This window comes from Streptomyces sp. NPDC021562 (genome assembly GCF_040640875.1).
Taxonomy (GTDB): Bacteria; Actinomycetota; Actinomycetes; order Streptomycetales; family Streptomycetaceae; genus Streptomyces.
On sequence record NZ_JBFACN010000016.1, the window covers coordinates 1 to 56,207 of the forward strand.

The 56,207-nt window shown below is 73.1% G+C and carries 52 protein-coding genes (1 of these 52 running past the window's edge); 8 read left to right on the forward strand and 44 right to left on the reverse strand.

Going from position 1 to position 56,207, the window contains the following annotated elements:
- Positions 1-84: 84 nt before the first annotated feature.
- From AB0G52_RS24565 to AB0G52_RS24590, 6 genes are all read right to left on the reverse strand, one after another.
- On the reverse strand, positions 85-2,673 hold the full coding sequence (locus tag AB0G52_RS24565) for a SpoIIE family protein phosphatase (RefSeq protein WP_132888661.1): 2,589 nt from the start codon (positions 2,671-2,673) through the stop codon (positions 85-87).
- Positions 2,674-2,932: 259 nt separating this feature from the next.
- Entirely contained in the window at positions 2,933-3,376 is a 444-nt protein-coding gene (locus AB0G52_RS24570) for an ATP-binding protein (protein ID WP_207921704.1), read from the reverse strand.
- 92 nt (positions 3,377-3,468) lie between these two features.
- On the reverse strand, positions 3,469-3,876 hold the full coding sequence (locus tag AB0G52_RS24575; RefSeq protein ID WP_132888659.1) for a (deoxy)nucleoside triphosphate pyrophosphohydrolase: 408 nt from the start codon (positions 3,874-3,876) through the stop codon (positions 3,469-3,471).
- 21 nt (positions 3,877-3,897) lie between these two features.
- Entirely contained in the window at positions 3,898-4,101 is a 204-nt protein-coding gene (locus tag AB0G52_RS24580; protein ID WP_361338657.1) for an SPOR domain-containing protein, read from the reverse strand.
- A 329-nt stretch (positions 4,102-4,430) separates the two neighbouring features.
- Positions 4,431-5,183, reverse strand: a complete 753-nt coding sequence (locus AB0G52_RS24585; RefSeq protein WP_132888657.1) for a GntR family transcriptional regulator — start codon at positions 5,181-5,183, stop codon at positions 4,431-4,433.
- Positions 5,184-5,330: 147 nt separating this feature from the next.
- Positions 5,331-6,560, reverse strand: coding sequence for a DUF4190 domain-containing protein (locus AB0G52_RS24590; RefSeq protein ID WP_361338660.1), 1,230 nt, complete (start codon positions 6,558-6,560; stop codon positions 5,331-5,333).
- Positions 6,561-6,763: 203 nt separating this feature from the next.
- Between AB0G52_RS24590 and AB0G52_RS24595 the strand changes: the two genes are divergently transcribed.
- Positions 6,764-7,936: a serpin family protein gene (locus AB0G52_RS24595; RefSeq protein WP_361338663.1), complete on the forward strand. Its 1,173-nt coding sequence runs from the start codon at positions 6,764-6,766 to the stop codon at positions 7,934-7,936.
- A gap of 27 nt (positions 7,937-7,963) precedes the next feature.
- On the opposite strand, the gene AB0G52_RS24600 is transcribed toward AB0G52_RS24595, so the two are convergent.
- A complete protein-coding gene (locus AB0G52_RS24600; protein ID WP_361338666.1) occupies positions 7,964-10,942 on the reverse strand; it encodes a glycoside hydrolase family 2 TIM barrel-domain containing protein in 2,979 nt (992 codons plus the stop codon).
- Between the two features lie 207 nt (positions 10,943-11,149).
- Between AB0G52_RS24600 and AB0G52_RS24605 the strand changes: the two genes are divergently transcribed.
- Entirely contained in the window at positions 11,150-12,151 is a 1,002-nt protein-coding gene (locus tag AB0G52_RS24605) for a LacI family DNA-binding transcriptional regulator (RefSeq protein ID WP_361338669.1), read from the forward strand.
- Positions 12,152-12,178: 27 nt separating this feature from the next.
- Here the strand turns inward: AB0G52_RS24605 and AB0G52_RS24610 are convergent, their stop codons facing one another.
- From AB0G52_RS24610 to AB0G52_RS24635, 6 genes are all read right to left on the reverse strand, one after another.
- A complete protein-coding gene (locus tag AB0G52_RS24610) occupies positions 12,179-14,371 on the reverse strand; it encodes a DEAD/DEAH box helicase (protein ID WP_361338672.1) in 2,193 nt (730 codons plus the stop codon).
- Positions 14,372-14,624: 253 nt separating this feature from the next.
- Positions 14,625-15,323: a response regulator transcription factor gene (locus AB0G52_RS24615; RefSeq protein ID WP_132888652.1), complete on the reverse strand. Its 699-nt coding sequence runs from the start codon at positions 15,321-15,323 to the stop codon at positions 14,625-14,627.
- On the reverse strand, positions 15,320-16,522 hold the full coding sequence (locus AB0G52_RS24620) for a histidine kinase (RefSeq protein ID WP_132888651.1): 1,203 nt from the start codon (positions 16,520-16,522) through the stop codon (positions 15,320-15,322). The genes AB0G52_RS24615 and AB0G52_RS24620 overlap by 4 nt, the downstream gene beginning before the upstream one ends.
- Positions 16,523-16,599: 77 nt before the next feature.
- A complete protein-coding gene (locus AB0G52_RS24625; RefSeq protein WP_132888650.1) occupies positions 16,600-18,720 on the reverse strand; it encodes an MMPL family transporter in 2,121 nt (706 codons plus the stop codon).
- Between the two features lie 87 nt (positions 18,721-18,807).
- Positions 18,808-19,557, reverse strand: a complete 750-nt coding sequence (locus AB0G52_RS24630) for a response regulator transcription factor (RefSeq protein ID WP_132888649.1) — start codon at positions 19,555-19,557, stop codon at positions 18,808-18,810.
- A gap of 78 nt (positions 19,558-19,635) precedes the next feature.
- Complete coding sequence (locus AB0G52_RS24635) at positions 19,636-20,508, reverse strand: histidine kinase (protein ID WP_132888648.1); 873 nt, start codon at positions 20,506-20,508, stop codon at positions 19,636-19,638.
- 307 nt (positions 20,509-20,815) lie between these two features.
- Here AB0G52_RS24635 and AB0G52_RS24640 point away from each other — a divergent pair, with 307 nt between their 5' ends.
- Positions 20,816-21,145: a helix-turn-helix transcriptional regulator gene (locus AB0G52_RS24640; RefSeq protein WP_132888647.1), complete on the forward strand. Its 330-nt coding sequence runs from the start codon at positions 20,816-20,818 to the stop codon at positions 21,143-21,145.
- A 117-nt stretch (positions 21,146-21,262) separates the two neighbouring features.
- Here the strand turns inward: AB0G52_RS24640 and AB0G52_RS24645 are convergent, their stop codons facing one another.
- The 19 genes from AB0G52_RS24645 to AB0G52_RS24735 all read right to left on the reverse strand — a co-directional run bounded on the left by AB0G52_RS24645 (position 21,263) and on the right by AB0G52_RS24735 (position 42,521).
- A complete protein-coding gene (locus AB0G52_RS24645; protein ID WP_165939345.1) occupies positions 21,263-21,898 on the reverse strand; it encodes a hypothetical protein in 636 nt (211 codons plus the stop codon).
- A 90-nt stretch (positions 21,899-21,988) separates the two neighbouring features.
- Positions 21,989-23,770: a thiol reductant ABC exporter subunit CydC gene (gene cydC / locus AB0G52_RS24650; protein WP_132888645.1), complete on the reverse strand. Its 1,782-nt coding sequence runs from the start codon at positions 23,768-23,770 to the stop codon at positions 21,989-21,991.
- A gap of 142 nt (positions 23,771-23,912) precedes the next feature.
- On the reverse strand, positions 23,913-25,601 hold the full coding sequence (cydD, locus tag AB0G52_RS24655) for a thiol reductant ABC exporter subunit CydD (RefSeq protein WP_132888644.1): 1,689 nt from the start codon (positions 25,599-25,601) through the stop codon (positions 23,913-23,915).
- Between the two features lie 40 nt (positions 25,602-25,641).
- The gene (locus AB0G52_RS24660; RefSeq protein ID WP_132888643.1) at positions 25,642-26,655 is read right to left on the reverse strand and encodes a cytochrome d ubiquinol oxidase subunit II; all 1,014 of its coding nucleotides are present in this window, start codon (positions 26,653-26,655) and stop codon (positions 25,642-25,644) included.
- Between the two features lie 24 nt (positions 26,656-26,679).
- Entirely contained in the window at positions 26,680-27,969 is a 1,290-nt protein-coding gene (locus AB0G52_RS24665; RefSeq protein WP_132888642.1) for a cytochrome ubiquinol oxidase subunit I, read from the reverse strand.
- Between the two features lie 90 nt (positions 27,970-28,059).
- Positions 28,060-29,433, reverse strand: coding sequence for a UDP-glucose/GDP-mannose dehydrogenase family protein (locus AB0G52_RS24670; RefSeq protein WP_207921703.1), 1,374 nt, complete (start codon positions 29,431-29,433; stop codon positions 28,060-28,062).
- Between the two features lie 42 nt (positions 29,434-29,475).
- Positions 29,476-29,997, reverse strand: coding sequence for a DUF1772 domain-containing protein (locus AB0G52_RS24675; protein WP_132888641.1), 522 nt, complete (start codon positions 29,995-29,997; stop codon positions 29,476-29,478).
- Between the two features lie 29 nt (positions 29,998-30,026).
- Positions 30,027-31,139, reverse strand: a complete 1,113-nt coding sequence (locus AB0G52_RS24680) for a Glu/Leu/Phe/Val dehydrogenase dimerization domain-containing protein (protein ID WP_132888640.1) — start codon at positions 31,137-31,139, stop codon at positions 30,027-30,029.
- The gene (locus AB0G52_RS24685; protein ID WP_361338684.1) at positions 31,136-32,440 is read right to left on the reverse strand and encodes a beta-ketoacyl synthase N-terminal-like domain-containing protein; all 1,305 of its coding nucleotides are present in this window, start codon (positions 32,438-32,440) and stop codon (positions 31,136-31,138) included. The genes AB0G52_RS24680 and AB0G52_RS24685 overlap by 4 nt, the downstream gene beginning before the upstream one ends.
- Positions 32,441-32,445: 5 nt before the next feature.
- Positions 32,446-33,729: a beta-ketoacyl-[acyl-carrier-protein] synthase family protein gene (locus tag AB0G52_RS24690; protein WP_132888638.1), complete on the reverse strand. Its 1,284-nt coding sequence runs from the start codon at positions 33,727-33,729 to the stop codon at positions 32,446-32,448.
- On the reverse strand, positions 33,726-34,571 hold the full coding sequence (locus AB0G52_RS24695) for a cupin domain-containing protein (RefSeq protein ID WP_132888637.1): 846 nt from the start codon (positions 34,569-34,571) through the stop codon (positions 33,726-33,728). Before AB0G52_RS24695 ends, AB0G52_RS24690 begins: the two co-directional genes overlap by 4 nt.
- Positions 34,572-34,578: 7 nt before the next feature.
- Complete coding sequence (locus AB0G52_RS24700; protein WP_132888636.1) at positions 34,579-34,833, reverse strand: acyl carrier protein; 255 nt, start codon at positions 34,831-34,833, stop codon at positions 34,579-34,581.
- Between the two features lie 97 nt (positions 34,834-34,930).
- A complete protein-coding gene (locus tag AB0G52_RS24705; RefSeq protein ID WP_361338689.1) occupies positions 34,931-36,538 on the reverse strand; it encodes a tryptophan 7-halogenase in 1,608 nt (535 codons plus the stop codon).
- A gap of 169 nt (positions 36,539-36,707) precedes the next feature.
- A complete protein-coding gene (locus AB0G52_RS24710; protein ID WP_132888634.1) occupies positions 36,708-37,217 on the reverse strand; it encodes a hypothetical protein in 510 nt (169 codons plus the stop codon).
- Positions 37,217-38,581: an acetyl-CoA carboxylase biotin carboxylase subunit gene (locus AB0G52_RS24715; RefSeq protein ID WP_132888633.1), complete on the reverse strand. Its 1,365-nt coding sequence runs from the start codon at positions 38,579-38,581 to the stop codon at positions 37,217-37,219. Before AB0G52_RS24715 ends, AB0G52_RS24710 begins: the two co-directional genes overlap by 1 nt.
- Before the next feature lie 18 nt (positions 38,582-38,599).
- Positions 38,600-39,133: a biotin/lipoyl-containing protein gene (locus AB0G52_RS24720; RefSeq protein ID WP_132888632.1), complete on the reverse strand. Its 534-nt coding sequence runs from the start codon at positions 39,131-39,133 to the stop codon at positions 38,600-38,602.
- Positions 39,126-40,835, reverse strand: coding sequence for an acetyl-CoA carboxylase carboxyltransferase subunit alpha (locus tag AB0G52_RS24725; protein ID WP_132888631.1), 1,710 nt, complete (start codon positions 40,833-40,835; stop codon positions 39,126-39,128). Before AB0G52_RS24725 ends, AB0G52_RS24720 begins: the two co-directional genes overlap by 8 nt.
- Positions 40,832-41,173 (reverse strand): TcmI family type II polyketide cyclase, encoded by a 342-nt coding sequence (locus AB0G52_RS24730; protein WP_132888630.1) that lies wholly within the window; start codon positions 41,171-41,173, stop codon positions 40,832-40,834. Before AB0G52_RS24730 ends, AB0G52_RS24725 begins: the two co-directional genes overlap by 4 nt.
- Positions 41,174-41,342: 169 nt before the next feature.
- The gene (locus AB0G52_RS24735; protein ID WP_132888629.1) at positions 41,343-42,521 is read right to left on the reverse strand and encodes a glycosyltransferase; all 1,179 of its coding nucleotides are present in this window, start codon (positions 42,519-42,521) and stop codon (positions 41,343-41,345) included.
- A gap of 201 nt (positions 42,522-42,722) precedes the next feature.
- Here AB0G52_RS24735 and AB0G52_RS24740 point away from each other — a divergent pair, with 201 nt between their 5' ends.
- Positions 42,723-43,223 (forward strand): flavin reductase family protein, encoded by a 501-nt coding sequence (locus AB0G52_RS24740; protein WP_132888628.1) that lies wholly within the window; start codon positions 42,723-42,725, stop codon positions 43,221-43,223.
- Positions 43,224-43,258: 35 nt separating this feature from the next.
- On the opposite strand, the gene AB0G52_RS24745 is transcribed toward AB0G52_RS24740, so the two are convergent.
- From AB0G52_RS24745 to AB0G52_RS24800, 12 genes are all read right to left on the reverse strand, one after another.
- On the reverse strand, positions 43,259-44,674 hold the full coding sequence (locus AB0G52_RS24745) for a cation:proton antiporter (RefSeq protein WP_361338696.1): 1,416 nt from the start codon (positions 44,672-44,674) through the stop codon (positions 43,259-43,261).
- Positions 44,667-45,917, reverse strand: coding sequence for an FAD-dependent oxidoreductase (locus AB0G52_RS24750; RefSeq protein WP_132888627.1), 1,251 nt, complete (start codon positions 45,915-45,917; stop codon positions 44,667-44,669). Before AB0G52_RS24750 ends, AB0G52_RS24745 begins: the two co-directional genes overlap by 8 nt.
- Positions 45,914-47,161, reverse strand: a complete 1,248-nt coding sequence (locus AB0G52_RS24755; protein WP_132888626.1) for an MFS transporter — start codon at positions 47,159-47,161, stop codon at positions 45,914-45,916. The genes AB0G52_RS24750 and AB0G52_RS24755 overlap by 4 nt, the downstream gene beginning before the upstream one ends.
- 6 nt (positions 47,162-47,167) lie before the next feature.
- On the reverse strand, positions 47,168-48,184 hold the full coding sequence (locus AB0G52_RS24760) for an NAD-dependent epimerase/dehydratase family protein (protein WP_132888625.1): 1,017 nt from the start codon (positions 48,182-48,184) through the stop codon (positions 47,168-47,170).
- The gene (locus AB0G52_RS24765; RefSeq protein WP_132888624.1) at positions 48,181-48,498 is read right to left on the reverse strand and encodes an antibiotic biosynthesis monooxygenase; all 318 of its coding nucleotides are present in this window, start codon (positions 48,496-48,498) and stop codon (positions 48,181-48,183) included. The genes AB0G52_RS24760 and AB0G52_RS24765 overlap by 4 nt, the downstream gene beginning before the upstream one ends.
- A complete protein-coding gene (locus AB0G52_RS24770; protein WP_132888623.1) occupies positions 48,495-48,812 on the reverse strand; it encodes an antibiotic biosynthesis monooxygenase family protein in 318 nt (105 codons plus the stop codon). Before AB0G52_RS24770 ends, AB0G52_RS24765 begins: the two co-directional genes overlap by 4 nt.
- The gene (locus AB0G52_RS24775) at positions 48,812-49,522 is read right to left on the reverse strand and encodes an SDR family NAD(P)-dependent oxidoreductase (protein WP_361338702.1); all 711 of its coding nucleotides are present in this window, start codon (positions 49,520-49,522) and stop codon (positions 48,812-48,814) included. Before AB0G52_RS24775 ends, AB0G52_RS24770 begins: the two co-directional genes overlap by 1 nt.
- A 48-nt stretch (positions 49,523-49,570) precedes the next feature.
- Entirely contained in the window at positions 49,571-50,503 is a 933-nt protein-coding gene (locus AB0G52_RS24780; RefSeq protein WP_361338705.1) for an amidohydrolase family protein, read from the reverse strand.
- Between the two features lie 6 nt (positions 50,504-50,509).
- A complete protein-coding gene (locus tag AB0G52_RS24785; protein WP_361338708.1) occupies positions 50,510-51,265 on the reverse strand; it encodes an SDR family oxidoreductase in 756 nt (251 codons plus the stop codon).
- Positions 51,262-51,636, reverse strand: coding sequence for a TcmI family type II polyketide cyclase (locus AB0G52_RS24790; protein ID WP_132888619.1), 375 nt, complete (start codon positions 51,634-51,636; stop codon positions 51,262-51,264). Before AB0G52_RS24790 ends, AB0G52_RS24785 begins: the two co-directional genes overlap by 4 nt.
- A gap of 164 nt (positions 51,637-51,800) precedes the next feature.
- Positions 51,801-53,123 carry an acyltransferase domain-containing protein gene (locus AB0G52_RS24795; protein ID WP_361338711.1) on the reverse strand — a complete coding sequence of 441 codons (1,323 nt, stop codon included), beginning with the start codon at positions 53,121-53,123 and terminating at the stop codon, positions 51,801-51,803.
- On the reverse strand, positions 53,120-54,019 hold the full coding sequence (locus AB0G52_RS24800; RefSeq protein ID WP_132888618.1) for an ACP S-malonyltransferase: 900 nt from the start codon (positions 54,017-54,019) through the stop codon (positions 53,120-53,122). The genes AB0G52_RS24795 and AB0G52_RS24800 overlap by 4 nt, the downstream gene beginning before the upstream one ends.
- 558 nt (positions 54,020-54,577) lie before the next feature.
- On the opposite strand from AB0G52_RS24800, the gene AB0G52_RS24805 reads away from it, so the two are divergent.
- The 4 genes from AB0G52_RS24805 to AB0G52_RS24820 all read left to right on the forward strand — a co-directional run.
- Positions 54,578-54,844, forward strand: a complete 267-nt coding sequence (locus tag AB0G52_RS24805; RefSeq protein ID WP_093779986.1) for a hypothetical protein — start codon at positions 54,578-54,580, stop codon at positions 54,842-54,844.
- On the forward strand, positions 54,841-55,233 hold the full coding sequence (locus tag AB0G52_RS24810) for a PIN domain-containing protein (protein ID WP_361338715.1): 393 nt from the start codon (positions 54,841-54,843) through the stop codon (positions 55,231-55,233). The genes AB0G52_RS24805 and AB0G52_RS24810 overlap by 4 nt, the downstream gene beginning before the upstream one ends.
- Positions 55,234-55,434: 201 nt before the next feature.
- Positions 55,435-55,821, forward strand: a complete 387-nt coding sequence (locus tag AB0G52_RS24815) for a CPCC family cysteine-rich protein (protein WP_132888615.1) — start codon at positions 55,435-55,437, stop codon at positions 55,819-55,821.
- A protein-coding gene (locus AB0G52_RS24820) for a HEAT repeat domain-containing protein (protein WP_361338718.1) crosses the window boundary here: on the forward strand, positions 55,818-56,207 show its 5' portion. 342 nt of this gene lie beyond the right edge of the window; the window shows 390 of its 732 coding nt (coding positions 1-390); its start codon is at positions 55,818-55,820; its stop codon lies beyond the right edge, outside the window. Before AB0G52_RS24815 ends, AB0G52_RS24820 begins: the two co-directional genes overlap by 4 nt.

Below are 56,207 nucleotides of genomic sequence, written 5' to 3' on the forward strand. Positions count from 1 at the left end.
CCCGCGCCCCTGAAGGGGCGCGGGGAACTGCGCGAACGGCCACCGCGGCGCCGCGCCGAACGAACCGGCCGAATCCGCCGTTCCTCAGAACAGGCTGAGCAGCGCCTCCGCCGGGTCGGTCAGGCCCGTTTCGCCGTCCGGCAGCGGCAGCTCGAACCACACCGTCTTGCCCCGCGGCGTCCGGCGTGAACCCCACGCCGCGCTGAGCAGGCCGACCAGTTGCAGCCCGCGGCCGCCCTCGTCGGTGTCCCGCGCCCTGCGGCGCCTCGGCTGGACCAGCCCGGAGTCCCAGACCTCGCACACCAGGGTGCGGTCGAGCAGGAGACGCAGCCGTATCTCGCCCTCGCCGTACCGCAGGGCGTTGGTGACCAGCTCGCTGACCAGCAGCTCCGTCGTGTCGACCAGCGCTTCGAGGTCCCAGCTGAGCAGCTGGCCGCGCGCGTACTCCCGGGCGCGTCCCACACTGCGCGGCTCGCGCGGCAGCGTCCAGTCGCCGACCTGCTCGGCGGGCAGCCCCTGGACACGTGCCATCAGCAGGGCGATGTCGTCCTCGCCGTGGTGCGTGTCAAGGGTGTTGAGGACGTGGTCGCAGACGTCCTCCAGGGGCCGCGAAGGGTCGGTGAGGGCGCCGACGAACGCCTGGAGCCCCTCGTCCAGGGGATGGTCGCGGGATTCGACGAGGCCGTCGGTGTAGAGCGCGAGGAGGGAACCCTCGGGGAGGTCCACCTCGACCTCCTCGAAGGGCTCGCCGCCGACACCGAGCGGCATGCCGGGCGGGACGTCGAGCATCAGGGCCGTCTCGCCGGGTTCGACCAGCACGGGCGGCAGGTGGCCGGCGTTGGCGAACGTACAGCGCCGGGTGACGGAGTCGTAGACCGCGTACACGCAGGTCGCGAGGTAGACCTCGGACAGGTCGGCGTCGCGGGGCTGGCGGGCCGTGCGGGTGGCCTGCTGGATGCCGCCCGGGGTGCCGAGCCCGCGGGCGATCTCGTCGAGCGCGGACAGCACCTCCGCCGGTTCGAGGTCGAGGAGGGCCAGCGTGCGTACGGCCGTGCGCAGTTCGCCCATCGCGACCGCCGCGCGCAGCCCGCGCCCCATCACGTCGCCCACCACCAGCGCCGTGCGGTGGCCGGGGAGTTCTATGACGTCGAACCAGTCGCCGCCGACCTCGGTCGCCGCGTTGCCGGGCAGGTAGCGGCAGGCGATGTCGAGCCCCGAGGCCTCGGGGTCGCCGGGCGGCAGCAGGGACCGCTGCAGTATCAGCGCGCGTTCGTGCTCACGGCGGTAGAGGCGGGCGTTGTCGATGCAGACGGCGGCGCGGGCGGCCAGTTCGACCGCCAGGTCCCGGTCGCGGTCCCCGAACGGTTCGCTGCCCTTGGTGCGGGCGAACTGGACGAGGCCGACGACCGTGTCGTGGGCGACCATCGGGACGGCGAGCGTGGACTGCACCAGGCCGCCGTCCGCGGCGGGCACGTACTGCGGACGTGCGGTGCGCAGGGCGTCCGCGCAGGGCGAGTTGAACGGGTAGTGGTGGACCGCGCCGACCGCGACCGGGGCGCCGCCGCCCACGAAGGGCTCGTCGGAGACCGCGCTGGCGAAGGCGACCCGGCGCAACTCCGCGCTGCCGTCGGCCAGTCCCGGCGGGGTCTCGTCACCGGCCAGCAGCCCCTGGTAGAGGTCGACGGTGGCGAGGTCGCAGAAGCCGGGCACCACCACGTCGAGGAGTTCGCGGGCGGTGGTCTCCAGGTCGAGCGAGTTGCCGATGCGGGCACCGGCCTCGTTGAGGAGGGCGAGGTTGCGCCGGGCGGCGGCGGCCTCGCGGGCCGCGGCGCGGCGGGCGGTGATGTCCAGGCCCAGCCAGGCGACGCCGATGGGGCGGCCGGTGCCGCTGTGCACCCGGTAGAGGTTGACGGACCAGTGCCGGCGCTCCTCGGAACCCGGCACGAAGCCGGTGACGTGCATGTCCGTGATGGAGTTGCCGGTCTCCAGGACCCGGCGCAGGGTGGCCGCGACCCGCTCCGCCTCCGCACGGGGCAGGTAGTCGTGGACGCCCTTGCCCCGGTGGTCGTCGGGGGTGCCGCCGAAGATGGAGGAGAACCGCAGGTTGGCGCGGCGGATCCGGAGGTCGGGGTCGATCAGCAGGAAACCGAAAGGAGATTGACCGAATATCGCCTGCGAGGCGGCCAGGTCGGTCTCGATGCTGCGTAGGGTGCGGACGTCGACGACGATGCACACGGCCGCGTTCTCGCCCTCGGCGGTGCGGGTGGGCATGACGTAGACCTCGGCGAGGCCCTCCTCGCCGCGCGCGCCGTCCGGGCCGTCGGGCATCCGGAACGGGACCACTCCCGTCCACTCCCGCCCGTCGAGGATCTCGGCCATCTTCCGCTGGCCGCGCTCGCGCAGGTCGGGGTCGATGAACGCCTCGATGGGGTCCATGCCGACGGCGCGTTCGGCGGGGATGCCGAAGATCTGCTCGGCGCGCAGGCTCCACTGGTCGACCAGGCCGCCGGCGCCGATGGAGAACGAGGCGACCTTGATGTAGTCGTAGATCGAGCCGGGTGGGCTGCTCTGCCACATGGCGTCGCCAGGGGCCGCGGCCTCTGCCGCGGTCCCCGCCTGCCCGCCGTCCGACGGATCCTCGGACTCCGTGGCCTCAGCTGGTATCTCGCTCACGCGAACCGTCCCCTCCAGCTCACCGCGCCCGGCACCGGTCACCGGATGCGGCTGCCCGCAGTATCCAGCACTACGGCGCCGCCTGACACGGTGTTCACGATCACAGCACGGTCCAGGCGATTTCCGGACCGGTCCGTGAGAACACTTCCAGTCTTCTAACCAGGGAACACGTCCTCGAACCACCCTGTTCGGGACCCGTTTCGGGGCCACTCCCGCGAGTGGACGGCACAGCGCCGGGTGTACATCCCGTTCACCCGGTTCAGCCGGGTACGGCCAGCTCGAACCAGACCGTCTTGCCGTTGACGCCGGGGCGGGTGCCCCAGCTCCGCGAGGAGCCGGCGACCAGTTGGAGGCCGCGGCCGCCCTCGTCGTCGGGGCTGGCGGCGCGCTCGCGCGGGGGGTCGGGGAGCGGGTCGGAGACCTCGACGCGCAGGGTGCCCGTCAGGTCGGCGGGGCGTACGAGACGGACGCCGATGGGGCCGGTGGCGTGCCGCATCGCGTTGGTGACCAGCTCGCTGACGAGGAGGGCCGTGATGTCGGCCAGGGGGTCGAGACGCCAGCCCCGCAGTTGGTCCCGGACCGCGGTGCGGGCGGTACGCACGGCGCCCGGCTCCGCGGGGAAGGTCCACTCGACGGTGTCACCTTCGGTGTCGATCACACCGATCACTTCCCGTGCAGCGTGCCCACCCATGCCCGGTTTCATGGGGTTAAGGGGCACATACCCGGTATCACTGAGGGATTACCGCGCAGAGGGGGGCCCTGTGGTGCGAACGAGGTAAGAGGAGGCTGCCGGTCCTACCGGGCACGGGCCTGTAGGGCGATCACCTCGCGTACCGCCGGTACGTCCTGGTCCAGCCAGTGCACCGACCAGATCTGCTCCGGTGTCAGCCAGCGCAGTTCGTCGTGGTCCTGGAGGGGCTCGGGGGCGGGTGAGTCGGGGCGGAGGCGGGCCGTCCAGACGTGGAGGACGTACGGGTCCCGCAGGGGCCACTGCCCCGGCACGCGGGCCACGGCCTCGGCCTGCACACCCAACTCCTCGCTCAGTTCGCGCGCCAGCGCGTGCTCGGGGGTCTCGCCGGGCTCCACCTTGCCGCCGGGCAGTTCCCAGCGGCCGGCCAGTTCCGGGGGTGCGCTGCGGCGGGCCGCGAGCAGGCGGCCGGCGTCGAGCAGGGCGGCTCCGACCACCACGATCCGTTCGCTCATGGCCCGGAGCCTACGGGAGGCTCAGTTGCGGATGCCGCCGTCCCCGTTGCCGTGGCCGTGGCCGACGCGTTCGACCCAGTAGAGCTGTTTGTGTCCGCGGTCGTCGAGACTGTCGGCGATCTTCTGCGCCTCGGCCCGGGTCGCGTACCGGCCGACGCGGTAGCGATTGCCGTTGTCGTCCTGCCGTATGACGAGCCAGGGGAGAGAGACCGTGCCTTCCGTCATCGCACCCCTCCGTGTCTCCCGGCTCCCGCCCGTCCCCGCCCCGCTAAGGAAACCGCACTCCGCATATGCCCGAGCGTACGCCTAACCTTTACGCAGCGAATACGCCTTTTCACAAAGAGGTACGCAACCAGCCAGAACGGCGGGGGCGCACGATGACGAATGCGCCGTTCGGGTGCCTGCCCCTTCGGGTCGCGGGCATGCCGGGGACAGCCGCGATCACCTGGGAAAACGGCCGGATTCCGGCGGCGGGCCAGGGAAGGGGGCCCGCCCCGGGCAGGCGTGCAACACCGCAGGGGTGTGCGCTACTTCACCGAGGGGTGGTAGGCGCGCTATCTCACCGGCAGGTGATAGGAGGCGCGGTAGCGGTCCGCCGGGACGACGACGTCCGCGGTCTCCACCGGGCGGCCGGAGGCGAAGTACGTCCGCTGGATCACGAGGACCACATGGCCGGGGACCCCGCCGAGCGCGAGCAGTTCCTCGGCGAGGCCGGGACGGGCGCCGACCTCCTCGGTGACGTTGTCCACGATGACGTCGATGGCGCGCATCCGCTCGACCACGCCCATCCCGCCGAGCGGGCCCTCCTCGGGCAGCATCACGGGGGTACGGCCGGTGACGGCCAGGGGTTCCCAGGAGGTGGAGAGCATCATCGGCTCGCCCGCGTCCCGGAACAGATAGCGGGTGCGCATCACCCGGTCGCCGACCTGGATGCCGAGCCGGTCGGCGATGGCGCTGCCCGCCGCGGCCTGCTCACTGCGGGACTCCCAGGTGCCGCGCGCCGTCGCATCGGCCTGCTCCTGCCGGAACGGGGTGGCGCCGCCCGCCGGCCGGTACCCGGAGCGGACCACCCGCCGGGGCACGGGCCGCTCGCGCACATAGGTCCCGGAGCCGGATCGGCCCTCGACCAGGCCCTCGGCCATCAGCACCTTGCGGGCCTCCAGGGCGACGGTGTCCGAGACGCCGTACTCCTCGCGGATGCGCGCCTGGGAGGGGAGCCGCGTATGAGGGGGCAGCGAACCGTCGACGATCTTCTTGCGGAGATCACCCGCGACACGCAGATACGCCGGCTGCTCACCGAAAGTCACTGGCCGCTCCCATCAGGTTGTACAGACAGCAACAGCGTGGCAACCGTGGGTCGAGCGGTGCAAGCAAAGGCCAGAGAATCACTCGATGTGATGACAAAGGGTTGCGGGAGGCCTTGCGCAGGCATTTTCTCCCCGTTCTGACGCCGCTCACACCTCGACGCCGGAGCCGCCCCCTCCGTTCCCCGCGCCGCCGTCCGCGCCGCCGCTGCCGTCCTCGTACGCGGGCGGGACGGTGGTGAGCCCCAGAGCATCGCGTACGGTCACCGTGCGGTGCGGGTCGATCAGTTTGTACCCCTTGTCATAGTGCGTGAAGAAGGTGTCGACGTCCGGCGCCCGCGCGGCCTGCGCCCACTCGGCGCGGGCCCTGTCGAGGTCGGCGGCGAGGGCCAGGACCGGCTGTTTCGTCGCGGCGCCCCACCGGTGCCCGCGGAGCATCGCCGTCTGCTTGCCCAGCGCCGCGGCCATGCGCCCCGCCCACGCCTTGTTCCCGGACAGGTCGTCCTCGACGTACGCGGAGTCGGGGGCGGTGTCCAGGGCGGTGTTCAGGACGTGCGCGGCCCTGAGGTAGGCGAGTTGGTCGGCCGAGTAGGCGTCGGGGCCCTGGCGGTAGGACTCGGTGAGCCGGCCGCCGCTGGTGGAACTGCCGAAGACGCAGACCACGTCCCGGTCCCCGGCGGCCCAACTGTCCTCGCTGGGCGTGAAGTAGTAGACGGCGACGTCGTCGGGGACCGCCCAGACGTCCAGGACGTAGGTGTCCTCCAGGCCGTAGCAGCGGTCGTCGGCGGAGTCTCCGATCGCGTCGTCGCCCGGGTAGGCGCTGCCCTTGAGGCGGTAGGTGGCGAAGACCTCGCCGTCATGACCCTCGTCGCAGGCGGCCGGGGTGACGTCGGTGATCAGGTCGTCGTCGAGCGCGTGGTCCGGGGTGTCGAAGCAGTCGCCCGTGCTCAGCGAGAGGCCGGCGCGGTCGCGCGCGCCCTCCTTGAAGCCCTCCCAGAAGCCGGCCGCGCCGCCCGTGGCCAGCATCAGCACCAACAGGGCGAGGCCGACCCCGGAGAGCACCGAGCCGGTCACTGCCATCGCCCTGCCGCGCTCCCCCCGCCTGCGGATCTGGACCAGCGCGACCGCACCCAGCACCAGCCCGACCCCCGGCAGGCAGCACAGCAGTCCGAGCACGAGGGAGGCGATGGCGAGACCGTTGACGGGCGGCTGGACCGGGTGGGGCCCGTAGCCCTGGCCCCAGGGCTGGTACGGCGAGGGGTACGGCGGCTGCTGCCCGTACGGCGCCTGCGGGTGCTGCGGGTACTGCGGCAGGCCCGACTGAGGCGGCTGATACGGCCCTTGTCGCTGGTGGGGGCCGGGAGGCGGAGGTATGGACACCGGTACCGTGCTCCTGAGGGGGCGTCGGCCGCGCGGAAACGGACGGCTGAACTGACGTACGACTGCGCGCATCGTAGGCGCGCCGTGAACGGGGGCGGAATGAGGGTGCGCACGGCGTCCGCGGCGACGTCCCCGCACGTCCTCGTGGTGGACCGGCCCACGGGTCCCCTGCCCTTCCCCGAGTGTCCCTGGGAGGACGACGAATGAACGACACCGTCAGCGCCGTGAACGCGCTCACCGCACGCTGGGCGCGGGGGACCAGGCAGGGCACGGTCTTCTCGGCCGCCGGGGTCTGGCCGCTGCTGGCCTTCCTCGCCGACGGCGCCACGGGACCCGCCCGGGACGAACTGACCCGGGCCGTGGGGGTGCGGGCCGACCGGGCGGCGGCCGGTGCGCGGGAGTTACTCGCCGGGCTGGACGCGATGCCCGGCGTGGCGTCGGCCCTGGGGCTGTGGACCGACCGTGCGCTGCAGTTGCGCGAACAGTGGGCGGCGGGGCTGCCCGCCGACGCGCACGGGGTGCTCGGGCCCGATGCCGCGGCGTCCCGGCAGGCGCTGGACGCGTGGGCGGCCGAGCGCACCGGTGGTCTGGTGGAGCGGATGCCGGTCCGGTTGGCCGACGGGGCCCGGCTGGTCCTGGCGACCGCGCTGGCGCTGCGCACGGACTGGCGGCACCCGTTCCGGGAGACCGTGCTGCGGCCGGGCTCCGGCCCGTGGCAGGGCCGGGCGCTGGCCGGTCTGCACCGCAGCAGCGTCCGCCCGGACCGGATCGGGGTGACCGCGGGCCCGGACGGGGCGGTCACCACGGTCAGGGTGCCCGGCGGCAACGGCCTCGACGTCCATCTGCTGCTCGGCGCGGAGGGGATGGCGCCCGGGCAGGTGCTGGGCGCCGGCATCGGCGTCCTGGAACGGGCCCTGCCGGTGACGACCGGCGGCCGGCTGCCCTACGGGCCCGCGGGTCCCGGCGTGGTCGTGGAGCGACAGCCGTCCCTCACCCCGGACCCGATGCGGCTCGACGTGACGACCGTCGGGTTCACGGTGCGCGCGGACCACGACCTGCTGCAACTGCACGGCCTGTTCGGGCTGTCCACGGCGGCCGACGCCCGCGAGGGGCACTTCCCCGGTATCAGCGCGGCGCCGCTCGCCATCGGCGCGGCCGGGCAGTCCGCGCTCGCCGAGTTCGGCCCGCTGGGCTTCCGGGCCGCCGCGGTGACGGCCGTCCTGGCGGCACCGGGCGGCGGCCCGCCGCAGCACCGGTACGAGTCCACCGTGGTCCGAGCCGTCTTCGACCGGCCGTTCGGCTTCCTCGCCGTACACCGCGAGAGCCGGCTGGTCCTGGCCGCGGGCTGGATCACGGAACCGGCCCCGGCGGGGTGAGCCGCCGGGGCCGCCGCAGGCTCAGGCTCAGGTTCCCGGGGTGATGCGGAGCCTGATGGTGCGGGCCTCCGGGCGCAGGGCGAACTCGGGCCACACGTCCGGCCCGCAGGCCCGGGAGCCGAGGCCGTGCTGGGCCGCGTCGATGATCAGGTGGCTGGTGGCGGACTCCGGGAGCTCGAAGGGGTGGGCGGCGCGGTCGAGTTGCTGCGGGGTGTGCCGGGCGAGGGTGAAGCCGGGGCGCCGCCCGCGCGGGTCGGGCAGGGCCGTCAGGCGCAGGACGTCGGTGTCGCCGCTGGTCAGTGTGAGGTGCCGCAGCCCGGAGCGGTGGCCGGTCTCCTGGGGACGCGCGTAGTCGACCGAGAGGTCCGCCACACCGGCCGTGAAGTGACCGGTGCGGGCCGCGCGCATGCTGTCGGGGTAGGACTCGAGCGGGCCGAGGCCGAACCACCGGGCGCCGTCCACGGGTGCCGTGCCGTCGGGCAGTTCGAAGCGCACCCCGATCCGCGGCCACACCGTCCCCCAGCCGCGCGAGGGCTCGATCTCCACGCGCAGTTCCAGTTCGCCGTCCTCGACCGTCCAGACGGTCTCCACGGTGACCGAGAGCGCGGAGTCGGCGGCGGAGACCCGGTCGAGGGTGCGCAGCGCGTCCGTGGCCTGTTCCACGCCGACGCGGCGGGTGGTCAGCCGGTCGAGTCCGTCGCGCCGCCAGAGTGCGGCGCTGGACACCTCGGCCAGGCTCGCGTCGCTGCCCTCCAGCCGGTCGGCGGTGCCCTCGTCGTTGTCGGTGGGCGCCCGGAACAGCTCCAGCCGGGGGCCGGTCACCGGGCGGCCGGCGAGGCGGGTGAGGGAGCCGCCGGTGAACTCGGCGATGCCGAGGGCGAGGGTCCCCTCCCCCGGCCGCCAGCCGGTGCGGGGGCGGACCGCGGGCACCGGGCGGTGTACCGTGCGGTCCAGTTGGGCGGCGGCGACCTCGTGCCCCTCGGGCGCCCAGGCGGTCTCCGCCGCGAGCACCGCCTCGACCGTCAGCCAGGTCTCGGCGTCCGCCGCGACCGCGACCGGCGGCAGCGCCACCCGCGCCGATCCGCCCGCCGCGACCACCGGTACCTCCAGGTCCCCCGCGTCCACGGGGTTCCCGTCGTGCTCGACGCGCCAGCGGAAGCGCAGGTCGGAGGTGTCGGCCGAGTGCCGCAGGTTGGTGACGACGAGTTCGCCGCCGTCGAACGCGAACCGGATCGGCTGCACGACGGCCTTGTACTCGTACAGGCCGGGCGTCGGCACGTCGTCGCTCAGCACCATGCCGTCCATCACGAAGTTGCCGTCGTGCACGACCTCCCCGAAGTCCCCGCCGTACGCGAAGTACGGCGTCCCGTCCGGGGCGGTGGCCGAGATGCCGTGGTCGCGCCACTCCCAGACGAACCCGCCGTGCAGCCGCGGGTGGCGGTGGACGAGTTCCTCGTACTGGTCGAGGGCGCCGGGGCCGTTGCCCATGGCGTGGGCGTACTCGCAGAGCAGGAAGGGCTTGGTGCGCTGCCGGGCGCCCTGGGCCGGGGTGCAGCCCAGCAGCGGGGCGGTGGAGCCGTCGGTGCCGATCTGCTCGGTCTCCGGCACCGTCGAGTACATCCGGGAGTACACGTCGGTGTAGTCGCCGGTGTAGTCGCCCTCGTAGTGCACGGGACGCTCGGGGTCGCGGGCGTGCACCCAGGCCGACATGGCGGCGAGGTTGGCGCCGGTGCCGGCCTCGTTGCCGAGCGACCAGAGCACGACGCAGGGGTGGTTCTTGTCCCGTTCCACGGTGCGCTCGACGCGGTCCAGGCAGGCGGCGCGCCAGGCGGGGTCGTCGGTGGGGTTGCCGGCCCAGCCGACCTTCTCGAAGCCGTGGGTCTCCAGGTCGCATTCGAGGACGACCCAGAAGCCGAGTTCGTCGGCGAGGTCGAGCAGCCGGGGGTGCGGCGGGTAGTGGCTGGTGCGGATGGCGTTCACGTTGAACCGCTTCATCCGGGCCAGGTCCGCGCGGGCGTGCGCCTCGTCGAAGACCCGGCCGCGCTCGGGGTGGGTCTCGTGCCGGTTCATCCCGTGGAAGACCACCCGGCGGCCGTTGACCAGGAACCGGTCACCGCGGATCTCGACGGTGCGGAACCCGACCCGCAGGGTGACGGTCTCGGCGGCCGAGGAGACGGTCGCGTCGTACAGGCGGGGCAGTTCGGCCGACCACGGCTCGACGGCGGCCACCTCGACCGGCGCCACGTCGGCCGCCGTCTCCCAGACCTGCTCGACGCCCAGTTCGCGGATGCGCAGGGTGACCGGGAACGCGCCCGCGCCGGCGGTGATCTCGGCCTCGACGCGGCCGCGCCCGTCGTCGTACCCCGTCCGCAGCCAGACGTCCTCGATGCCGCCGGCCGGGCGGGCCAGCAGGGTGACGTCCCGGAAGATGCCGGGCAGCCACCACTGGTCCTGGTCCTCCAGGTAGCTGGCCGCCGACCACTGGTGCACGCGGACGGCGACGACGTTGTCGCCGGGGCGGACGGCGGACGTCACGTCGAACTCGTGGGCCAGCCGGCTGCCACTGGCGGCGCCGATCTCGACGCCGTTCACCCACACCCGGAACAGCGACTCCACGCCGTCGAAGCGCAGCAGGACCCGCTCGGCGTCCCGCCAGTCCTCCGGGAGGTCGACGTGCCGGCGGTAGTCGCCGGTGGGGTTCTCGTCGGGGACGTGCGGCGGGTCGATCGGGAAGGGGAACTGGACGTTCGTGTAGATCGGGCGGCCGTGGGCGCCGTCGCCCTCCAGGACCCAGTGGGCGGGCACCGGGATGCTGTCCCAGCCGCGGTCGTCGAAGTCCTCGGTCGCGAAGTCCTCGGACACGGCCGCGGTGGGCGACAGCCGGAAGTGCCAGGGGCCGTTGAGCGAGACGGCGGGCGCGTCGGAGTGCAGCCAGGAGCGGGCCGGACGCAGGTCGCCGTGGCCGGGCGCGGGGTCCGACACGTGCGCGGGGAGCGAGGAGCGCAAGGGGTCACAACCTTCTGTTCAGCGGGTGGCGGACGGTACCGTGAGCGCTCACGGGAGCGGTAACGGGAGGCGTTTCGGAGTGTGGGCTCCGGCCCGTGGGAGTGTCAAGACCGGGTGCTCCGGGACACGGCATACTCGGTGTCCCTGCGACGCGTCCCTGCGGCTTCCCGCGGCGCGGGCGTGTCGGCAGTCTCGTGGAGGTGAGTGATGGCGTCGTCGGGGACCGGCCCCCGCAGGGTGACGATCGACGATGTGGCCGAGGCCGCGGGGGTGTCCCGGCAGACCGTGTCACGGGCGCTCAACGACAAGGGCGAGATCGGCGTCTCCACCAAGCAGCGCGTCCTCGACGCGGCCCTCGCGCTGGGGTACCGGCCGAGCAGGTTCGCCCGGGGGCTGGTGCGGCAGGACACGGTCAGCGTCGGCCTGGTGATCCCGGACCTGCTCAACCCGTTCTTCACCGAGGTCGCCGCCGCCGCGCTGGAGGCGGCCCGGGGCCGCGGCTGGCACGTCGTCGTGTACGACACCGGTGACCGCGTCGAGGAGGAGCGGGGCACGCTGGAGGTGATCGCCTCGCAGGTGGACGCGGTCGTGGGCTACCTGAGCCTGCCGGAGGAGGAGATCGCCCGGCTGACCCGGGGGCTGCCCGTCGTCCTCATCGACCGCGCGCCCTGCGGCGAGCGGTTCAGCTCGATCCGGATCCACGGGGAGGCGGGCGTCCACGCGGCGATCCGGCACCTCACCGGGGCGGGCCACCGGCGCATCGGCATGCTGGACCACATGGAACGGTCCGAACCGAGCGTCCGGCACGCGTGGTTCGACGCCGCGATGGCCGCGTGCGGGCTGGACGCCGGTTCGGTGGCCCGCGCCGACCAGAGCGCGGAGGGCGGGGAGCGGGCGCTCCAGGAACTCCTCGCGGACCACCCCGACCTGACCGGCGTGTTCGTCTTCAACGACATCATCGCCTTCGGGGCGTTGCGCGCCGCCCGCCGCATGGGCCGTGAGGTCCCAGGTGACCTCGCGGTGATCGGCTTCGACGGGCTGCGGCTGGGCGCGCTGGTGGAGCCCCCGCTGACCACGGTGGCCCTGGACATCCGCGGCCTCGGGGCGCTCGCGGTCGACCAGGCGGCGAGGCTGCTGACCGGGAGCGTTCCCCTGCCGGCGGACGAACTGGTCGTGGGGGCCGAGCTGCAGCTCCGGGGATCGGGGTAGCGGCACGGACCACCGCTCCCCCGGGCTTCACTCGGCCGTGGCGGCCCACGCCGCCGGCACACCCAGGCGGGCCTGTTCCTCCTCGACGATCCGGCGGGCCAGGTCGGCGTCCGACACGTCGACCGCGTCCGGGGTGGCCTCGGCGACCGCGCTGCGGCGGGCATAGGCGTCGAACAGGCGGGTCTTGCGCTCCAGCATCCGCACCAGGCGTTCGTCCACTCCCCCGGTGGCGAGCAGCCGGTGCACGCGGACCGGTCTGACCTGGCCCATGCGGTGGGCCCTGGCCACCGCCTGGTGCTCGACGGTGGGCTTGAGCTGGGGTTCGCAGATGACGACCACGGAGGCGGCCTGCAGGTTGAGGCCGACGCCGGCCGCCTGGATCTGCGCGAGGAGCACGGCGGGGCCCGGGGCGGCGGCGTAGTCGTCGACGGTCCGCTGCCGCCGCGCGGCGGGCACGGCACCGGTGAGGGGACCGAAGACCGCGGTGCCGTCGGCGAGTGCGTCGGGGGGTGCCTCGGCGAGTGCGTCCCGGACCACCTGGAGCACGTCCTTGAAGTAGGAGAAGACCACGGTCTTCTGCCCGTTCTCGGCGGCCTCCTCGACGATCTCCCGGAGCCGCTCCAGCTTGGCCGACCCCTCCGGGCGCGCGTACCCGGCCCTGCGCATCGCCATGAAGTTCCCGGAGCGCACGGCCTCGCGGTACGCCTCCTCGTCCGAGGCGCTCAGCTCCTCCCACTCGTCGGTCCGCTGGAGGCTCGGGAGTTCGGTGAGCACGTCCTGCTGGTTGCGCCGCAGGTAGACGGGGGCGACGGCCTTGCGGAAGGCGACCGATCCGGCCAGGGCGTCCCCGTCCGCCAGGGCCTTCGCGATGCCGTCGTCGAGCATCCCGACCAGGTTGCGGAACTCCGCGACCCGGTTCTCCATCGGGGTTCCGGTCATGAACAGGGCGCGCTCACAGTATTCGGCCCACCGGGCCACCGCCTGGGACCGCTTGGCCTTCGGGTTCTTCACGGTGTGCGCCTCGTCGACCACGAACAGACCGACCTCACCGCCGCCCGGTGCGGGAAATCCGCGCAGGGCGTCGAACGTGGTCACCGCGACCCCGCCGCGGCCCTTCCAGTCGGCGAACGCGTCGTGCCGGTCGGGGCCGTGCAGCAGCAGGACACGCAGGGCGCTGCGGGCCTCGACCTCCCGGGTCCAGTTGACGAGGACGCTCGCCGGGCACACCACCATGAAGTGGCTCTGCCCCTCGGCGGCCAGGTGGGCCAGCACGGCGATCGCCTGGATCGTCTTCCCCAGGCCCATCTCGTCGCCGAGCACGACCTTGCGCTGCGCGAGGGCGAACCGTGCGCCGAAGGCCTGATAGCCGCGCAGGGAGACCCGTCGGTGCGTGTCGTCGAGGTGCTGGGTCCGTACCCGCTCGGCGATCTCGTCCGGCAGGAAGCCCTCGGCGGCCGCGGTGTCGGGGGCCCGTCCGGAGATCTCGGCGAGCAGCCCGTAGTAGTCGGCCGAGCGGAGTTCGAAGTCCGCCCAGGCGGCGAGGTCGGACGACGGGCCGCGGAGCAGGTCGACCGAGGCCTGGGCGAACAGTCCGGGCAGCTCCGCCCGCTCCGCCTCGTCCAGCAGCGAGCGGAGCTCCGTCACCGCCGCCCGTGCCCGCGCCTTCTTCTCCCGGCCGGCCAGGAGCATCCGGAACCGGCCGGCGGCGGGCCCCGCGGCGGCCTGCAGCGGGCACAGCCGCTCGGCCAGGGCGGCCGCCCGGTCGACGGCGCGCCGTGCCTCCGGTCCCGCCTCCACCAGCACGTGCAGAGCCCTGACGAGCGCGGTGGTGCCGGGGTCCGGCCGGTCCACGTCGAGGTGGACGGCCACGGTCTCGTGCACGGCGTCGCTGAGCCTGCGGGCCGCGGCGAGCATCTGGTCGACGGTGCGCTGTCCCACCCCGGGGATCTGGCGCAGCCGGTAGGGGCCCGCGTCGAGCACGTCGCCCACCGTGCGCAGGCCGCTCTGCTCCACGCCGCCCAGCCGCAGCCGCCCTTCGGTGACGTCCTGCAGCCGGGTGACCGGGATGGCGTCGAGTTCCCGTCGTACCGCGGCGTCGTGGATCGGGGTCAGTGCGGCCCGTACCGCCGCCACGGCCCCGTCGTGGTCCGCGACCACGTTCCGGGCCGCCTCGTACAGCCGTGTCCCCCTCGCGACCGCCTCCCGCTCGCCCCGCCCCACGTGCCCCGCCCCTCGCTCGCCCTGCCCGCATCCTCCCACCGCCCGCACCGGGCCGCGGCGGACACCGGGCCCCGGCAGCGGGAACGGTCACGCGTCCCCCGTCCGCGGTGTGCGCGGCTCGTCGCGGCCCGGGTGCGCGGCGGTCGCACCAACGGGCCACCGCCGCAGGACGTCGGCCCCGCCCGGGGTGAGCAGCACCGCCGCCGAGACGGCATGACGCGCTGGATCGCGGCGGGTGGCGTGGCGGCCGTGGTCAGGTCCGGGTGCCGGGGACGACGAGGCCGGTCTCGTAGCCGATGATGACCAGTTGGGCCCGGTCTCGGGCGCCGAGGCGGCTCATGATGCGGCTGACGTGCGTCTTCGCGGTGAGCGGACTCAGGTACAGCGCCTGGGCGATCTCCGTGTTGTTCAGGCCCCGGGCCACCAGGGTGAGGACCTCGCGCTCACGGGGGGACAGGGCGGCGAGGCGTTCCGCGTCGAGGCGGCCGTCCGGTGGCGGGGCCGCCTGGGGCAGACGCAGGATGCGGCCGATGACGCGGGCGGTGGGCCCCGGGGAGAGCAGCGCGTCACCGGCGGCCACCGTGCGCACGCCCCGCAGCAGGTCGGCCGGGAGGGTGTCCTTGACCATGAACCCGCTGGCCCCGGCCCGCAGCGCCGCCATGATGTGCTCGTCGGTGTCGTAGGTGGTGAGCACCAGGACCCGGACGCCCGCCATGTCCTCGTCGGCGGCGATCAGGCGGGTCCCCTCGATGCCGTCCGTCTCGGGCATGCGGATGTCCATGACGACCACGTCCGCGCGTGCGCTGCGCGCCAGTTCGTACGCCTCGCGGCCGGTGGCGGCCTCGCCGACCACCTCCATGTCCGGGGCCGACCCGATGAGCAGCGCGAAAGCGCCGCGCACCAGGGCCTGGTCGTCGGCGAGCAGCACGCGGATCGGCGCGTCGTCGGTCATCCGCCGTTCTCCAGACCCTGGTTGAAGGGCAGTTCGGCCTCGACCGCGAAGCCGCGTCCGTGCGGCCCGGGTCCGGCCGTCAGGGTACCGGCGACGCTGCGGGCCCGTTCCCGCATGCCCACCAGTCCGTACCCCGCGGTGCCGCTGGTGTCGGCGGGCACCTGCCCGGGGCGGGGCCCGTCGTCCTCCACGGTCACCCGCAGCCGCCGGGCGTCGGCGGTCAGCCGCACCCGGACCCGGCAACCCGGCGCGTGCCGCACGGCGTTGGTCAGCGCCTCCTGCACGATCCGGTACGCGGCCACCCCGACGGGCGCCGGTACCTGCGGCGCAGTGGTGTAGTCGAGGCCGACCAGCGCGCCGGCCGCCTCCGCCGCGCGGGCCAGGGCGGGCAGTCCGTCCAGGCCCGGTACCGGCTCGCGCTCGCCGTCCGGCTCGTCGCCGCGCAGCACCCGCAGGGTGGTGCGCAGTTCCGCGCGGGCCTCCCGGCAGGTGTCGGAGATCGTCTGCAAGGTCTTCGCCAGGCCCTTTCCGTCCAGCAGTTCGGGGTCCTCGACCAGCACGTGCGCGGCGACCGACGCCTGCACGCCGATCAGCGTGATGCTGTGGGCGAGCAGGTCGTGGAGGTCGCGCGCGATGCGCATGCGTTCCTCCGCCACCCGCCGGGCGGCCTCTTCCTCACGGGTCCGCTCGGCGCGCTCCGCCCGCTGGACGATGGCGGCGACGTACTGACGGTGTATGCGCACCGCGTCCCCGATCACCACGACCGCCAGGATCCAGCCCCCGTTGCGCAGGATGTCCCAGGCGGTGTTGGAATCGTCCTTCGCCAGCATGATGCCCATCATGAGCCCGATGGCCGCGGTGACGGTCGTGTACGTCCGCCACTGAGGCCCGGCCAGGGCCAGCGCGTACAGCGCCACCAGGCTGGCCGGCACCGCGGCGAGGTGGTTGTAGTCGGCCGTGTGGTAGACGGCCAGCACGGCGACGACCGCCAGCGCCGTGGCCATGGGGGCGCGCCGCCGACCGGCCAGGAGCACGGCGCCGGCCGTCAGGAGCACGAGGCCGACGGCGTCCGGCCGGGCGCCGCTGGACTCGTCCAGGACGACGGCCAGCACCGACTGCACCACCAGTACCGCGAGCGGGACCAGGATCTCCGACCTGGTGAGGGACGGCAGACGCCCTGTGCGCGCGATGGCCGACATCACGTCACGCCTTCCTTTCCCGGGGCCCGCCGGCGCCCGCCTCGTCCGACCGAGCGGTGCCGAAGCCGAGGCCACGGTCATCGCCTCGTCTCATGTTCCCGTTCGGCCGGCTCCGCGGGCTGCTCCGACGCCGCCGGGGTCGGGGCGGACTCCCTGCCCGGCCACCACAGGCGGCGGCCCAGCAGCAGGGCGGCGGCCGGTACCAGGAACGACCGGACGAGGAACGTGTCCAGCAGGACGCCCACCGCGATCACGAAGCCCAGTTCCACCATCGACACCAGGGGCAGCACGGTCAGCACGCTGAAGGTGGCGGCCAGCACCACGCCCGCCGAGGCGATGACCCCGCCGGTGGCGGTGAGGGCCGGCAGCACCGCGCGTTCCTCACGCATCCGGTGCAGCAGGAAGATGCCGTAGTCGACGCCGAGCGCGACGAGGAAGACGAAGCTGAGCTGCGGCAGGGAGGGGTCGTTGCCGACGAAGCCGAAGAGCGGTCCGAAGACCAGTCCGCCCAGGCCCAGTGCGGCCACCCAGACCACCACCACCGCGCCCAGCAGCACCAGCGGGGCCACCAGGCTGCGCAGCAGCAGGGCCAGCAGCAGGAAGACGGCGGCCAGCACCAGCGGGATCACCACGGTCTGGTCGCGTCCGGTGGTGTCGTCGGTGTCGATGCGCTGCGCGCTCTCGCCGCCCACCAGGGCCCGGTCGCCCAGGGTGGTGCGCAGCCGTTCGATGGTCGCGGTCTCCGCCGGGCTCTCCGGCTGACCGGTCGCGGTGACGCCGAGTTCGGTCCAGCCGCGCGCGCTGCGGCCGGTCGTCACCTCGGCCACTCCCGGGGTGCTCCGTGCCTCGGCGGCCACCGACCGGGCGTCCGGCGTGTGGGCGAGGACCGTGATCGGCTGGCTGCTCTGGCCGGGGAACGCGGCCGCCAGTTCCTGCATGGCGGTCACCGATTCGGGCCGCTGGGTGAAGGCGTCCTCCTGCCGCAGCCGGCCGGAGAGGTTCAGCGTGCCGAGCGCGAGCGCGCCCAGCACCACGAGTCCGGTCACCAGGGTCACCACGCGTCGCCGGGTGACCAGGGCGCCGATGCGGTGGTACAGGCCGTGCCGGGCGGCCGGCCGGGCGCCGTAGGCCGGGACCAGCGGCCAGAACATCCGCCGCCCGAGCAGCACCAGCACCGCGGGCAGCAGCGTGGTCATGGCGGCGAGCGCGCAGAGCACCCCGACCGCGCCGGTCGGGCCGATGGCGCGGGTGCTGTTCATGTCGGCCAGCAGCAGCACCGTCAGGCCGGCGACCACGGTTCCCGCCGAGGTCGCCACCGCCGGCCCGGTGCGCCGCAGGGCGTGCAGCATGGCCTGGTAGGTGCCCTCGGTGGTGTGCAGTTCCTCGCGGTAGCGGGCGATGAGCAGCAGGGCGTAGTCGGTTCCCGCGCCGAAGACCAGCACGGTCATGACGGCGCTGCTCATCGTGTTGACGGTCAGTCCGGACAGCCGGGTCAGCAGATAGGCCACGGCCGTCGCGGCGACGGCCGCCACCCCGGTGCACACCAGGGGCAGGAGCCACAGCAGCGGACTGCGGTAGGTGGCGATCAGCAGGACGGCCACCACGGCGACCGTGACGACGAGCAGCAGGCCGTCGATCGAGCCGTAGGTGCTGTCCATGTCGGCGGCGAGCGCGCCCGAGCCGCCCACCTCGACGGTGAGCCCGTCGTGCCGGTCCTGGGCCACCTGGGTGCGGACGTCGGCGACCACCGTCTTGCCGTCGCCGGCGCTCTGGGCGACCGACACCGGGATCATCAGGGTGCGGCCGTCCTCGCCCACGATGGTCCGGGGCGCCGGGCCGACGAGGTCCAGCTGCCGGTCCAGGGCGGCGGCCCGGTCCTGGGCCACCGTCCGGTCGGCCGCGGTCAGGCCGCCGGCCCGCTGGTAGACCAGCACCAGGTCGGTGGTTCCGCCGCCGGGCATGGCGTCCAGGATCCGGGCCACCTGGGTCGACCGGGCGCCGGCCGGCAGGTAGTCGACCTGCTGGTCGGTGGTCGCCCCGCCCAGCTTTCCGGCGAACGGCACGGCCAGTGCCACCAGCGCCACCCACAGGCCGATCACGGCCCAGGGGATCCAGATGTGTGAGCGGGAATGCGCGGGCCGCCCGGTCCGGGTCGGCTTCCGCAGCCGCAGCCGCGGTCCGGTTCGCAACGTGTCCATGGCACCCAGACTCCCGTCCTGCCCGTGCCGGGGCATCGAGCCGGCGGCGTAAAACGCCCTTACTCCCGAGGGCGCAGCGACGACCGGTTACTCCCGCGGGAGTACGCCGGCGGGGGCCCGCCCGGCGGCGTCGAGGCCGCGGTCGGACCGCTGCTTCTGCCACGCGGACTGCCCCAGGCTGATCAGGCCGTGCTCGTAGGCGTAGATCACCAGCTGCACCCGGTCGCGCACGCCGAACTTCTCGTAGAGCCGCTGGACGTGTGACTTCACCGTGCTCTCGGCGACCACGAGGAGCTTGGCGATCTCCTCGTTGTGATAGCCGCACACCAGGAGCTTGAACACGTCGAACTCCCGGGAGGTGAGGCGGTCCAGTCCGTCCTCCTGGGTGCGGGTGACGGTCGGCCTGCGGGCGAACTCGGCTATGACGGTGGCGATGAGCCCGGGTGACAGGACGGACCCGCCGCGCGCCACCGTGCGGATGCCCTCGAGGATCCGCTCGGGCGGCGAGTCCTTGAGGAGGAAGCCGCTCACTCCGCAGCGCAGCGCTTCGAAGAGCGTGTCGTCGTCCACGTGCACGCTGAGGATCACGATCCGGGTGTCGACGACGGCCGGGTCGAGCAGCAGCATCCGGCTGGCCTCGATGCCGCTGATGCCGGGCGGCATCGACACGTCCATCAGCACCACGTCCGGCTTCGTCCTGCGCACCGTGTACACGGCGTGCAGGCCGCTGTCCGCCTCACCGATGACATTGATGTCCGGCTGGTCGGATATGGCCATGCGAATGCCGTCACGCACGAGAGGGTGATCATCGACTATCAGTACATCGATCTGTTCCACGACTGCAGTCCCGTCATGTGGGGTGGGATCGGAATGAGGTCGGGATGGGATGACGGGCGGCCGGTGAGCGGACGACGGTCAGCCTGTCGTCGGCGCCGGTGCCTTGGGGACGGCGACGCTGTGGGCGAGCGGGAGGTGGACCAGCACGGTGAAGCCGCGTTCGTCGGCGCCGGTCGTCAGGCAGCCGCCGTGCTCCGCGACGAGGCGCTGCATGGAGCGGCTGCCCTGCCCCCCGGACCACGGCGCCGGGTCGGCCCCGGGTCCCCCGACGTGACGGTCCCGGCCGAACGGGAGCTGCGAACGGCCGTACGACCACACGCGCAGCCGCACCGAGCAGTCGACGCGGAACTCCACCAGGACGCTCGAACCCGGGGCGTACTTCAGGGCGTTGGTCAGCGACTCACGGGCGACCCGCACGACGACGGCCCGCAGGGCCGCCGGCAGGTGCTCGTCCGTGCCGCGGCTGCGGAACACGACGGCCAGGCCGGTCCGGCGCAGCCGGTTCACGACGTCGACGAGGCACTCGTCGGCCGGTCCGGGTCCCCTGTCCTCGCCGCGGAGCTGTCCCATGGCCTTGCGCAGCTCCACCATCGTGTGGGCGGCGGTCTCGCCGATCACCCGCAGGCGGTGGTCGTCCTCCTGGGCGGTGCGGGCCTGCATGGCGATGGCGGTCAGGCCCTGCCCCACGGTGTCGTGCAGTCGGCTCGCCAGTTCCGCGTGGGCGGGCGGGCGGCCGGGGAGGTGCGCCCGGTCCGGCGCCGGGGCGGGCACGGGCAGGGTGGCCGGGTTCGGCCGGCCCGGCCGCCGGCGCAGGACGGCCACGAAGCCCACGGTGCCGGGCAGGCAGACCATGCCGGCGGCGACGGCGTACGCGCCGGCGGACCGGTCTCCGGCGAGCAGCAGCATGAGCAGCGGCACGGTCGCGGTGCATACGGCGCCCCAGAGCGTCACGACGAATCGGTGGCGTCGTGGGAGATGGTCGGCCAGGCACCCGGCGACGAGTCCGAGTGCCAGGGACAGTAAGAGCAACGGAACCAGCTGGAAAAGCGGAATGGAGATCACTGTTTCCAAGGAAACCCCCGCAGTGATAATGATCACGACATTTCCAGGCGTCAGTGTACTTTCAAGAACTGGCGTTCGCTATCCGCCGATGGATCCAAAACCTCCTCCGAACGGCGGGGAAGAATTAACCTCCTGCGGTCCGGTCCACCATTTCGGACATGGACAGCACATCTGCCGACGTGTAGGATCCCTTCACATGAGAGCGGAGGAGTTGAAGGGCAGCCTGGACGGCATGCTGCTCGCCGTTCTCAACGGGGCCCCGATGCACGGGTACGCCATCATCACCGCACTGCGCGAACGCAGCAACGGCACGGTGAACCTGCCGTCAGGCACCGTCTATCCGGCCTTGCACCGGCTTGAGAACGCGGATCTGATCAGCAGCAGCTGGGACAGTTCGGCCGGGCGCCGCCGCCGGGTCTACGAGATCACACCGGCGGGCGAGCGGGCCCTGCGCGAGACGCGGGCCAATTGGCGGGAGATCATCGCGACCGTGCGATCGGTCGTACTGGGCGACGAACCGGCCTGAGTTACCGGCGGTTTACCGGCTCCGCTTTTCCTCGAAGACGTCTATCGATTCGGCGCCCGAAACATTTCTGACGAGCGGTCACTTGTAACCTGGCCGTCATCCGGAAATGCGCCGACGTCAGCCTTCGATCGGGGTCCGCATCTCCGTCATAAGTCGGCGCGCCTCGGAGAAAACACCGATCAGCAATCCGGTGGTCATTGTTCCGGAAAAGCAGACCGCGGGCCAATACATGTGTCCGTGCGAGGCGTCGAGCCGGTAGACCAGCAGAACGCACAGGCACAGCACGGCCAGGACCACACCGGTCGCGACGCCGGCCACCCCGTCCATCGGCCGTCGCGCGGTCGGCGCCCGGCGCAGCAGCCAGACCGAACCCGCCACGGTCGCCGCCACCGACGCGAAGAGGGCGGGGGCCACCCAGCGGATCAACCCGGGTTCCGCGGCCCAGGGGTCCGGACTGAGTACGACCGCCAGGAACCAGCCCACGGCGAGGAAGGGCACCCCGCGCAGGACCATCCGGGCCATCCGGCGGCAGCGCGCTATCCGCCCGCACTCGTTGAGCTCGGCCGCCACCAGACCGACCGAGCCCCAGCGGCTGACGGCCTCCGGCTCGGAGCAGCCGCCCTCGACCTCGCAGAGCAGGCCGTCGCGTATCTCGTCGAGCACCCGCCGCCGCCATGCGCGCGGTCCGCGCAACCGGCCGTCGAGCTGGTCCAGATAGACGTCGATCGTCAAGGTCCGGTCGCCGTGTCCCACCAGTCCCACCGCCCCCCGGCGCGTATGCGGGACCAGGTCCCCGTCCTCCGTTGCGCCACCTGCCTCAGCTTACCCAGCCGCGCTGAGCGCTCAAAAGCCCTTCATGGTCTCGGCACGCCACCGTTCCCGGTAGTGGCCCGGTTCGGCCACCAGGCGGGCGTGCGGGCCGCGCTGGGTGATCCTGCCGCCTTCCAGCACGATGATCTCGTCGAACTCCTCGAGTCCGTGCAGGCGATGGCTGACCAGCAGCACCGTCCGGCCGGCACCGCCCGCGGTCGCCGCCAGCGTGTCGGCGAGCACCGCGTCCGCGGTCGCGCGGTCCAGGGACTCGGTCGGTTCGTCGAGCACGAGGACGGCCGGATCCGACAGGAGCGCGAGCGCCAGCAGCAGACGCTGGCGCTCGCCTCCCGACAGCCGGTCGCCGCGCCGGCCGATCCAGGTGTCCAGCCCGTCGGGCAGGCGGCGCACCCACTGCGCGGCGCCGACGCGCGCGAGCACCCGCATCAGCCGCTCGTCCGTGGCGTGCGGGTCGGCGAGCAGCAGGTTCGCCCGGACGGAGCCGGTGAACAGGGCCGCCTCCTGGACCAGGCCGCCCACGAGTCCGGGCCGCAGTGCCGCGCCGTCGAGTTCGCCGATGTCCACCCCGCCGAGGGCGACCCGGCCCCGGTCGGGCCGCAGCAGCCGCAGGGCGAGCGCGAGCACGGTGCTCTTGCCCGATCCGCTGGGACCGACCAGCGCCACGCGTGCTCCCGCCGGCAGCGAGAAGGTCACCCCGGACAGCGCGGGAGCCGCCGCCGCGGGGTAGGTGACGCTCACGTCGGTCAGCGTGAGCGCCACCGGAGGCGCGGGCGCGGGGACCGGCTGTGCGGGCTCGTCGACCACCCGCAGCCGCAGCACCTCGCCCACCCTGCGCACCGCGCCGGTCAGGGTGCCGAGGCGTTCCCCGGCCGCGCGCAGCTGCAGCGTCTCCTCCAGCAGGGTCAGGCTGGTGAGGACCAGCACGGTGGCCATGACCCGGTCCAGTCCGCCGTGCCACGCCGTCCAGCCGACCGCCGCACAGGTCGTCAGCTGGACGAGGAGACCGGCCGCGGTCAGGGACGCCAGCCACCTGGCCCTGCCGCGTTCGAGCGCCTCCACGGCGTCGGCGGCGGCCCGCCCCCAGCGCTGCGCGGTCTCCTGGCCGCCGTTCAGCAGGAGGTCCTCCAGCCCTTCGACGAGGTCCACCGTGCGGGCCGCCAGGTCGGCCCGGGCGGCGGCGAGCGCGACGTCGGAGCGGTGCATGACGAGGGCGGCCGCGGCCGGCAGCACCAGGCCCGCCAGCACGAGGCCCGCCGCCAGCACCGGACCGGCGGCCGGCAGCAGGACCGTCGCCCACACCGTGCCCGCGGTCCCCACCGCCAGCACGGCGACGGCCGGCAGCGCCACCCGCAGCAGCAGTTCCTGCACCGCGTCCACGTCGGAGGCGAGCCGCGCCAGCAGGTCGCCCGTCCGGTACCCGGGCAGCCTGCCGGGGGCCAGGGGCACCAGACGCTCGAAGAAGCGGCCGCGCAGCCGGGCCATGAGTGCCAGTACCGCGTCGTGTCCGGCCAGCCGTTCCGCGTAGCGGAAGGCGCCCCGGCCGATGGCGAGCGCCCGGACCAGCACCACCGCGACGGCCAGGACACCCAGCGGCGGCCGCCCCGCCGCCCGGCACAGCAGCCAGGTGGCCGTGGCGGTCAGAGCGACGACGGACGCCTCATAGGCGACCCCGGCCCCGGCCGCCGGCCCCAACCGCGCGACCACCCCACCCCACCCGTCACCCACCGCGGCAGCGGCCTCGCGGGGCTCCTCGGACCGGGCCGCGGCAGGGCGCCTTCCGTGGGCCGCGGTCATGACGCCACCCTCCGGGACACAGCGGCTACGAAAACGACCGCGGGCACGGCCGACACCGCCGACCCGGCACCCACCGCGACGGCGGTCTCGCGGGGGTTCTCGGGGGACGTGGCCGGGGCGTTGCGTGTTGTGTGGGGTGTGGTCATGGGGGTGCCGTTCGGGAGGTGGATCCGGTCAGAACGGCCCGGCCGCCGCCTACCTCGATCAGTGCGTCGGCGGTCTCGGCCACCGCGGGCCGGTGGGTGACGACGAGGAGGGTGACGGAACCCGCCAGCCGTCCCAGGGCGCCGAGCACACGTTCCTCGGAGGCGCCGTCCAGGCGGGCGGTCGGCTCGTCCAGCAGCAGGAGCGAGGGCTCGCGCAGCAGCGCGCGCGCCAGGGCGATCCGCTGCCGCTCCCCCGCGGACAGCCGGGCGGCACGCTCCCCCACCGGCGCGTCCAGGCCGTCCGGCAGCCGGCGCACGAAGTCCGCGGCTCCGGCCTGTTCGAGGGCGTGCCACATGCGGTCCCGCGTGGCGTCGGGCCGTGCCAGGCGGAGGTTGTCGGCGACCGTGCCGTGGAAGAGGTGCGGGCGTTGCGGCACCATCGCCATCCGCCGCGTCCAGCGGTCCGGGTCGAGGTCACCGAGGTCCACGGCTCCCGAGCGGACGTGCCCGGCGAGCGGCGGCAGCACTCCCGCCACGGTACGCAGCAGGGTGCTCTTCCCGGCGCCGCTCGGGCCGGTCAGGACGTACCTGCGGCCGGGCGGCAGCTCCATGCGGACCCCGGTGAGCACGGGGGTGTCGTATCCCACCGCCAGGTCGTGCAGGACGAGCGTCCCGTCGGCGGGGTCGGGTGCGGGCAGCCGGGGGCGGGTGCGCGCGGGTGCCCGCGCGGGTGCCGGGGCGCCGCGCGTCAGCCGGTCGAGCTCGTCGAGGACGGCGTGCGTGTCCTGGGCGGCGTGGAACTGGGTGCCGAGGACGCGCAGCGCCCGGTACGCCTCCGGGGTCAGGAGCAGGACGGCGAGGGCGGACGCCAGGCTCATGGCGCCGTCCAGCAGCCGGAAGCCGACCGGGACCGCGATCAGGGCCACCGACAGCGAGGTGAGGGTCTCCAGCACGAACGACGACAGGAAGGCGAGCCGCAGCACCCGCATGGTGATCCGCCCGTGCTCCTCGGCGGCCGTGCGCACCCGTACGGCGGTGCGGTCCTGCCGGCCGAGCAGGCGGAGCGTCACGAGCCCGGCGACCGCCTCGGTGAACTGGCTGCCCAGCCGCAGCATGGCCCGCAGCCGGTTCCGGGCGCGGGCCTGGGTGTACAGGCCGACGAGCGCGAGCAGCGCCGGTACGAAGGGGAGGGTCACCAGGACGACCAGCGCCGAGGGCCAGTCGAGGACGAAGAGCGCGGTGAGGATCACCAGGGGGCTCACCACCGCGTCCGGCAGCGCCGCGAGCGGACCGGTGACGTAGCCGTCGACCGAGTCGACGCCCTGGGTGAGCAGGGTGGTCAGCGAGCCCGCCGACGTGTCGCCGCGCACGCCCGCCTCGCGTACGGCCCGGTCGGCGTCGAGCCGCAACCGCCGTTTCCAGCGGGCGGCGGCGGTCTCGGCTGACCACCGGTCCCACCAGGCGAGCGCGCAGCGGCCGGCCAGGACCACCCCCGCGGTCACCAGCAGGGCCCGGCTCACGGCCCCGCCGGTGACCGCGCGGGCGACGACCAGCACCTGGGCGACCGTGAGCGCGGCACCGGCCACGGCGCTCGCGGTGCGCAGCACCAGGAACCGGCGCAGCACCGGCACCCGTCGAACGCGCTGGACGTCGAACGGGCCGCCGCGGCCTCCTCCGCTGCTCATGTCCGGTTTCCTCCGGGTGTGGGACGGCTGCGGCCTCGGCTCAGTAGAAGACCGGGGAGCGGTGGGTGACCCGGCCCCGGAAGATCCACCACGCGTAGGCCTGCACGGCGATGACCAGGAGCAGGACCGGACCCGCGGTCCAGGTGATCAGGGCCAGGGACGTGCTGGAGCCCGCGAGCTCCTCGACCGCCGGGGCACGGTGACCGGACTCCCGCGCGGTGATCAGTGCCGGGTACTTGCCCGCGACGACCGCGACCGGAGCCAGGGCCACCGCCGTCGCGGAAGCGGCGAACGCCTGCCAGGCGGAGCGGGGCGTGCGCCACACCACCACCGCCAGCTTGGCCGTCACCCCCAGCAGCGCCACGACCGCGAACACGGGATGCCGGAAGGCCCCGTCGGGAAGGCCGCCGGACATTCCGGTCACCAGGGTGGCGAGCAGCAGCAGGCCGGCCACGACGGACAGGGCCGGCACCGCGCGCCGCGCCCGCTCCGCCACCGCGCCGTAGGCGCGCGCGGTGAGGAACGCGGCCCCGTGCACGGCGAACAACGCCGTCGCGGTCACGCCGCCGAGCAGGGAGAGCGGTGTCACGGAGCCCGCCACGCCGGTCACGGAACCGGCGGCGTCCAGGTCGACGCCGCCGGCGAGCGCGGCGAGCAGCGCGCCCCAGCCGAAGGCCGCGGCCGCGGCACCGCCGAGGACCAGCGCGTCCCAGAAGGCGCGCGTCCTCGCCCCGGCGCTCCGGCTGCGCAGCTGCACGGAGACGTTCACCACGACCACCCCCACCACCGCGACGACCGCCAGCGGGTAGGCGCCGGTCAGCAGGCGGGACTCCAGACCCGGCAGCGTGCCGATCATCGTGCCGACGGCGACCAGCAGCCACACCTCGTTGCTGAGGAAGAACGGGCCCAGCGCGTTGAGTGCGAGCCTGCGTTCGGCGTCCTCGCGCGCCACGTACGGCAGCACGAGTCCGACTCCGTAGTCGATGCCGGCGAGCACGAGGTAGCCGGTGAACAGCACGCCGAAGGCGCACAGCCACAGCGTGGCGTATCCCATGGACGGTCTCTCCTCTTTCGGTACTCAGACCAGTACGGCGACGTCGCGGTCGTCGTCCTGCGGATCGGACGGCAGGTCGTCCGCCATGCTGCCGGTCCACAGACCGGTGTCCTCGGTCGGTCCGCGCCGGGCGACCCGGGCCAGCAGGACCCAGTCGAGGACCAGCAGTACGGCCACCACGGTGACGAACACCGCCAGGGAGAAGGTGAGTTGGCCGACGGTGAGCGAAGGCGTCAGTGCTTCCTCGGTGCTGAGCAGTCGGTAGACCGTGTACGGCTGCCGGCCGACCTCGCGGAAGACCCAGCCGGCGATGTTGGCCACGAAGGGCAGGGCCGTCATCGGGAGGAGCAGCCAGGTCAGCACACGGGAGGACAGGATCCGGTCCTTGCGGACGGCGACCAGGGACCAGACGCCGACGATGAGGGCGAGCAGGCCGATCACCATCATGGTCAGCGCCGCGTACCGCACCAGTGTGGCCGGCGGCATGTCGACCTGCCCGAACTGCTGGCGCAACTGGGCCGCGTAGGCGCTGAGTTTCTCCTGGGAGTCGATGAACGCGGCGAACTTGACCGGCTGCTTCTTGGTGACCGCCTCGAGTTGGAGCGCACCGAGGCCGGCCGTGACGACGGCGCCCCAGCAGGCCGCGTGGGCTCCGGTGCGGAACGACCTGCGCAGGAACTCGCGGTCGGCGCGCCCGCGCCGCTGGAGGTAGGCGGTGACGCCGAGCATGAAGAAGCCGCCGGTGAGCACGGCGGCGCCGGCTGTGTGGCCGATCGCTATCCAGGCGTTGGAGTTGGTGATCAGGGCGACGGGGCTGGTGAGTTCCAGTTCCGAGCCGTGCTTGCGGTAGCCGACGGGGTGGTGCAGGAAGCCGTTGGCGATCAGCGCCCAGACGGCCGACATGTAGGCGGCGGCCACGACCAGCCAGAGCAGGGTGAGGTGGGTCTTCTTCGGCAGCCGGTGCCTGCCGAAGATCCACAGGGCGAGGAAGGTCGACTCGGCAAAGAAGGCCACCACCGTCTCCACCGCCAGCGGGGCGCCGAACACACCGGACGCCGCGTCCTCCAGCCCGGACCAGTTCATGCCCAGCTGGAACTCCATCGCGAGACCCGCGCCGATGCCGACCGCGTAGTTGATCACGTACAGCAGTCCCCAGAAGCGGGTCATGCGCTCGAAGACCGGGTCCCCGGTGCGCACCCAGCGGGTGTAGGTGAGGGCGACGAGCAGGACCAGGCCGAGTGTCAGGGCGACGAGCAGGTAGTGGAAGACCACCGTGAGCGCGAATTCCAGCCGCGCGAGTCCAAGAGCCCCCATTGCCTTCCTCTCCCGGTGCGAGCGCGCACGCCCGTGATGACGACGGGCGACAGGTGCGGTCGATCAGTAGCGACGGTACATATAGCGTTCCTACACGTCAATTTCCGTCCTCCCGTCCAGGCCCGGTGCGGCCGTCCCCGGACGGGTCTCGCCGCGGCCGAGCACGTCGCAGATCCAGCCCGCGCCGCGCCAGCGGTCCAGGTCCAGGCCGGGCCTGCCGTCCACGAGCCGCGCCGACCGGACCCGCGCGGCCAGCGGGGCGGGGTCGACCGTGCCGAACTCCCGCCATTCGGTGAGGTGCAGCAGCGCGTCCGTCCCCTCGGCCGCGGCGGTCGCCGACTCCGCGTACTCCAGGCCGGGGAAGGTCTTGCGCGCGTTGTCCAGGGCCCGCGGGTCGTACACGACGACCTCGGCGCCGCGCTCGCGCAGGGCCGCGGCGACCGCGAGTGCGGGCGAGTCCCGGATGTCGTCCGTGCCCGGTTTGAAGGCCGCGCCCCACACGCCGACCCTGCGGCCGTCCAGCGTCCCGCCGCAGGCCTGCACCGTGAGCTCGACCAGGCGCTCGCGCCGCCGGACGTTGATGCCGTCCACCTCGCGCAGGAAGGCCAGCGCCCGGCCGGCCCCGACCTCCTCGGCACGGGCGGCGAAGCCGCGGATGTCCTTGGGCAGGCATCCCCCGCCGAACCCGAGGCCGGGCTGCAGGAACTGCCCGCCGATGCGGGAGTCGTGGGCCAGCGCGTCCGCGAGTTGCCACACGTCCGCGCCGACGGCCTCGCAGACCTCCGCCATGGCGTTGATGAAGGAGATCTTCGTGGCGAGGAAGGAGTTGGCCGCGGTCTTGATGAGTTCCGCGGTGGCCAGGTCGGTCTCCACGGTCGGCACCCCGGCGAGGACGAGCGCGCGGTACACCTCGCGCAGGGCCGCGGCGGAGCGGGTGTCGCCCTCGGCCCGTCCGATGACCAGGCGGTCGGGGCGCAACGTGTCCTCGACGGCGTGGCCCTCGCGCAGGAACTCCGGGCTCCAGGCGAGCGAGGCGGCCGCGCCCGCCGGTGCCAGCCGCCGGAGCATGCCGGTCAGCGCCTCGGCCGTCCCGACCGGAACCGTCGACTTCCCCACCACCACGCAGGGGCGCCGCAGATGGGGGGCGAGTTCGCCCACCGCCGAGGTCAACTGCCGCAGGTCGGCACGTCCGTCGGACCGCTGCGGGGTACCGACGGCCAGGAAGTGCAGCTCCCCGAACTCGGCCGCCTCGGCGTAGGAGTCGGTGAACCGCAGCCGGCCGTCGGCGACACCGCGCGCCAGGATCCGCGCGAGGCCGGGTTCGAAGAAGGGCGGCCGTCCCTCCGCGAGCGCGGCCGTCTTCTCCAGGTCGACGTCCACGCCGAGCACCTCGTGCCCGAGGTCGGCCATGCAGGCCGCGTGGGTGGCGCCCAGGTAGCCGCATCCGATGACGGTGATCCTCACGCGTACTCCAATTCTCGGGTTGTGGAGGGGCGGGGCACGGGCTCAGCCGGACACCGTCAGCAGGGCCGTCACCAGCAGGGCGAAGCCGAGGACGATGTCGAGGGTTCGCCACCGGTGCCAGTGGATCCAGCGCTCGCGGACCGCGACGAGGCGCCGTTCCTCCGCCTCGTCGGGCGGCGGGACGGTGAGCACACCGCCGGCGGCGGCCGGTGCGGCCGGTGCCGCTGCGGCCACCCGGCGCGCGATCGCCTTGTTGATACGGACGTTGACCAGTTCGGACATCAGCGCCAGCGCGATGTTGCAGGCCAGTGCGAGCCCGCGCAGCAGGCGCGCGGCCGGGTCCTGCGCGGTGAACAGCAGCAGCAGGGTCGCCCCGCCCGTCGTGAGGTTGACGGCGGGCATGTACCGCTCGATGCTGCGGTCCAGCGAAACGTGCAGCGACATCCACTCCGGCACGGGAAGCCGCCGGAACGTCGGGCACACCCCGTACAGGACCATGAGCAGTGCGCCCGCCTGGATTCCGCTGCCCAGCAGGCCCAGGAACGTCAGCAGTGAGCTCCACATCGTCGTCTCCTCTCGGCTTCGCGTCGGTGTCAGGCGGAGAGGTGGATCGACCGCAGGGCGGCGATCTCGGACATGCGCTGCTGCGCCAGCCTGTCGGCGGCGGTCGTCGGCGGGATGCCGTCGGCGGCCGCCCGGCCGAGGACCGCGCGGGTGGTGTCGAAGATCCGGGCCGCCCGCGCCTTCGCCCGGCCGAACGCGAAGCCGTCGATCTCGTCGGCCACCTGGATCAGGCCGCCGGCGTTGGCCACGTAGTCGGGGACGTACAGGATCCGGCGGTCGGACAGGAGCTTCTGCACCCGTTCGGTGGCGAGCTGGTTGTTGGCCCCGCCGCAGACGATCTCGGCGCGCAGCTCCGACACGGTGGACTCGTCGAGGCATCCGCCCAGCGCGCAGGGGGCGTAGAGGTCAATGTCGGCGCGGCGCAGCGCGTGCTCGTCGGCCACCGCGGTCACCTGCGGGTGCCGGGCGAGCACGGCGGCCACGGCGGCGCGGTCGGGGTCCGCGACCAGCACCGAGGCGCCGGCCTCGACGAGCCGGCCGACCAGGCGCCGGCCCACCTTGCCCACGCCCTCGACGCCGATCCGCCGTCCGGTCAGGTCCGCCTCGCCCCAGGTGTGTTCGGCGGCGGCCAGCATCGCCTGCAGCACCCCGTACGCGGTCAGCTCGGAGGAGTCGCCGGCCCCGCCCGCCTCCCGGCTGCGCCCGGTGACGTGCCGCGACTCGCGGGCCACGACGTCCATGTCCCGTTCGGTGGTGCCGATGTCGCACGCGGTCACGTACCGTCCGCCGAGGGACTGCACGAACCTGCCGTAGGCGCGCAGCAGCGCCTCCGTCTTGACGCGCTGGGGATCCCCGATGATGACGGCCTTGCCGCCGCCCAGGTCCAGTCCGGCGACGGCGCTCTTGTAGGCCATCGCCCGGGACAGCCGCAGCACGTCGGTGAGCGCGGCCGTCTCGTCGCGGTAGGGGTAGAACCGGGTGCCGCCCAGGGCCGGGCCGAGCGCCGTCGAGTACACGGCGATGATGGCCCGCAGACCGCTGGTCTCGTCCTGGCAGAACACCACCTGCTCGTGACCGCTGCGCCGGGCGAACACGCCGTCGGCGTCGAGTTCCGGCAGGGGTGCGGTGATGACGTCGGTCATCGGGACACTCCTCCTCGTCGTTCCTCGGTGGGCGCGGACGACGGCTCCCCGGCGGTGCCGGGTGCGGCGAGGACCAGCGCGCTGTTGAAGCCCCCGACGCCGCGGGCCACCACGAGCACCGTGCGCAGCCGGGCCGGACGCACCGGCTCCACCACGAAGTTCAGGCCGTGTCCGGCCGACGCCGGGTCGAGGTGCACGGTGGGCGGTACGACGCCGTGGGTGAGGGCGAGGCAGGCCCAGGCCACGTCCAGCGGGGGGCCGCCCGAGTAGAGCCGCCCGACCATGGACTTCGGCGCGGTGACGAGGACCTCCCGCGCCCGGTCCCCGAAGACCGTGTGCAGGGCGCGCACCTCGGCGGCGTCGGCGTCGGCGACACCCGCGGCGTCCGCGAAGACCACGTCGACGTCCTCGGGAGTCAGTCCCGACCGGCCGATCGCCTCGGACATCGCCCGGGCGAGCTGGCGCCCGTCCGGTGCGGGATCGTAGGGGTGGTAGGCGTCGTGCGTGGCCGCGTGCCCCAGCACCTCCGCGTAGACGGAGGCGGACCGGGCCCGGGCCGCCGCCAGTTCCTCGACGACCAGCACGGCGCCGCCCTCCCCGGGGACGTAACCCGTCGCCGCGGCGTCGAACGGCCGGTAGCCCGCCGCCGGTTCGGACGCCCGGCTGAAGCGGCCGAGGTCGTTCTGGCAGACCAGGGCGTACGGCGTGAGCGGGGCCTCGGTGCCGCCGGCCACGACGGCGACTCCGCCGCGCTCGATGTTCCGGCGGACCTGCGCCAGGACGTCGAGGCCCCCGGCGCTGTCCGCGACGAGGACGCCGCAGCTGCCCTTGAGGCCGTGGCGGATGGAGATCTGCCCGGTGCTGGCCGCGTAGAACCACGCGATGGACTGGTAGGCGCTGACCGCGGACGGGTGCCGGGCCCACAGGGCCTCGATCTCCCGCTGCCCGAACTCGTTGCCGCCGGAGGCGCTCGCGGTCACCACGGACACGTCGAACGGGTCCAGGGCGGCGAGGTCGAGCCCCGAGTCGCCGAGGGCGTGGTCGGCCGCGGCGAGGGCGAACCAGGTCCAGCGGTCGGTCTGCACGAGGAACTTGTTGCTGATGTGCTCGGCCGGGTCGAAGTCCTCGACCTGGCCGGCCAGCCGGATCGGCGAGGTGTCCGGGTAGCGGGTGAACGGCGCGATCCGGCACTGGCCCGCAAGCGTGGTCTTCCAGTGCTCGGCGACGCCGAGGCCCGTCGGCGCCACCACTCCGATGCCTGTGATCACCGCCCGGCGGCGGGCTTCGGTCGTCGCTGGCATGGGCGTCACAGCTCCTTCAGACGGGAGAAGACCATCGCGGACTGGAACCCGCCGAAGCCGCTGCCGACGGACAGGACGTGGTCGACGTGCGCCTCGCGTGCGGTCAGCGGGGTGTAGTCGAGATCGCACTCGGGATCCGGCGTGGTGAGGTTCGCGGTCGGCGGGATGGCGTCCCGGTCGATCACCAGCGCGCACGCGGCCATCTCCAGGGCGCCGATGGCCCCGAGCGAGTGCCCGATCATCGACTTGATCGAGCTGATGGGGATGCGGTACGCCGCTCCGTTCAGGCTGCGCTTGAACGCCCCGGTCTCGTGCCGGTCGTTCTGCTTGGTGCCCGAGCCGTGCGCGTTGATGTACCCGATGTCCTCGGGGTTCAGCCCGGCCTGGACCATCGCCTCGTCGATGGACCGGCTCATCTCCACTCCGTCGGGGTGCAGGCCGGTCATGTGGTAGGCGTTGGCGTGGCTCGCGTAGCCGGTGACCTCGCAGTAGACGTGGGCCCCGCGCCGCCTGGCGTGCTCCAGCTCCTCCAGGACGAGCACCGCGCAGCCCTCTCCCATGACGAATCCCTGCCGGTCGGCGTCGAAGGGCCGGGAAGCGCCCTCGGGGTCGTCGTTGCGCGGGCTGGTGGCCCGGATGGCGTCGAAACAGGCGTACGAGATGGGCGAGATGGGGGATTCGCTGCCGCCGCAGAGCATCACGTCGACGGTGCCCTCCTCGATCTGCTGGGCGGCGAGGCCGATGGCGTCGATGCCCGAGGTGCAGCCCGTCGACACGACCGCCGACGGGCCGTGGGCGCCGTGCCTGATGGCCACTTCGGTGGCGACGGCGGACGGCACGAAGACCGCGTACATGAACGGCATCGCGTACCGCCCGTCGACCTCCCACCGGCGGCCGTGGTCGCTGAGGACGACGTACTCGTCCTCCAGCCGCATGGTGGCGCCGACGGCGCTGCCGAGGAGCACTCCGGCGCGCTCGCCGTTCCAGGCACCGGTGTCCAGGCCGGCGTCGGCCACCGCCTCGGACCCGGCCACGAGGGCGAACTGCCCGTAGCGGTCGTTGCGCCGGATCTCCTGCGGGGTCAGGCCCGCCACGACCGGGTCGAAGTCGGCCTCGGCCGCGACCTGGGAGCGGTACTCCGAGGCGTCGAAGAACGTCACCCGGCGGGTCGCCGGCTTCCCGCTGACGATCCTGGCCCAGAAGTCCTCGCGGGTACTGCCGCCGGGCGCCACGGCGCCGATGCCGGTGACGACGACCCTGCGCGGGCGGCGGGCGCCGTTGCCGGTCATACCGCGGCCCCCGCCTGCCACTCGGCCAGGGTCTCGGTGTCGACGTGCCCGAGGTCGGGCCTGGGCGCCAGCGGGCCGAGGAAGAACACCACGCGGACCGCGGCGTCCGACTCGTTGACGATGCGGTGCCGGGCGTTCCTGGGCACGAACACCGCCTGGTCGGCATCGACCGTCCGGCGCTCCTCGCCCAGGTCGACCCTGAGCCGGCCCTCCACCACGTGGATGAACTCCTCCGAGTACGGGTGGTAGTGCTCGGTGATCACCTCGCCGGGCTCCAGCCGCACGGTTCCGGAGAACCCGCAGGTCGTGCCGACGGTGCCGGGCGACAGCTGGGTGCGCAGGTCCGCGCCGCGCCTGCGGTTGGCGGGCACGTCGCCGACGCCGACGACGCGGGAACGGCGCGCCTCCAGAGCGTGTTTGACGGCCTTCATCTGGATGGCGGTGTTGCGGTTCAGACGCTCCTGCATCGCCGTGTCGTCCACGGGTGCCTGCGGCTTCATCGTGAAGTCCTGCTGCCAGCGCATCCGGGTCCGGGCGTCGTCGACCGGCTCGTAGGTCCAGCGCAGGTGCATGTACGCGAAGAAGCCGGTCTCGATCCGCTGGGACCGCACCGTGCGGGTGGCGCGGTCCGTCTCGCGGCGCGACACCCACGACCAGACGTTCCCGTCCTCGTCCGGGTGCATCGTGAGCCGGAAGGTGACCGAGTCGGGGCCGGACTCCAGCACGTCCACGGCGGAGTACTCGGTGAACAGGTCCGGCCAGTTCCGGACGTCGTTGGTGATCTCCCAGACGAAGTCGAGGGGTGCGTCGACGACGATCTCGTTGTCCGTGTGTCCGGGCATGCTCCGGTCACCGGCCCGTGGTGACGGGAGCGTCGCCGGCGGCGGTCAGGCGGACCGCGTTGGGCGTGGCGTCGGCGGTGGTCTGCTCCTCGGCGTCGACGCCGGTGCGCTCCTTCAGCTTGGCGGCGAACTCGGCCCTTGCGAGCGAGTCCAGTTCGAGCTCTTCGAAGGTGCTGTCGAGGTCGGCGACGGTGAGGGAACGGTCGGCGCCGACGGCGAGCAGCATGCCGATCAGGTCCTGGTCGGAAACGGGGACGCCCATGGGTGCTTCTCCTTTGACGGAAAACGGGGTGGGGTCGTGCTGCGGATCCGGCTGTGGGTCCCGTCGAGGGGACCTGCCGTGGGTGCGGAAGGTGCGCTCAGCGGCCGGGCGGTGCGGCGAAGTCGAAGCCCTGGGCGAGGTGGCGCATGTTCTCCGGGGCGTCGGTGGCGATCCACCGCATCATGTCCTTGAGCATCTGCTTGGTCGGGGTGACGAAGCGTGCGTCGCGCTCGCGGAAGCCGAAGCCGGGCGCGACGAAGTCGGCGGTGGCGATGCGCTCCATGAGGTCGCGGCCGGCCTCCGTCGCGTCGAGCGTGCCCGCGTCGACCTGGTCGCAGAGCCGGACCATGTGGTCGAACAGCTCGCGGTAACCGGGCTGGTCCGGCCACCACAGACCGACGTTCGGCCCCTCCTCCAGCGCGCCGAACACGCTGTCGTCGCCGGTGCGTTCGTAGGCGTCGATGAGCCGTTCCAGGCGCAGGTTGCCCGGGACCCCGCCGTACGCCCACACGCGGAACACGGCGTTCCACAACTCGTAGTTCTCGAAGGCGACGAAGGAACTGTTGACCATCGCGTCGTTGAAGTCGAGCAGGCCCTGCTCCAGCCGTTCCACGAACGCGAACCGGTCGGTCGAGAAGTCGTCGTCCTTGAGCGCGGCGAGCAGCCGCCAGGACAGCGCGTTGATGACCTCCGCCGTGTTGGATATGCCACGGGAGAAGAGCGGGTCGAGGAATCCCGCCGCGTGCGACATCAGGCACCAGCGGTGACCGACCGTCCGCGACGAGGAATACTGCAGCCGGTCGGTCGACACCCATTCCCGTACCGGGCGGGCGTCGGCGAATATCCGTTCCACCGCCGGGAAACGGGCCGCGTGCCGGGCGAATTCCTCGCCGGGCGTCAGGTCGGCGGGTTTGGGATAGCGGCGTTCGTCGAAGGTGAGGCCGACGCTGACGAGCTGGTTGCGGGAGCGCGGTTCGTTGTTGAAGGGAATGACCCAGAACCAGCCGCGCTCGAACATGTGGTGCATGGTCCCCTGGAACCACGGCACCGGGGGCATCTCCTCCAGCGGCATGCGCAGGCATTCGTCGGTGGTCTTCACGCCCACCATGTGGGTGAACAGGGAACGGGAGTGGTGCTTGAACCGGGCCGGCTCCTCCCGCAGCCCCAGCTTCTGCGCGAGCGGCGAACGGAACCCGCTGGCGTCCACGAGGTAGCGCGCGGTGTGGCGCCTGCCGTCCTGCCCGACGACGGTCACCTGGTCGTCGCCGAACTCCACGTCGGTCACCCGGTAGCCCTGCCGGGCGGTGCAGCCGTAGCGCACGGCGGCGTAGAACAGGTAGGCGTCGCTGTCCTGCCGGAACAGATGGCTCGACTGGTTCAGCTTGGCGGGGGCGTTGAACTGGTTCACCTCACGCGGGTCGGGCTCCTGTCCCTCGTGGTGCACCATGAACCCGAAGTGCCGCTTGATGCCGTTGGAGGTGCCCATCTCCTGGAGGCAGCTCTCGTAGGAGGTGAGCATCTCCAGCTCCGGGACGCCGTACCGGCGCGCCAGCAGCTTGAAGAGCACCAGGGTGTGCGGGGTGGTGGACTCGCCCACCGCGAACCGCGGATGCGTGCCGGCGTCGATCAGCAGGACCGACGCTCCGTTACGGGCCAGAATGGCCCCGAGCGTGGCACCGGCGATTCCCGATCCCAGAATCACCACGTCGAAATCAGAGTCGTTTTTCGTGGGGCCGCTGGACGACATTCAACCCTCCCCTTTCGCTGGATAAGAAATTACTGCCGAAACGAGTTCGGACGCTTCCTCCGGCTGTCGGAATTCCACCTCCTCCGAGGTGCGGAGTTCCTTCTCCTCCGCACGGCCGGTTTCCGGGTCAGACGGGCGAGTCCTTGGGGATGACCCCTTCGTGCCACGGGACCGGCACGGAGTGCACCGCGGCACCGGTGCGCCGGGACACCTCGACGGCGAGCCGGCGCGCCCTGCGCCGGGCCGGGGAGAACCAGCCCGAGCGGCCGCTGTCCGGGATCAGGACGACGCCGGCGCCGACGGATCCGGCCAGGTACGGGATGTCCCGGGACACGTGGAACACCGGGACCAGGGTCCACGGCACGTCGGTGTCGTACAGGATCTCCGACAGGTCCATGTCGGTCCGCAGTTCGTAGTCGAACCACAGCTCGCCGTAGGGCAGCGCCACGGCGCCCGCACCCATGGGCGGCGGCCACGGCATGACCAGGGCGAAGGTGAGGGTCCCGCCCCGGTCGCGGGTGTACGCCGCGGCGCTGCGCACCGTGGTCTCGCACAGCCGCTCCACCGGCAGCACCAGCACCACGTTGCGGCCGTCGCGGCAGGCCGGGAACAGGGCCGTGAGTTCCAGTCGGCTCATCACGTGGCCTCCGCCCGCCGGGCCAGGAACCGGTCCACGAACAGCGTCGAGTGCGTCCCGGCCAGGAACTCCGGCTGGGCGATCAGGTCGCGTACGAGGGGGATCGTGGTGGCCACCTGGCCGCTCTCCACCTGGAACTCCTCCAGCGCGCGGGTGAGCCGGGCGACGGCCCGCTCCCGCGTGGGCGCCCAGGCGATCACCTTGGCCAGCAGCGAGTCGTAGTGGGCGGGGACGGTGTCGCCCTCGGCGAAGCCGGAGTCGGTCCGGACGAACGGCCCGGCCGGCGGCCGGAACACGTCCAGCGTCCCCGGGGTCGGCCGGAACCCCTGTACCGGGTCCTCGGCGTTGATCCGGCACTCGATCGCGACCCCGCGCACCACGGTGTCGTCCTGGGTGAGGGTGAGCGGCTCCCCGGCCGCGACCCGGATCTGCTCGGCGACGATGTCGATACCGGTGGCCATCTCCGTGACCGGATGCTCGACCTGGATACGGCCGTTGATCTCCATGAAGGTCAGCCGGCCGGCCTCGTCGGCGAGGAACTCCACGGTTCCGGCGCCGCTGTAGCCCACCGCGCGGGCGGCGGCGACGGCGTACCGGCCGATCTCCTCGCGCTGTCCGGCGGACAGTCTGGGCGAGGGCGTCTCCTCGACCAGTTTCTGCCGGCGCCGCTGCAGGGAGCAGTCGCGCTCGCCCAGGTGCAGGACGGCGCCCCGGCCGTCGCACAGGATCTGCGCCTCGACGTGGGCCGCCGCGGGCAGGTACCGCTCCACGTAGACGTTCGGGTCGCCGAACAGGGCCTGCGCCGTCGCCCGGGTCTCCCGGAAGACGGCCGGCAGGTCGTCCGGTTGGTGCACGACCGCGATACCGCGGCCGCCGCCGCCCGCCGCCGCCTTGATCACGAGCGGGAAGCCGATCGCGTCGGCGATCTCCCGGGCCTCGGCGAGGGTGGCGACGGTGCCTTCGGAGCCCGGCAGCACCGGCAGCCCCGCTCCGGCCATCAGGCCGCGCACCGTCGCCTTGTCGGCGATGCGGTGCATGACCTCGGGGGGCGGGCCGACGAAGGTGATGCCGTTGTCCTGGCACACCTCGGCGAAGTCGGCGTCCTCGGACAGGAACCCGTATCCCGGATGGATCGCGTCGGCCCCGCACTTCAGTGCCGCCTCGATGACGTTGGGCACGTCGAGATAGCTGCGCTTGGCCGGCGGCGGGCCGATGTGCACGGCCTCGTCGGCGAACCGCACCACCGCGGACCGCGCGTCCGCCGTGGAGTACACGGCGGCACTGGCCACGCCCAGCTCCCGGCAGGCACGGGCGACGCGCAGCGCGATCTCACCCCGGTTGGCGATCAGGATCTTGCGGAACATGACACCCCCAGCCCTGTCTCAGGTCTCGTCCGGCTCGATGCGCAGGAGTGCCTGCCCGTACTCCACGGCCATGGCGTCCTCGGCCAGGACCTCGGCCACCACGCCGTCCCACTCGGAGGCGACGTGGTTCATCAGCTTCATCGCCTCGACGATGCCGATCGTCTGGCCGGCCACGACCCGGTCGCCCGCCTCGACGAACGGCCGGGCTCCGGGTTCGGGGGCGCGGTAGAACGTGCCGACCAGCGGGGCCGTGACCGTACGGCCCGGCGCGGGCGGCGGTCCGGCGGCCGGGGCCTGCCCGGCCGGCCCCGCGGCCGCGGCCGGCTCCGCGGGAGCGGCCGGCGGTGCGGCGGGGTCCGGGGTCCAGACGACCTCCAGCTGTGCCTCCCCGACCCGCCCGGTCACCGCGGTGGGCGTGCCGGGCAGGTCGCGGACCAGCCTGCCGATCTCCTCGCGCAGCAGTCTCAGCCGCTGCTCGTCACGGTCCTGGGCGGGGTCGGGCAGCAGGATCCTGCTCGCCGCCGCGCCGTTCGCCGCCGTCCGGTCAGTCATCGTGACCACCTGTCCGCGCGGACGCGGTGCCGAGCCGCCGGAACCGCTCGTACCGGGAGCGCGCCGGTTCGCCTGGGCGGTCGGCGGGTGGTCCGTCCAGGGCCCGGACGATCGCGTGCCGCAGGGTCGCCGCCATGACGGCGGGCGCCGCCTGCGCCCCGCCGGGGGGCTCCGGCAGTACGGCGTCCACCACCCCGAGCCGCAGCAGTTCGGGCGCGGTCAGCCGGAGCGCCTCGGCCACCCGGGCCGCGTGCGAGGGGTCGCCGAAGAGGATGGTCGAGCAGCTCTCCGGGCTGATGACGGAGTAACAGGCGTTCTCCAGCATGAGCACCCGGTCGGCCACGGCGAGGGCCAGGGCACCGCCGCTGCCGCCCTCACCGAGGATCACCGAGACGACGGGGACGGTCAGTTCGGCCATGCCGAGGATCGACTCGGCGATCGCCCAGGCCTGTCCGCGCTCCTCGGCGCCGAGCCCCGGGAAGGCGCCCTGGGTGTCGACGAGGGTGACGACGGGGATGCCGAGCCGGTCGGCGAGCCGCATCAGCCGCAGGGCCTTGCGGTAGCCCTCCGGCTGGGGCATGCCGAAGTTGCGGCGGACCAGTTCCTGGGTGTCGTGGCCCTTCTGGTGGCCGATCAGCATGACGGTGCGTCCGCCGACGGCCGCCAGGCCGCCGACCACGGAGGGATCGTCGGCGTAGAGGCGGTCGCCGTGCAGTTCCACGAAGTCGTCGGCGACCATGCCGATGTGGTCCAGGGTGGTGGGCCGCCGCGGGTCGCGTGCGGTGCGCACGGTGTCCCAGGCGGGCCGGGCGGTGAGGGCCCCGGGATCGGTCAGCGGCTGCGCGTCCGCCGAGGCCGCCGGGGCGTCGTCCGTCGGGGGGTCGCCGGCCAGCAGTGCCAGCAGCCGGCCGAGCAGGCCGCGCAGCCCGGCGCGCGGCTCGACGCGGTCGAGCATGCCGTGTTCGAGGAGGTGCTCGGCGCGCTGGAACCCCTCCGGAAGCCGCTTCCCGGTGGCCTTGGCGATCACTTCGGGACCGGCGAAGCCGATGGCGGCGCCGGACTCGGCGACCAGGATGTCGCCGAGCGTGGCGAACGACGCGGTGACCCCGCCGTACGTGGGGTCGGTCAGCAGGCAGATGCTGGGCACGCCGTGGCGGCGCAGCCGGGCGAAGGCCTGGCTGGTCTTGGCCATCTGCATCAGCGAGACGGCCCCCTCCTGCATCCGGGCCCCGCCCGAGGCGGTGACCACCAGCAGCGGGATCCTCAGGTCGAGGGCCCGCTCGGCGGCCTCGGTGACGGCCTCTCCGACGGCGGCGCCCATGCTGCCGCCCATGAACGCGAAGTCCATGACGGCGACCAGGACGGGCCGGCCGGCGATCTCGCCGGTGCCGCTGAGCACGGCGTCGTCGAGCCCGGTCCGCTCCCGGGCGGCGCGCAGCCGGTCCGTGTAGGGCCGTGAGTCGGTGAAGCCGAGGACGTCCACGCTGCGGTGGCGGGTGTCGGCCGGGGTGAACGAACCGGGGTCCAGCAGCTGGTCGAGGCGGTCCGCGGCGCTCAGCCGGCCGTGGTGTCCGCACTCGCGGCACACTCCCAGGTCCCGGCGCAGCCGCGGCAGGTAGGCGGGTCTGCCGCAGCCCCGGCAGCGGGCCCATTTCGGCTCGTCGACCGGGAGGAGGACCGGCGGTTCGGCGGTGGTGGTCATCGGCGTCCCCCGCTGTCCGGTGTCCACTGGTAGAACTCGGCGGCGAGGGCGTCGCCGGGGCTCTTCCAGGAGTCCGGGTCGTAGGGATCGACCAGCGGGCGCAGCCGGCGGCTGAGTTCCTGGAAGTCCTCCCGGCCGGCGGCCTCGCGCAGCGCCGAGCGGTGGTCCCCGTCGAATTCGACGTAGTGGAAGTAGAGATCCCGGTACCCGAACAGGTGCCTGCGCCGGACACCGAGAATGCCGGGCAGCGGGCCCGCATCGGATTCCGCGAACAGCTTGGCGATGTGCTCGGCGTTCTCCGGATGCATCCGGGCGACAATGAGCGCGCGGTCTGGCATGCGACCCCCTCGGTCCGTTTCTCGTTCTCTGGATTGAGAAAAACTAATTTCCCGTCCCGCTCCTGTCGCCCGCCCGGGTGATGAATCCCCGTGTCCGACGGGGGACGGTTCGTCTCCCCCGTGCGACGGAGAAAGGACGACCGTGCGCGGCAGAGCGGGGAATTCCGTCTCACCCGTCGGCGAGTGCTTCGAGGCGGTCGACCACCGCGGAGACGGGAGGAAGCCGGCGGAAGTCGTCGCGCACCAGGCAGGCCGCCTCGGCGTACCCGGAGTCGTCGATCACGGTGCGCACGGCCTTGCGCACCGCGTCCGGGGTCAGGGCGGCGGGGTCCAGCGACGGCGCCGGCGGGGTGTACACGTTGGCGAGGTTGACGCCGAGTCCCAGATTGGCCAGGTGCATGCTGACCACCGGCTGGTCGGCGCCCATCGGCAGGAAGCACAGCGGCACGCCGGCGGCGAGGGCGACGAGGACGGAGCTGAAGCTGCCGTGGCTGAGGAACGCGGCGCAGTGCGGCAGCAGGGCGCGGTGGTCGACGTAGGGGACCAGCCGGGTGTTGGGCGGCGCGGTGCCGTACTCGGCCGGGTCGGTGCCCCGGCCGACGGAGACGACGAGCCGCACCGGCTCGTCGGCCAGCGCCTCCAGGACGGTCCGGTGCACGGCGCGGGCGGCCGGAGTGCCGACGAAGGTCGTGCCCAGGGACAGGTGGACGAGCGGGGCCCCGTCGGCGGTGAGCCAGCCGGGAGCGGGGGGTGCCGGTTCGTCGAACATGTCGGGCCGGTAGCGGAACTCGTGGGCGAGCCGCTCGCCGTAGGGCAGGTCCAGGGTGCGCGGCTTGCGGTGCAGGTAGAGGTGGCTGAACATGCGGTGCAGCTGCGGGTCCTCGGGGAGCCGGTACTGGGCGGCCAGGGCCGCGATCGCCTCCCCGGCCATGGCCTGCATGACCGGGCGCGGGGTGCCCATCGCGGAGGCGGCGGCGGCCTGCGGCAGGCCGAGCAGTTCGGCCGCGATCCAGCCGCCGAACTCCATGGCGTCCCACACGATCAGGTCGGGCTCGAAGTGGCGGGCGTGGGCCACCAGGTCGTCGACCATGCCCATGCCGGCGACCTCGGCGAACGCCCTGATCGGAGGCCCGGAGCTCTGGTGGAACTGCGGCAGGGACGTGGGGTCGGACTGGGACCAGTCCACCCCTGACGGCAGCAGCTCGATGCCTTCGCGGGTGAAGGCCGCCCCGAACGTCTCGGCGGTCGCCGCGGCGACCGTGTGTCCTGCCGTGCGCGCCGCCCGGACCAGCGGCAGCATCGCGTGGAAATGCGCGGTTCCCGGTACGCACGTGAAGAGGATTCGCATTCCGCCCCCTTTCCCTTCCGGTTCTACCGGTTTTACTTCCGGATTCACCGGTGATTCTAGGGAGCCGTTTCCGAGGCCACTTCCTCCGGCCGCACCCGTCCACCACGGCACTGCGGCAGGAAAACCTCCCCCGTGCGGAGGAGAATTCTTCAGCCCTCTACGGATGAGGCCCGGCCGGAATTCACCAGCTAGTCTCGCGACATGACTACAGATGTGTTCGCGCTCGATTCCGAAGTGGACGGCAACCATCTCCGGGCCGTCCTCGGGCAATTCGCCACGGGTGTCGCGGTGATCACCGTGCCGACCGGTAAAGGACCGGTCGGCATGACGGTCAACTCGTTCTGCTCGGTCTCCCTCACCCCGCCGGTCGTGCTGTTCTGCGTCCGGCACCGGTCGCAACTGCACGAACCCTTCTCGGCCGCCACCGCGTTCGCGGTGAACGTGCTGGCTCAGGGCCAGGAGGAGCTGTCCCGGCAGTTCGCCCGGCCGGGGTACGACCGGTTCGGCGCGGTGCGCTGGCGCCCGGGCGTGACCCGGTCGCCGGTGCTGGGCGGGGCGCACGCGGTGCTGGAGTGCCTGACGCACCGGGTGCTGCCGACCGGGGACCACGACATCGTCCTCGGGAGGGTCGTCGCCGCCCATCCCCTGGGCTCCGGCCGGCCGCTGCTGTTCCACGCGGGCGGCTACCGCGAGCTCGCCTGAGCCGCGGCCGGGGGGCCCGAAGGCCCCCCGGCCGGTCAGGCCGCGACGCGCGCGGATCCGTCAGGAGCCCGCACCGTCCGTTCGATCAGGCTGAGCGCGGGTGCCGTCATCACGGTCGACACCAGCGTCATCACCACGAGCATCGCGAACACCGTCGAGTCGATCACGCCCAGGTCCAACCCGACGCTGAGCACGACGAGTTCGGTCAGCCCCCGGCAGTTCAACAACGCGCCGAGGGACAACGCGTGCCGCCGGTCGACACCGGCCGCGCGTGCCGCGACGGTGCTGCCCACGCCCTTGCCCAGCACCGCCACACCGAGGGCGAGCAGGCACCAGCCCCACAGACGCGGGTCCGAACCGAGCAGCCCGAGCCTGGTGCGCAACCCGGTGGAGACGAAGAACAGCGGCAGCAGCAGCGTCGTGGTGAACGTCCGCACGGGTGTCATCGCCCGGTGCACGTTCCGCTCCCCGCGCGGTGTCACCACGCCGAGGAGGAACGCGCCGAAGATCGGGTGCACGCCGATCTCCTCCGTGGCCAGGGCCGAGAGCAGCACCGCCGACAGCACGACCGGCAGCAGCACCCCCTGCGGCAGGCCGGAACGGACCAGGCGGACCAGCAGCGGCCGGACGCACAGGAACATCACCAGGACGTAGGCCACCAGCAGCGCCAGGGTGACGGCCACGCCGCCGAGCGAGGTGCTGGTCGCCAGGGCCACGACCACGGCCAGCAGGCACCAGGCCGCGACGTCGTTCAGGGCCGCGCACGCCAGCGCCATCGCCCCTAGCAGAGTCCGGTCCAGGCCCCGTTCGACCAGCAGACCGGCCAGCACCGGGAACGCGGTCACGCTCATGGAGACGGCGATGAACAGGGCGAACGTCAGCAGGGGCACGCCGGGCGGCGCCAGCGTCCCGTACATCGCGGTGGCGAGCAGGACACCGCCGGCGAAGGGGATCGCCATGCTCGCCTGACTGACCGTCATCAGGGCCTCACCGCGGCCGCGCAGCAGCCCGAGGTCCAGTTCGTACCCGACGAGGAACATGAACAGCACCAGCCCCACCTGGGCCAGGACGTTCAGCGCCGGTGCCAGGTACGGCGGGAACAGCCACGCGCACGCGGCGGGCCAGACGAGCCCCAGCAGCGAGGGGCCCAGCAGTACGCCGGCGAAGATCTCGCCGACCACCTGGGGCTGCCCGATCCGGGCGAACAGCGCCGCGCACGCCCGGCACGCCAGCAGGATCACCGGCAGGACCATGAGCAGCTTGGGGATCGGATCCGGTCCGCTCGCGGCGGTCGGCTGCGCGACGCCGCCGCCCGCCCCCACGGACCGGGCGTGCAGCAGCAACAGCAGGGCACCCGCCACCGGCAGCAGCACCAGCGCCCCCTGGCGCAGGGCGATGCGGCCGAGGCGGGCGGAGCGCGCGGGCCGTGCGACGGCCCGGGTGTCAGCCACCGCCGGGCACCTCCTTCACCTGGGGAAGGCCGGTCGCCCGCTCGGGACGGAAGCCGACCGCGACGATCCGGGCCTTGGCGCGCTGCAGCGGACCGAGCCGGAACAGCGTGCGCAGCACAGCCGGCGGCCGGCCCTCGGTCCGGCCCTCCAACAGCGGCGTCACGAAGCGGTCCTGGATGGTCCGCTGCAACCGCTGGGTCAGCGCGGTCGGCAGCGACCGGCGCTTCTGCACGCGCGCGAGCAGGCGCTCGTCGACCCGGCCGGTGATCAGGGCCGGGGCCAGGATGCGCGCCGCGGCGACCGCGTCCTGGACGGCGAGGTTGATGCCGACACCGCCGACCACGGACATCGCGTGAGCCGCGTCGCCGATGGCGAGGAACCCGTCGCGGTACCACCGCTCCGCCCGGTCCAGCCGTACGTCCAGCTCGTGCACGTCGTCCCAGGAGGTGATCTCGGCGGTACGGCCGCCGAGCCACGGGATCAGCGTCTCGATCCGCCGGCGGAACTGGTCGAGGCCGGCGGCGTCGGACCAGGCGTCCGCGGTTCCCTTGGGGATGACGTAGGCGGCCTGCCAGTAGTCACCCCGGTGGATCATCGCCACCATGCTGCCCCGGCTCAGCCGGGCGAAGGTGCGGGCGGGATCGGTGTCCTTCCTGGTCAGCCGGAACCACAGCAGGTCCATCGGCGTCCCGAACTCCCGTACCGGCAGGCCCGCGTCCGCGCGCAGCACGGAGCGCCGCCCGTCGGCGGCCACCGTCAGCGGGGCACGCAGCTCGCGTTCCGTGCCGTCCCGCACGTAGCGCACCCCGGCGATCCGGCCGTCCGCTTCGATCAGGCCGGTCGCCCGCGCGTTCATCTCGATACGGAACCAGGGGTACCGGCGGGCCTGCGACGTGACGAAGTCGAGGAGGTCCCACTGGGGCATGTAGGCGATGAAGGGGTACTTGATGCGCAGGTCGGAGAAGTCGGCGAGGGGCATCTCGCCGTCGTCGGTCACCGCCAGCACCGACGACTCGCGCTGGTGCGGGATGGCCAGGAACTCGGCGCCCACGCCGAGGTCGTCCATGATCTGGAGGGTCGACGCGTGCACGGTGTCGCCGCGGAAGTCGCGCCGGAAGTCGGCGTACTTCTCCAGGACGACCACCTCGACGCCGGCGCGGGCCAGCAGCCAGCCGAGCACGACCCCGGCCGGGCCGCCCCCGGCGATCACGCATCCTGTCTCTTCCGCCGTCCCGGGGTTCATGTCGTCCCCACCTCGACCTCCCTGTGTCCGTCCTTGTGATCCTCGGCCCCGAGGGACCGCAACGCGGGCCTGTGCAGCAGGAGTACGAGGGCCGCGCCCAGCAGGGCGGCGAGGTTGATGCCGACGAGCGCGGCACGCGCCCCCCATGCCTGCGCGAGCCAGCCGACCAGTGGGGCGCCGATGGTGGTGGTGCCCATGGTGAGCATCATGAACAGCGCCATGACGCGCCCGCGCATCTCCGGGGCCGACCTCAGTTGCAGGCTGGAGTTGGCGGCGGTGATGAAGGTCAGCTGCGCGACGCCCACCGGTACCAGCGCCACGGCGAACCACGCGTAGCCCGGCATGAGACCGGACACCAGGTTCGCCGCGGCGAACGCGGGCGCGCTGGCCGCGACGAACCGCAGCGGCACCGTCCTGCGGCGCGCCGCCAGCGCCGCTCCGGCCAGCGAGCCGACGGCCACCACCGAGCCCAGCAGGCCGTACTCCCGGGCCCCGCGGCCGAACTCCTTGGTCGCCATGAGGGCGTTGGTGATCTGGGTGTTCGCCGACAGGGTCCCGACGAACGCGGTGACGCCCAGGACCAGCCGGATCCCCGGATCCCGCACCGCGTAGCGCAGTCCGTCGACGATCATCGACAGCCCGCCCCGTTCGGCCGGGACCTCGTGCAGTCCGGCCGGGTCCATCCGCAGCAGCGCGGTGACGGGCGAGAGCACCGTCGCGGCGGCGACCAGGAACACCGGCCCGGTCCCGGTGGCGGCGATCAGGGCGCCGGCCAGCCCGGGGCCGACCAGCCTGGCGGCATGGAAGGAACCGCCGGACAGGCCGACCACACTGGGCACCTCCTCGCGGGTCACCAGCTCCAGCACGAAGGCCTGCACGGTGGGTTGGAACACCGCGTTGACGAGCCCCAGCAGCAGGGCGATCAGATAGACGTGCCAGGTGCGCACCGCCCCGCCGAGGACCAGTGCGGCCAGCGCGACCCCGCACACCCCCGCCACCAGCTGCGTCCACAGCAGCAGGCGGCGCCGGGGGAACCGGTCGGCGAGCATGCCGCCCACCGGCCCCACCAGCAGGATGGGCAGGAACTGCAGGCCGGTGACCGTGCCCAGCGCGGTCCCGGACTTGCCGGTGAGTTCGAGGACCAGCCAGTCCTGGGCCGTCCGCTGCATCCAGGTACCGATGTTCGCGACGGACAACCCGATGAGCCACATGCGGTAGTTGCGGTTGCGCAGCGCGGGCAGCATACGGCGTCACCCGCCGACCGGCTGCAGCGTGCGCGGCCCGGCGGCAGCCGAGCGCATCCACTCGGCCTGGCGCCGCAGCCCGGTGCGCAGATCGACGGTGGGCCCGTAGGCGAGCAGCTTCGCCGCGGCGGTCAGGTCGGCGTGGGTGCTGCGCGCGTCCCCGTCGGCGGCCGGCCCGTGCTCGTACACCACGGGCCGTCCCACCACCTCGCCGACCAGCCGGATGAGCTCCAGCACGGTGACGGGCTCGCCGCTGCCGGTGTTGACGGCGACGGCCCGCGCGTCCGCGTCCGCGGCGAGCAGGTTCGCCCGCACCGCGTCGGACACGAAGGTGAAGTCGCGGCGCTGCAGCCCGTCCCCGTACACGGTGAACGGCCGGCCCGTGAACGCGGACTCGATCATCCGGGTGATGGCCATGTCCGCGCGCTGCCGGGGCCCGTACACCGTGAAATAGCGCAGGGCCACCATGCTGGTGACCGCGCCCGGCCGGCGGGCGTGGGCCAGGGCGAGCTGTTCGGTCATCAGCTTGCTCGCGCCGTACGGCGACAGCGGGGCCGGCAGCCTCGACTCCGCCGTGGCACCGTCCTCCGCGCCGCCGTAGACGCTGGAGGACGACGAGACCACCGCGCGCCGGACACCCGCGCGGCCCGCCGCGTCGAGCAGGCGGTGGGTGCCCAGCACGTTGCTGTCGGCGTACTCGGCGAAGTCCTCGCCCCACGAGGCCCGCACCCCGGGCCGCGCGGCCAGGTGGAACACCGTGTCCGCGCCGTACAGCAGGGGCTCCAGCTCGGCGGTGGCCAGATCGGCGCGCACCAGCACGAACCGCGGGTCGGGGCGCAGTGCGCGCAGGTTGCGGGCGCACACCTCGGCCGGGTGGCCGCGCAGGTGGTCGACACCGGTCACCAGCCAGCCGGCCGCCAGCAGCGCCTCGCACAGGTGGGAGCCGATGAACCCGGCGGCGCCGGTGACGACGGCCCTGCGCCCGGCGGGGGCCGTCGTCGTACCGCTGTCGGCGGATGTCACGGCCTGGCCCCGGTACCGGCGCGGTCGACGGCGATCTCGTGGATCACGCGCTCGACGGGACCCGCCCAGAACGGGCGCAGCGGGACGGTGTTCTCCCGGTGGATCGGCGCGTCCTCCCAGGCGAGGAACTTCTCGGTGCTCTCCCAGTGCCCGAGCAGGGTGTAGCGGTCGGGGTCCTCGCTGTGCCGCAGCAGCTGCTCGCCGAGGTGGCCGGGGGTGCCGCCGACCTTGGCGCGCACCTCCTCGAAGGCCCGCTCGAACTCCTGCGACGTGCCGGGCTTGATACGCGCCGACACCATGACGTAGACGCTCATGAGGCCTCCTTGTGTTCGACGATGTCGAGGACGTCCATGCGCACCGTGGTGCGCATGGCGCGCAGTCCCGCGGTCGCGGTGTCCTGTCGTTCGCTGGTCTCGAAACGGTGGTAGGTGGCGCGGTCGGACCAGTCGGAGGTGATCACGTAGGTGATCTCCTCGGGACCCGGCCGACGGCACAGCGTCTGGCGCAGGCAGCCCGCCTGGTGCTGGATCCAGGCGGCCACGGCCGCCCATTCCCGCTCGAAGGCTTCGGCGGCCTGCGGCGACACCGTCATGGTCAGGACGGCGCGCACCGTACGCGCGTCGCCCATCAGATGCCTCCGTCGACGACGATCGTCTGGCCGGAGACGAACCGGGCGCCCTCCCCGGCGAGGAACACCACCACGTCGGCGACGTCCTCCGGGGTGCCCAGCCGGCCCAGGGCGGCCAGCGCCTCGTACCGCTTGCGCACCTCTCCGGTCAGCCCCGCCGCCTGGTCGGTCTCGATGATCCCCGGGGCCACCACGTTGGCCCGGATGCCGCGCGGTCCGGCCTCCTTGCACAGGGAGCGGGTGAAGCCGTAGATCGCCGCCTTGGACGCGGTGTAGTGGGTGCGCGCGACCATGCCGATCATGGCGACGGCGGAGGCGATGTTGATGACGGAACCGCCCTCGCCCATCGCGGGCAGCGCCGCCTTGGTCACCTCGAAGGTGCCGCGCAGGTTGGTGTCGAGGACGCGGCTCCACTCGTCCCCGTCGAGTTCGTCGAGGGTGCGGTGGCTGACGACGCCCGCGTTGTTGACGAGGACGTCGAGACCGCCGAGCGCCTCGGTGGCGGCCGTGACCAGCGCGCGGCACTGCGCGGGGTCGGCCACGTCGGCGGCATGCACGACATGGTCGCCGCCGTACTGCCCGAGGTCGGTGCGCAGGGCGGCGGCCGCCGCGCCGTCGCTGCGGCCGCAGGTGTGCACGGTGGCGCCCCGCGCGGCGAAGGCCAGCACGATGGAGCGGCCTATGCCGCGCGTGCCGCCCGTGACGAGCACGCGTTTTCCTTTCAGATCACTGTCCATTCCGCGACTCCTGTTCTCCGGTCAGGAAACCGGCGTGGGCGAGGACTGCAGGCCGTACAGCTCAAGGGCGTTGCGGTGCGCGACGCGCTCCAGGTCGCCGGCGGCCAGAGGGGCTTCGGTCACCAGGCGCAGCGTGGGTTCGAGCGCCTCCATCAGGGGCGGTGCGTCGGTGCCGAACAGGACCCGGTCCGGGCCGAGCACCGCCAGGTTGGCCGCGAGGTTGTGCGGGCTGGGGCAGGAGGTGTCCACGTGGATGCGGCGCAGTCCCTCGCTGGGGAGGAACTCGGGCTCGCCGCCGCCCCGCGGTACGGCGGCGAGGTCGAGTTTCTCGGCGAGCTGGGCGACGGCACCGCCGCCCGCGGCCGCCACCAGCACCAGGCCGGGGTACTTCTGCGGTATGCCGGCGCGCAGCAGGGCGGCCAGTCCGGCGGTGACGTCGTTGAACCGCCCGACGTGCTCCACCATGCCGAAGTCGCCGAGGCTCGCGGCGCCGACCGGCCGGGCCGGCGGGTGCAGCAGCACCGGCACGGCCAGTTCGCCCGCCATGGCGAAGAACTGCTCGGCGCGCGGTGAGCTCAGGTACTCGTCGTTGACACTGGAGTTGACGACGAAGCCCACGAACCGCCAGTCCTTCATCAGCTCCTGTGCCTGGGACAGCATGCGCTCGTCGCCCGTCGGGTCCAGGTAGGCGTAGGTGCGCAGGGACTGCGGGTACCGGTCGACCAGTTCGGCCATGAGTTCGTTGTGGGCCCGTACCTGGTCCGCGGTCTGCCGGTAGTTGTCGACGTCCGGCAGGGGCAGCATCACGCCCGCCCCCACCGGGCTGCCGATCACGGTGAGCTCGATGCCCAGTGCCCGTTTGCGGGCGATGACGGCCTCCGGGTCACGCAGACTCGGCGGACCGCCGCCCTTCTCACCGGGCGGGCTGAGATGGCCGTGGATGTCGATGAACATCGGCGCTCACAGCCGGTCGAGCCGCGGCGCGCCGGGCGGGGCCGACATCAGGGTGGTGGTGAACTCCAGCTTGCCGAGGACCGGCACCGTCGCGCCGTACATGCCGTCGGCGCCCGGGCCGACCAGGAAGTCGATGACGTCGGCGACGGCGGACGGCTTGGTCGCCTGCTCGAAGTTCATGTGCGGCCGCTGTTCGCGGGCCCGCTCGGTGTCGGCCATCGTCATCACGACGGTGTGCGCGTGCACGCCCCGGCCCTTGACCTCGTGGGACAGGGACTTCACCCAGGCCTGGAGCGCGGCCTTGGCGGCGGCGTACGCGCCGAAGCCGGGGAACGGCTCGGTCGCGAGCACCGAGCTGAGGAAGATCAGGTGGCCGCCCTCCTCCAGCTGGGGCAGCACCGCCTGGGTGGCCGCCACCGCGGACAGCACGTTGGCCCGGTACATGCGCTGGTAGGCGTCGAGGTCGGTGAGCATGACGGGGCCGATGTGGAACCCGCCGACGAGATGGATCAGCCCGTCGACGCGGCCGAACCGGTCGATCGTCTCCGAGACGGCCTGCCGGGCCCGCAGCGGCTCCGTCGTGTCGGCCACGACGGTGGCGATCCGGTCGGCGGCGTCGACGGACTCGGCGATCTCCTTCAGGCGGGCCTCGTTGCGGGCGGCCAGCATCAGCCGGTGACCGGAGGCGGCCAGCCGCGCCGTCACCGCCCCGCCCATGTCGCCGGTGGGGCCGGTCACCAGGAACACGCGTGCGTCGCTCATGCCGGCTTCACCGCGCCGTAGCCCTCGGGGACGCGGGTGGTGACCGTGCGCATCATGGCGCGGGCGAAGAACTCCTTGGCGCCCTGCGGGTTGGACATGTCCCGCCGGTCCTCCTCGACCAGGTACTTGTCCAGCTCCTGTTCCACGTACTGGATGCTGGGGTCCTGCGAGAGGTGGGCCATCACCTTGCGGAAGTCACCCTCGAACTCGATCATCCGCACGATCTGCTGGTCCTTCATGAACACCGAGGTGCTCAGCAGCCGGGTCTCGGCGTCGATCTCCGGGTTCGGCGGGTCGTAACTGGCCAGCAGGTTGGCGACGTCCTCCTCCGTACCGGGGCGAACCCGGAACGTGACGGCATAGCGCTGCATGTCTCCTCCTGAGACGAGTGATGACGGGACGAGTGGTGACGGGACGAGTGGTGCGGAAGGGGGATCCGGGCATCCGGCGAGTCGTCCGGATCGGACTCGGACCTCAAGTACACTGATCCATAAGGGAGTTGACCCGTTACGTGCACCGCGGAACACGAAGAACACTAGGCGGGCGCGTCACGGCTGTCGCCCGTCGGCGGGACGGGTCCCGGCCTCCTACCGGAGTGGGAGACGTCCCCTCGAACGGACACCGCCCGCCAGTCGAGGGGATACCCCTCCAGCCAGCAGGCCGCCGCCGCGCCCAGCAGCGCGCGCCGGTCCGCGCCCGGCCCGCCCCGGCGCTGCGGCAGCATGGCGACGACGGCGCTGCGGCCCTCCACGACCGCGGGGTGCCGCCGTGCCAGGTTCGTCAGCATGCGCCCGGGCCCCGCCTCGATCAGCAGGACGTCCCGCTCGCTCAGGAGCGCGTCGAGCGCGGGCCCGAAGAGGACGGGGCGGCACACCTGCGCCGCCCAGAAGGCGGGATCGGTGGCCTCTTCCGGGCGCAGCCGGCGCGCGGTGATCGTGGAGTACACGTCGGTCGCGGGCGGCCGGAGCACCGTCCTCGCCAGCGCCGCCTCCGACGTCGCGGCGAGCGGCGCGAGCAGCCGGGAGTGGAACGGCAGGGGGATCCGCGCCCTGATGGCGGTGTACCCGGCGGCCTTCAGGCGGGACGCCGCGGCGGCCAGCCCCTCCTCGGTGCCGGCCAGCATGGTCTGGTGCGGCCCGTTGACGACACCCACGCTCACGTCGCCGCCGAGGAACTCCGTCAGCCGTTCGACGGGAGCCGCCACGGCCAGCAGCCCGCCCGGTACCGCCTCGCGGTAGGCGCCGGCGCGGGCCGCCAGCAGCGACGCGGCGTCCACCGGGTCGATGACCCCGGCGACCGCCGCCGCGGCCAGTTCGCCGACGCTGTGCCCGACCAGCGCGGCCGGCCGTACGCCCCAGCTCTCGACGGTCCGGGCGAGCGCGTGCCCCAGGGCGAACAACAGGGGCTGACCGCGTTCGGCGGCGTCGACGGGGACGACGGGGTCCTCCGCCAGCCAGTCGGCCCGCAGCAGGTCGCCGTGGGCGCCGAAGGCGGCGAACACCTGGTCCATCCGCCGGGTGAACTCCGGTTCCTGCCCGTACAGTTGGGCGCCCATGCGGGGGTGCTGGGCGCCGTGGCCGTCCAGCATCAGGGCGACCGGCCGAGGTGGCCCGTGCCGGACCGCCGTCCGCACGGTCGCGTCGCGGACCGCCGCCGGGGCGTCGTCCGCGGGACCCGTGCCGGCGACGACCGCCGCCCCGCGCACGGGGAGGTCGGGATCCCGGTGGTCCGCCAGCAGCCGGTCCAGCCGCTCGACATGCCCCGGGTGCCGGGTGAGTTCGCCGAGTATCTTCCGTCTGAGCAGCGGTTCGGCCCGTTCGTCCCGGGCCGACCAGGCGAGCAGCAGGGGGCCGCTCATGGCACCTCCAGCGGTTCGAGGCGTACGAAGGGAACTGCGGAGCCCCGGCGGGCCACGTCGCGCAGGATGTCCCCCGGCCCCGCGTCCCAGAGCGCGCGGGCACCGGCCTCGCCGGCCGCGGCGACGGCGTCGCTCCACCGCACCGGCAGCAGCAGCCACCGGGTCAGCAGATCCGCCAGTCCGTCCGCGGTGACCCGGCGGCGGGCGTCCACGCTGGAGACCACGGGGACACGGGGATCCCGGTACCGCACCCGCTCCACCGCCGAGCGCCAGCGGGGCAGCACCTCCGCCATGAGCGAGCAGTGGTAGGCGCCGCGGATCGGCAGCAGCCGCACCACCGCGCCGCGGTTCCTGGCCAGGTCGCCCGCCAGTTGCGCGGCCTTGGCGTCCCCGCACAGGATCGTCTGGGCGGGCCCGTTGAACCCGGACGGTTCGAGCACGCCGCCGGTGTCGGCGATCGCCAGCCGGCACACCCAGTCCACCTCGCTGGGGTCAAGCCCCATGAGGACGACGAGTCTGCTGGGACGTTCGCGGTCCTGCTCATGCCCGACCAGCCCCAGCTCGAACATCAGGTCGAGGCCGTCGAGGGGGTCGATGGCGCCGGCGTAGGCCAGCGCGGTCATCTCGCCGAGGCTGTGGCCCAGCGTCACCGGGTGGTCGGCGTGCTCGCCGAACCGGCGCCACGCCGAGAGCAGGCCCGCGGCATAGGTGCATGGCTGTCCGGCCCTGGTGTCCGCGAAGTCGATCTCGGCGGCCCGGGTGACCCCCAGCCTGCCGAACAGCCGCCGCACCAGCGCCGTTTCCCCGTTGGCGTCGAGGACCGCATCGACCGCTCGCCGGTCGATCGCCTGGCCGGGAAAGGCGACTCCGGCCACTTCCGCTCCGTGTTGGCTCACGCCTGAACCGTAGGAGCCGCGGCTTTCCCGGTCTTCCTGCCGCCGGACCGATCTGCGCCTCCGCCTGCCGACGGAAGAACCGGTCCCGGGGGCTGTCCCCGCCGCGCGTCGTCAGGACACCGCACCATCTGACCGCCGACGAGGGCGTCGCCCTGGCCGTGGCGGCGGTCGGCGGCCTCGGGACGCCGCTCATCACCAGCGTGGGAACCTCACCTCTCACTCGGCAGCGCGCAGCGGTCGCCGACCGTCGCGCTGCTCGGCGGCGCCGTCGCCACGCCGGCGGCCGCCGCCGGCAGCGCACTCACCGCGCCGCCACTCCCGTTTGCGTGGCTGCCCACCGGCACGCGCCGGGCAGCCCCCTCGGCGGCCCGCCCCTCACAACGACCTCTCCCGCTGCCGCCCGGCTCCCGATACGGCACCGTCCACCCCTGCCGGCACCGCGGTCCATCACAGGGAAAGTCGGCAAGGCCCCCCTCGCCGATGCGCTCACTTCCTCCGGCTCGCCAGCATGTGAGCAGCACATCAGCACTGCAGGCCATACCACGCTATGGTTGATGTATGGCTACCAAGAAGGTGACTATCACTCTCGACGAATCCCTGGTCGAAGCCCTGGCCGGAGCCGCCGAGGAAGAAGGCATCCCGCTCTCCCGCCTCGTCGCCGGAGCAGCGGAACGCGAGCTGCGCCTGCGGGCCGGCCGGGCCGTCATCCAGGAGTGGCAGGCCGAACACGGCGCCTTCACTCCAGAAGAGCTCGCCGCCGCCCGCGCGGATCTGGCCGCCGCCGACGCCGAGTACCTCAGCAGCTCGGGAGCCTCGGCCGCGTGAACATCCCCTACCTGTACGACGCCGGGGTGCTCATCGCCATCGACAACGACGACCGACGCATGTGGGCCCGCCACAGCCTGGCCCTCGAAGACGGCCGCGACATCCACGTCCCGTCCGTCGTCGTCAGCCAGGCATGGCGGGACTCCCGCCGCCAGGTCAGACTCGGCAGATTCCTCGCCGGGTGCCACGTCGTACCCGTCGGCCTCGAAACCGCCAAGACCGCAGGCATTCTCTGCGGCAAGGCCGGCACCTCCGACATCGTCGACGCAACCGTCGCGACCATGGCAGCCACCCTCGGCGCCATCGTCTGGACCTCGGATCCAGACGACATCCGCCGCCTCATCGACGCCCAGGACATCAAACCGGCCACTGTGATCCGCATCGTCTGAGCACCGATCGTCTCCGACGACCCAGCTCGTACAGGCTGTGAGATCGCCGAGGCGGAGACAGGTGCAGCGACCTGCCCGCGCGGCGTTTGGTGACTGTCTGCGGCGGAGCCCCCTCCAGGGTTTTGACCTGCGGAATGCCCGGGACCCTGGAGGCAGAGAAACCCATGGCACCCCGGTGGGACCAGCATCGAGACTGCACGGGTGAGCGACTCCTACCCCTGCCCGTGCTGCGGACACCGCGTGCTGGGCGAGATGCCCGGCTCGTACGAGATCTGCCCCGTCTGCTTCTGGGAGGACGACGGGGTCCAGTTCCGCTGGCCCACCATGGCCGGCGGGGCGAACAAGGTCTCCCTGATCGAGGCCCAGCGCAACTACCAGGACTTCGGCGCCTGCGACGAGCACGGCCGCCGGTACGTCCGCCCTCCGGCCGAGGATGAGCCGCTCGACCCCGCCTGGCGCCCCATCGATCTGGCACGGGACTCCTTCGAGGACTGGGCGGCCGAGGACCGCGTCCCGTGGCCCGACGACCACTCGGTGCTCTGCTGGTGGCTGCCCACCTTCTGGCGCCGGGACCACTCCGCGTCATGACCTCCCACATCGAGACACTCGTCCAGCAGCTCGACGGCAAGGCCGACGAGTCCTACGACGCCCGCGCGGAGCTGATCTGGATCGGCGCCGACGCCATACCCGCCGTCATCAACGGCCTGCCTTCCCTCGGCGGCTTCGGTCAGCTGACCGCCATCGAAGTCTTCGAGGAGGTGGGCGATCCCCGTTGCGGCCCCGCTCTCATCGGCCTGCTGGACAGCGACAACCCGACCGTCCGCGAATGGGCGGCCATGGCCCTGGCGAGCCTGAAGATCGACGGCGCGGTCGAGCCCGTGCGCCACGCCTATCGCGCCTGCCTGGAACGGGCGACGCCACCAGACTGGAGCGAGCCGGAAGGCATCCGCTGGGCCCTGACCGAACTCGGCGCA

What these genes read in the sequence shown, in the direction of transcription:
- AB0G52_RS24580 (WP_361338657.1), bottom strand. Translation starts at nt 4,101, where the DNA reads ATGACGGAAGGCACGGTCTCTCTCCCCTGGCTCGTCATACGGCAGGAC.
- AB0G52_RS24720 (WP_132888632.1), bottom strand. Translation starts at nt 39,133, where the DNA reads ATGACTGACCGGACGGCGGCGAACGGCGCGGCGGCGAGCAGGATCCTG.
- AB0G52_RS24805 (WP_093779986.1), top strand. Translation starts at nt 54,578, where the DNA reads ATGGCTACCAAGAAGGTGACTATCACTCTCGACGAATCCCTGGTCGAA.
- AB0G52_RS24725 (WP_132888631.1), bottom strand. Translation starts at nt 40,835, where the DNA reads ATGACCACCACCGCCGAACCGCCGGTCCTCCTCCCGGTCGACGAGCCG.
- AB0G52_RS24780 (WP_361338705.1), bottom strand. Translation starts at nt 50,503, where the DNA reads ATGTTCATCGACATCCACGGCCATCTCAGCCCGCCCGGTGAGAAGGGC.
- AB0G52_RS24595 (WP_361338663.1), top strand. Translation starts at nt 6,764, where the DNA reads ATGAACGACACCGTCAGCGCCGTGAACGCGCTCACCGCACGCTGGGCG.
- AB0G52_RS24795 (WP_361338711.1), bottom strand. Translation starts at nt 53,123, where the DNA reads ATGAGCGGCCCCCTGCTGCTCGCCTGGTCGGCCCGGGACGAACGGGCC.
- cydC (WP_132888645.1), bottom strand. Translation starts at nt 23,770, where the DNA reads ATGACCGCGGCCCACGGAAGGCGCCCTGCCGCGGCCCGGTCCGAGGAG.
- AB0G52_RS24660 (WP_132888643.1), bottom strand. Translation starts at nt 26,655, where the DNA reads ATGGGATACGCCACGCTGTGGCTGTGCGCCTTCGGCGTGCTGTTCACC.
- AB0G52_RS24575 (WP_132888659.1), bottom strand. Translation starts at nt 3,876, where the DNA reads ATGAGCGAACGGATCGTGGTGGTCGGAGCCGCCCTGCTCGACGCCGGC.
- AB0G52_RS24755 (WP_132888626.1), bottom strand. Translation starts at nt 47,161, where the DNA reads ATGCTGCCCGCGCTGCGCAACCGCAACTACCGCATGTGGCTCATCGGG.
- AB0G52_RS24690 (WP_132888638.1), bottom strand. Translation starts at nt 33,729, where the DNA reads ATGACCGGCAACGGCGCCCGCCGCCCGCGCAGGGTCGTCGTCACCGGC.
- AB0G52_RS24680 (WP_132888640.1), bottom strand. Translation starts at nt 31,139, where the DNA reads ATGACCGACGTCATCACCGCACCCCTGCCGGAACTCGACGCCGACGGC.
- AB0G52_RS24640 (WP_132888647.1), top strand. Translation starts at nt 20,816, where the DNA reads ATGAGAGCGGAGGAGTTGAAGGGCAGCCTGGACGGCATGCTGCTCGCC.
- AB0G52_RS24605 (WP_361338669.1), top strand. Translation starts at nt 11,150, where the DNA reads ATGGCGTCGTCGGGGACCGGCCCCCGCAGGGTGACGATCGACGATGTG.
- AB0G52_RS24710 (WP_132888634.1), bottom strand. Translation starts at nt 37,217, where the DNA reads ATGAGCCGACTGGAACTCACGGCCCTGTTCCCGGCCTGCCGCGACGGC.
- AB0G52_RS24790 (WP_132888619.1), bottom strand. Translation starts at nt 51,636, where the DNA reads ATGCAGCGCTATGCCGTCACGTTCCGGGTTCGCCCCGGTACGGAGGAG.
- AB0G52_RS24685 (WP_361338684.1), bottom strand. Translation starts at nt 32,440, where the DNA reads ATGCCAGCGACGACCGAAGCCCGCCGCCGGGCGGTGATCACAGGCATC.
- AB0G52_RS24765 (WP_132888624.1), bottom strand. Translation starts at nt 48,498, where the DNA reads ATGAGCGTCTACGTCATGGTGTCGGCGCGTATCAAGCCCGGCACGTCG.
- AB0G52_RS24700 (WP_132888636.1), bottom strand. Translation starts at nt 34,833, where the DNA reads ATGGGCGTCCCCGTTTCCGACCAGGACCTGATCGGCATGCTGCTCGCC.
- AB0G52_RS24675 (WP_132888641.1), bottom strand. Translation starts at nt 29,997, where the DNA reads ATGTGGAGCTCACTGCTGACGTTCCTGGGCCTGCTGGGCAGCGGAATC.
- AB0G52_RS24735 (WP_132888629.1), bottom strand. Translation starts at nt 42,521, where the DNA reads ATGCGAATCCTCTTCACGTGCGTACCGGGAACCGCGCATTTCCACGCG.
- AB0G52_RS24730 (WP_132888630.1), bottom strand. Translation starts at nt 41,173, where the DNA reads ATGCCAGACCGCGCGCTCATTGTCGCCCGGATGCATCCGGAGAACGCC.
- AB0G52_RS24625 (WP_132888650.1), bottom strand. Translation starts at nt 18,720, where the DNA reads ATGGACACGTTGCGAACCGGACCGCGGCTGCGGCTGCGGAAGCCGACC.
- AB0G52_RS24785 (WP_361338708.1), bottom strand. Translation starts at nt 51,265, where the DNA reads ATGAGCGACGCACGCGTGTTCCTGGTGACCGGCCCCACCGGCGACATG.
- AB0G52_RS24770 (WP_132888623.1), bottom strand. Translation starts at nt 48,812, where the DNA reads ATGGGCGACGCGCGTACGGTGCGCGCCGTCCTGACCATGACGGTGTCG.
- cydD (WP_132888644.1), bottom strand. Translation starts at nt 25,601, where the DNA reads ATGAGCAGCGGAGGAGGCCGCGGCGGCCCGTTCGACGTCCAGCGCGTT.
- AB0G52_RS24715 (WP_132888633.1), bottom strand. Translation starts at nt 38,581, where the DNA reads ATGTTCCGCAAGATCCTGATCGCCAACCGGGGTGAGATCGCGCTGCGC.
- AB0G52_RS24615 (WP_132888652.1), bottom strand. Translation starts at nt 15,323, where the DNA reads ATGACCGACGACGCGCCGATCCGCGTGCTGCTCGCCGACGACCAGGCC.
- AB0G52_RS24570 (WP_207921704.1), bottom strand. Translation starts at nt 3,376, where the DNA reads ATGAAACCGGGCATGGGTGGGCACGCTGCACGGGAAGTGATCGGTGTG.
- AB0G52_RS24665 (WP_132888642.1), bottom strand. Translation starts at nt 27,969, where the DNA reads ATGGGGGCTCTTGGACTCGCGCGGCTGGAATTCGCGCTCACGGTGGTC.
- AB0G52_RS24740 (WP_132888628.1), top strand. Translation starts at nt 42,723, where the DNA reads ATGACTACAGATGTGTTCGCGCTCGATTCCGAAGTGGACGGCAACCAT.
- AB0G52_RS24695 (WP_132888637.1), bottom strand. Translation starts at nt 34,571, where the DNA reads ATGCCCGGACACACGGACAACGAGATCGTCGTCGACGCACCCCTCGAC.
- AB0G52_RS24620 (WP_132888651.1), bottom strand. Translation starts at nt 16,522, where the DNA reads ATGTCGGCCATCGCGCGCACAGGGCGTCTGCCGTCCCTCACCAGGTCG.
- AB0G52_RS24750 (WP_132888627.1), bottom strand. Translation starts at nt 45,917, where the DNA reads ATGAACCCCGGGACGGCGGAAGAGACAGGATGCGTGATCGCCGGGGGC.